The sequence below is a fragment of the Sporosarcina sp. 6E9 genome (assembly GCF_017921835.1).
Taxonomy (GTDB): Bacteria; Bacillota; Bacilli; order Bacillales_A; family Planococcaceae; genus Sporosarcina.
This window is the reverse complement of the sequence record NZ_JAGEMN010000001.1, coordinates 2,016,186-2,073,856: the sequence shown is the minus strand read 5'-3', so window position 1 is coordinate 2,073,856 and position 57,671 is coordinate 2,016,186. Positions and strand designations below refer to the sequence as shown.

The window sequence follows — 57,671 nt, the reverse complement described above, 5'->3', positions numbered from 1 at the left end:
AATTTGCACGTACTATACCTTCACATACACTTTATATTTATTTAGAATCAAAGCGACGAATGTCCAAAACCCAACCATTAAAAATGCGTATGTAAGCGGAGGATGAAAACTGGTTTGTTCAATCCATCCATAGATTGTTTGATACAGTGATGTCAATTGGCCATTCTTTTGGATGCCAATATTGAGTAAAAGTGAAATTAACACGTATTTCCCGAAATAGATGAGAAAACTATTTCGACCAAATGCGACTAAGAACCAAGTAATCTTCTCTGAAACAACTTTCCCGATATGAGAAACTGGATTCCTGTCGAAAAAGGTATGAAAAAATGCCAGGACTAATGATGTGACCCCTGCAGTCAATAAACTAAAGGAAGGCGCCCACATTTTTTTACCAAATGGTAGAATGGATGATAAAAGAAAAGCCAATAAAATTAAGGAAATCCCGTGTAGAATAAGCTTTGGATTAAAGCTTGTTTGATTACTTTGAATGAGTAACCTACCTGCAGCAAGTCCAAAAATAATATTCCCAAGCGCGCCAAAAATGATGGGAATCCCTTCTGGATCAAAGCCTCTTGTGCCCTGAGCATAAGTATGTGATTCCCCGAAAACAACCTTATCAATTGTCCATGAAGGATTACAAAACGGCTCGATTACGCCGCCTTCACAAGCGCCTCCTATAACTAAAAATAGAACGCTATAAATTCCCATAACCAAGATGCCTAAAATTGTAAGTTTTACAGGTGACTTTATATAGTAGATAATGACTGCGCCAACAATTCCAATAACAGAATACATTTGCAGAACACCAGTAAATCGTAAAGTTGAAAAATCAATCGACCAAGCCATGACCATATTGAAGACTAGCCCAAACAAAATAAGCTTAAATGCCACTTTAAACTGTCGCTTCCACCTAACCCTATTTTGATAAGCAATGGCTAAACTGACGCCAAATACAGTTAAAAATCCCGGGAAAATAAAATCGATAAACGTGACACCATACCACTCGGCATGCTGTGCAAACTCATAAACCCCGGCAGGTAAGCTGCTTAAAAAAACAGATAAGAAGACAATTAAACCCCGTGTCATATCTAGTGAATTTATGCGCTTTTTTTTCGGTAGTGAACCATCGTTTAATAAACTCATCTCTATACCTTTCTTAACGCCTAATCATTATCCATTAGTGATGCCAACGACCTTCAAGTGACTTTTCTGCAAGCTCGAAATAGTTTCGCACGGACAGGTAACCGATGCTATAAGATTTATCTTCCGGAGACCATTTCCCGTAAGCCTTTAATGCCTGTTCAAACGCATCAACACGATCTTCAGGAACAGTATAAACACCCTCAAAGTCCATGTTGTTATGCTCTTGAATGGGAAGGTAATAGAGGCCGTGTTGGATATCACCATTTTCTATCAACTCACTCACTGCTTGCCCGGTTGCCGCATGATCGGAATGTGGATCATTGTATGACATCGCATTATGGAGCGCATTTGGGTATTTGTCTACAAAGTCATTTATGATTGAAGCCACATCATTTGAAGTAAACTGTCCATCATCTAAATCATAAATATAAATATTATCTTCACTTACACCCAAGCTAGTAACTGAGTTTCTAAACTCCTCAACACGTGCTTGGCCAAATTCTTCAGGTGTAATGGGCGAATGCCCTTCTTTTTCTAGTTTTTCATTGACAATATTAATCGCATTGCTAGCCAGTCCTTTTGAAAGAAGCACGACAATCACTTCTTTACCCAGCGCTAAATTATGTAATATCCCTGATCCCATACTAAGAACTTCATCGTCCGCATGCGGTGAATAATAAATTGCAGTCGTGTAGTCCATTTCAAGATCCTCATTGGAATGATCCATCCCGTTACCCTTAGGATTACATCCGGTTAACAAGATAAGTACGAGCAAAATACTCAAGACACGTTTCATAAAATACCCCCATCAACACAATCTACATCTCTATTTATGCTAATTGTTATTAATCATAGTTTAACATAATTTGCTGGAGTTATTGGAACTTTCAAGACGATTTCAAGTACATGGGATGGCCTAGGGGTTATTCAGTATGTGAAAGTATTTATAATAATGATATAATTGAACTATGATAAAGTAGATGGACCATGGATGACTTTAACCAGTAAATTTACTACAAATGCATTTAATGAGAAGGGGATACCGACTGCATATTATGTCGATATCCCTTTGATTTATGTACAAAAATACTTACAAGTGGAGAGATGGATTCATGATGCAATTAAATGAGTTAATGGATATATATAAGGATATTTTCAGCTTTAAAAACGGATACAAACGAATCAGTGAGTTACATAAACCGGTGCTTGGATTATTAATACTCGCAGGGATCATAAGTGCTGTAATTATTATTAGTACCCAATTCTTCCCCCAGTATTTTCTTATTTCTGTAGTAAGCTTTCTGTTAGTCTGTTTTATAATAAGTAAAGTAGTTCAGAAAAAAATAAAGTCTGACTATAATGATGTTCATTACTTAGAGAAAAAATCAAACGCTGAGTTTATTGATAGCGTTTCCCTAACATTGAACCTTGATCTGCGGGATGATAAGGTACTAAATCCAATTGAGGACTATTTAAATTTTCATTTGAAAAAGGAAAAGAATAAAGTGTCAGTCTTAACGCTATTTCAACTTGGGATAGCATGGATCGCTTTTATCGTTCCAATACTACTTTCGTTCGTTGCTAATAAAGTTGATTTAGAAATGATTCAATTTATAATACTTTGTTCAGTATATATATTCGCCTTTTCAATTATATTTTACATAATTTTCATCGATTTTAACAAATACTCGAAACATAGTTTGATAATGGCAGTATTGGAAATACTAAGTGATCAAAAAATAATTAATCTTCGCAGAAATTTAGCGGTAGATGAGATTAATACAATACTAACTACTGGGACTTTTAAGAAGCTTTCCTCGAAGACATTGATTGAAGCGGGTTATCTTAATGTTATTGAAGAAAATATGTCACGATATAGATCGTTATTACACTCTATTAAAGAAGATATAGATGGGGAAAAACTACAGGATGCGATTATTGACTGTAATCAATCTATAGAAAAGTATAAAGGTGTGAAGAGATAATCGGGTAATAAAATAAGCCAGGGGGTGCCGACTAAGAATACTGTCGATATCTCCTGGCTTTTTATTCAAAAACATTTCATAAATACGATTTCACGTCTGTGGCGGCATTACTTCTATTGGACTTCCGGGGCCTTTCTTGGAACTTATAGTATCATAGGCTATTTCGATATTTGTAGTCTTTTCAAAGCCGTGACTCATTGTAAATGATGAAATTAAACAGAATGCCAAAAATAATACTTTAACCTTCTTTTTCATGGTCTCCATCTCCTTTTTCATTGTAATAGTTATAATAAAAGTACGCTTTCTCGTAATTGCGTTTTTCCGTGTGGTATTTCGCGAGGCGTAACGCCATTCTTCGTCCTTCTCTAATATCACCAAACTGATTCAAGAAAGGAAACATGATTTCCTCGCAATAGTCATATAGCTCTTGGTGACTGTGTTTCATTTTCTCAAAATACGTCAATTGAATCTTCAAATAGGGTTCATCGGACTGATTGGCTCTTTCGCGTAATTCTTCAAGTGTTTTTGACGATTCACGATCAGTTCCAATTGAGGTATGCAGCAGGTTTAATAATACCGAATCATAAAATGCACTTTCTTTAGAAATCATGTTTTTCAATTTAACAAGAAGTTCATAGGCATTTTCGTGATTTCCCATACGTTCTTGCAATACGGAGAAATTGTAAAGTGTGTGGTGATACAGCTCTTCCTGTTTCATCATTTTGGTGTTTCGAATCAGGATAGAAAATAGATCTTCTGCCCATAAATAGTAATCTTGGTTCGTAAAGTTGATGGCTTGAAGCATCTGCGCATGCATGAGGCGGATGTAATTACAGTCCTTTTGGAAGTGATCAATGGCAAAACCTGCATAATAAGAGGATTTATCATATTGAGCCCTTTTATGTAGCAGCCATGCCCTTTGATAAAAGTATTCACCTTCAAATATATTTGTGCTATTCCTGATATCTACATCTTCGTCAATTTTTGCATACAGTTGCTCCGCGTGATTGTCATTACCGATGGCTATATGATACATGACGGAAATCACATCTGAAATAATTTTTTCAGAGGCATTAAATGTCTGCGTTAATTTATCAATCAGCAGCATTTGCTGCTTCGCTTTACTCATATCTTTTTTAAACAAGTAATAACGTAGCTTATACAACTCATATTTATTCAATAAATCAGTAGACTGCAGATATTCTTCGTCTTTCTGTAACGCCATGTACAGGTTTTCCATTGATTCCAAATCATAATAGATCGCATATCCAATAAATTCCCTTAACTTATTTTCAAAGTTTTTATAAACATGCGTTTCAATTTCCCAAGCGATCTTCATTCGATTGAATAAATCTTCCAGCGTTTCTTTGTGTGGTGTGTATTTATTGGATTCAATTTTACTTAAATGTGAAACGGAGCAAATACCTTCGGATAGTTCTGCTTGCGTCATACCATTTCGTAAGCGGTGATATTTCATAAGGGAGCCGATATTCATTTATCTAATCACCCCACAATAATTTGATTAATCAAATTATAGCACACTTACAACTATCGATAGATGAGAAAACAGTCCAATGAAGGACTGCTTTTTCATAGATTATATTTATGGTGTGCGTAATACGGGGGTGTTTATTACTTTACTCGCGCAAAACCAAATCCAGATGCGATATCATCATTTGTACCTGCGTAGTAACCGCCACGGATGTCGTACGCTTTGGCACGATTTTGAAGGTTTGCACGCAATTGTACATTTGTGAAGCTTGGATTTTCCGCCCAAATTTTTGCTGCTAGACCCGCTACATGGGGAGAAGCCATTGATGTACCGCTTATTGTTGCATAGCCGCCATTGTTCCATGCTGAGAATATGGCTGTACCAGGTGCAGAGATTTCAACATCACCTTTTTGAATGACATAATCACCTGCAGTGGCCGTGTAGCCACGTGAAGATGAGTTCGCCACACGATAAGTGCCGTTTTGAATGACATTTTCTAGGTTTGCGACTGCGATTGCTGTTGGTAACGCTGCCGGATAGCCTATTGAGCCTGGTGCATAACCGCTGTTACCAGCAGCAGCGACTACCAAAACCCCTTTACTGTATGCGTAGTTCACTGCGTTTGTAATAAGGGAGCTTTCACCACTGGAGCCTAGTGACATATTAATGACTGTTTTCACTTTGAGCGAAGATGCTTGGTCGGCCACATGACGGATTGCATTGGCAATATCATCTGCGTATCCACTTCCATCATCTCCTAATACTTTGTAAGCCCAAATTTTTGCGTTAGGTGCGACGCCATAAACACCTTTGCGATCATCGCCACCTTCAGCAAGCGCGGAGCCTGCTACGTGTGTTCCGTGACCTTGTCGATCCGTACAGGTCCCGTTCACTACCGTTGGGGTTTGCGTGAAGTCTTTACATTGTTCCGCATTATAGTATAAATCCGCATGACTTACGGTGACGCCTGTGTCGAGTATCGCAATGCGGACGTTATTTCCACCTGATGTTTGTGTTAAGGAGTTATTATTGTAAATTGCTTTTATTCCCCAAGGAATGGATTGACTTGCAGCTGCTGTTCCTATTTCGTCATTCAGTTTCAAAGATTTCATATCTGCTTGAATGGACAGAATTTCCACTTTTTCGACTTTCACGCCTGGAATACTTTTTAATGCCTGATATTCCTTTTCCGTCACATCCGTTGTAAAGGAGTTGGCACTAAACTGATTGCGGACTTTAACTTCCTTCATGGTCGTTGCGTTTAAATTTGAAGCGGTTGTATCGATAAGTACGCGAAATGTTTCCCCTCGAAGAGATCGCTGTTTTTCCTTTATTTCACTTAAGTCTTGTGCGTTGTTGCTGGCGCTTGCTCCGGCTACCGGGATAAGCAAGGACATCGCAAGTAAAAGACTAGCGACGAGTTTCATAGAAAATTTCATGAATGGTTTCCCCTTTTCTATAGCGTATTTTGGTACAATTTAACTCTATCAAGCTAACGGTTATAACACAATTGGGAAAATTCAGTCCATGTTCTAGCGCCTTGCTTATCAACGGTTCTCTTTATATCTTTCATTAGTCACCACTATCCACATTAAAGTCAATAAAGCAATGACATTAGAACTAGTCAGAGTTGGGAAAGTCGGTATTGAGAGCGATTGAAACACTTATAAGGGGAGTGGGGGAGGAGATTTAGGTACCTGTGCAAGACACTATTCAGTTTATTAACTACAATTGTATAAAGTGAAGAGGGAGTAGAGGCTGGGTATGGCTTTGTTGATCTTCATTTGGTTTTTTATCCAAGGCTCTGAATTGTCATTAGTGTGTCTTGCACAGGTACCTTTCAAGTTACAAAAAAACAAACTTAGGTGGGCTGAATTATGCGGAGAATAGTCACTACTTTATCTTTGGCAATTGTTTTGCTTTTAGTAGGATGTACATCTAACGTCAGTCCTGATTTGAAGGGCAGTTATCAGAGTGATCGAGATGGAAGTGGATATTTTGTTCAAATGGCCTTTCAACCAGATGAGAACAGCTTTGTTCAATATATTGATAATCGGGAAGTTGATAAAGGCGTTTATGGAGAAACAGAGAGCCATGCGTATAAAATAAAGAGCGATAAACAGGATTTTGAAATTAGATTAACCACTGAAGACACTTTTGAAATCATAATTGATCAACTGAATAATAGAAACCCTATTACTATGAAAAATGTTAGTGATGTTCCTACCTATTTTTCAACACAATTCGGCGATGAAGAAGCGTATAGAGCATTATTAGAAGAAAAGTGAAGCATTAAGCTTAATTCAAAAGCACCCGGGTAATTAGGGTGCTTTTTTTGATTTCCATAGAGAAAAGGTTTTACCTTTTATTTCATCTAGTAACTTTTATAGGTATATTGTATAATTGCATAGATTAAAAATAGGAGGAATTCATCATGAGGAAAGTTAGATTAATGTTTTTTTGTCTAAATCCTTTCAGCACTTATCATAGGCCGTCAGATAGACAAGGCTACAGGTAAAGGCACTAATACATCCGATTCTAAGGAATTTCAACAAAAATTTTACAGAAGCGGGAGACTTTTGAACAATACATATACGAAAAGGTGGAAGTTTTTTAATGGATATTTTAATACCATTGTTTGGACTCGGCAGTTTACTTATCTTTATTATTTTACTGGTTATATCAATTATAGGCTTAATTCTTCGGAAAAGTTGGGCGAAGAAGGGCCTGTTATGGTCTATAGCCCCATTAGCGGTGTTGATCATATGTCTGGAGCTTGATCGAGATACAAATTCATCCTCAACTTTAGCACAAGAGCAAGAAGTAGAGAAAGAATCAAATATAGTTATTGACTTCGATGAGTTCAAACATGAAGTGTCAGATTTTACATACGACAAAGATGATAATTCAATAGATATTGAGTTATCCACGAACATACCAGACGGGACAAAAGTTGAGATTGGATTTACCAAAATGATTGTAAGCGATGAAGGCATAAAGGATTTTGATGACCCAATTCTAAAAGATCTTTCTTGGGAACGTGAAGAAATGAAAGTAAAGGATGGAAAGATTAGCCTTCATTATGCTGGTTTAAATGAAGATACCCTCTTAATAAATGGGGAATATGGCGTTTGGCTATCTTTTGATGTCGATTCTCGGGTTAATGGGGAATTATATGAAGTGTTGGAAAGCATAGAAGATGTTGAAGGTAGATTTGAAGCAAATACCATTAAGATAAGCGAAGATACCTGGGGAGGTAACAAATACTCAATTATTCTGGGTCAAGAGTTTTTGGATATTAAAAATTCCATTTCGTATAAAGAATTAAAAAAACAACAAAAAGAACAGATTGCACAAAAGAAAGCAAATGCAAAAGATATCCGTTTTGCTGAACTGGAAAAGAATCCTGACAAACATTATGGAGACTTTATTAAGTATCGCGGCGAAGTGTTGCAAATCATGGAGGATGCAACCTCTACTGTTATAAGGCTTGGCGTCACAAAAAAATCTTACGGTTATAGTTCTAATGATGTTGTGTACGTTACTTACACAGGAACAACACCATTTGTTAAAGAAGATATCGTGACGGTTTATGGGCCTGTTAAAGGTTCGCACACTTATGAATCTCAAGCAGGGTATCAAATAACGCTCCCGCATGTGGAAGCAGAATTTATTGAGTAGAGCTATTTATTAAGGAGATTGAATTGAAGTGAAGAAGAAAATCATCATACCGATTTCAGCAGTTGTTGTTGTGTTAATAGCAGGTTTAGTAATTTTGATTAATGATAATGACAAAAAAGCAGAAGACTTTTTTGCTTTCAGAGAGTTATTAGATGAAGATTTTTTTCCCATCTTAAGAGATTCAGGTGACTATTTTGATACCTTGATAGAACGTGAAAATGATATTGGTACATACTTTGTTGAGGACGGTTATGATGTAAATTTAAAGCTAAAAAGCCGATTAAAAGAAGTGAAATATATGGTTATTAATACAGATGCAAATTACGAGGACACGCATGCGCTAAAAAAGAATGTATTAACAATTATAGCTGATATGGAGCACTTTCTGAGTTCAATTTATACGATGTCTCCATCACAATATGATTTTGAAGCCAGAAAGCTATTTTATGATTTATTAGGGCGAGGTACAGAAGACTTAGCAAAACAGGTTCGTGAAATGAACGAGATACTAGGGGAGTACTATCACTAAAGTAAAGAGGAAAGTCGACTAGAGAATGCTTAGTCGACTTTTCTATTTTTAGATTTCTAAATTTAAGGTACCTGTGCTAGACACTATTCAGTTAATACACTACAATTGCATAATGTGAAAAATGGATATCGAATTTATAACACTTTGTCGATATCCATTGTGGATATTTACTCGAATTGATGAATAGTCATAATTGCACCTTGCACAGGTACCGTCATAAGTCGATCCGACGATATTAAAAAGCATATTTTGCAAGAAGCTATTCCTAAAATAGTCTAATACTGCATAGCGTAAGAAAGAGGCTATCGACTAAATAACACTTAGTCGAAATCCTATTGAATTATTTTGTTGCAAAACAAACAATGGAGGGACTAGATGGATTTCATTAGTAGGCAGCTTCTAAAATTTGAATTGGATCCTACCTTAGTTGATTACCTTTCTATTATAGTTATGCTTTTTTTCATTGCGATCATTTGTGTATTGGCAAATCTAATCACGAAGAAGGTAGTCATCCGAATCATCACTCAAGTTGTTAGGAGAACAAAATTCAAGTGGGATAATATGCTTTTGGATAGGAAGGTTTTTCATAAGCTATCTCATATTGTTCCTGTCATTATTATATATTACTTCGCTTTTGCCTTCCCGGCCTATCAATTTTTGATAGAAAAAGCTGCGATATCCTATTTAATTATTATGGGGTTAATCATTATCAACAGCCTTCTAAATGCAGTGAACGATATATATCAAACCTATGAAATCTCCAAGGTCAAGCCAGTTAAGGGATATATACAAGTGGTTAAGATTATTGTCGTAACGCTTGGGATTATATTGGTTATTGCAAACCTGATGGGCAAGAGTCCACTATTGCTGCTCAGTGGAATTGGTGCTCTTTCAGCTGTCCTGATGTTGGTATTTAAAGATTCCTTACTCGGCCTCGTTGCGGGGATTCAGTTGACTTCTAATGATATGGTTCGAGTGGGAGACTGGATTGAAATGCCTAAATACGGGGCAGATGGGGATGTACTAGATATCTCGTTAAATACAGTAATGGTCCAGAATTTTGATAAAACAATTACGGCGATTCCAAGCTACGCCCTGATATCCGATTCATTTATTAATTGGAGAGGAATGCAAAAATCCGGGGGGCGAAGAATCAAGCGGTCGGTATTTGTCGATACAACGAGTATTTCCTTTTGCACAGATGAGATGATTACTAATTTCAAAGATATTCACTACCTATCAGATTATATCATCAGTAGGGAACGTGAAATTGCTAAGTATAATACTCAGAACAAAATTAACCCGTCGAATCCAGTGAATGGAAGAGCCTTGACAAATATCGGCGTTTTCAGGGTATATATCAATAATTATGTCCAAAACCATCCGGGGATCAATCAAGAGATGCTCTTAATGGTAAGGCAGTTGGCACCTAGCGAAACGGGATTGCCTATCGAAATTTACGCGTTTACAAATGATGTGAGATGGGGCGTGTACGAAACAACCCAATCCGATATCTTCGACCATCTTTTTGCCGTAGCACCGGAATTTGGTATCCAATTATTCCAAAATCCATCTGGAAGTGATTTAAAATCATTGCGGATGGATCACGCAGAAATCTTGCAATAATGTTATGCATTTGGCATCTGGATTTTAGGTACCTGTGCAAGGCACTATTCAGATAATACACTACAATTGCATAAGGTGAAAAGGGGATATCGACTGTGTAACACTTTGTCGATATCCCTTTGATTGTTTATCCAGCGTGGTGAATTGTCATAATTGCACCTTGCACAGGTACCTTCAAAAGTGCATAAGATTCATTATATGGAAGTAACTTCTTGAGATGTACAATCCTGTAATGCCTCCCTCAATTTCAAAATCATCCGCTGCCGCCTCTTTTTAATACCCGCAACAGAAACACCTGCTTTTTCAGCACACTCTGCCTGCGATAATCCCTCTAAAAAATACCACTGGATAAATTCTCGTTCAGCATTATTCAATACTTTGAATGCCTGGCGGAGTCGATCCGACCATACATCAGACGTTGGGCTATCAGTGCTTTCAGTGTCGTTCAAAAACTCGAGCACATCATCCTCAGTTTGAATAACATTTTCCTCGAATCGTACTTCTTTCTTGATTAGATCAAGCATTGCGCCTCGAATACTTACAGATGCAAATGGCGCAAAATGTCCTGTTCCTTCCTCATAACGCGTCCAAGCCTGCCATAATGCAACGCGACCTGCCTGGCGAAAACTTTCATGATCACGGTAAATATTGAGTTTTCTCATGGCTGCTGAAATCATTGGTTCATATTGCGTAAGTACCTCTTCAAAGTTTTCCAATATACGGCCCTTTCGACCGTGCACGATACTGTTTATTCCCGGGTGAGACAATCGTATTTTATATTTTAAAACGAGTCGAACCGGACAAATTCACGAACACCCTGGCAAAAATCAATTTTCCCAGTATTCTTCAAAGCCTAGTCTAATCACGTTTGTCGGCGTCGAGAAATGTAGTTTTTAAGATAGTGGGGCGGTTGTAAATCGCCTAAGGTACAATGTTTGTGAGGTATTCATAATCAGGATTTTTTGTCAAACCAGCAAAAATAAATTTTGCTAGGGTAAATGTCAGCAAGTAAAGTATTTTAAAATGAGAAAATCCGATTATCCAAAGACCTTATTGGCAATATTAAATCATCTCTATCATTAACAACTCAAGTGGTGATATAATTTAACTATATGAATGGTTGATCTGTGAGGCTAGAGAAGGGAAGGCGAATATTAAGATGGATGAAAAGGATAATGATTGGATTATGCATGTTGTATTAAATGAAAATGAACATACAGAGCGCCTTGCGAAAAAACTTGCGATGCAAAACGATGGTCCAGTCACAGTCGTTGATTCGAAAAATGAGGGCGTGCGCATAAGGGATGGCGTATCCTATACAAATATGGAGATAGCCAAAGAGACTTTTGATCTTCCAGATAAACTCTATTTTTATGCGTACATGGATCCGAAGAATCGGAAAACCAAGCGGAAAAATGAGCGAAAATAAAATTATTGAATCATGTTGGAATTACATAATGATCACAACTTCTTTAAAGGAGGTATAAGACAGTGGATAAATTGTGGATCAACTCTTCAAAATTAATATACTTTGAGGAGGAAAAATGATTGAAAATAAACTTTGATAATAGTAAAAAGATAAATGTGGAACAATTAGAAAGATTATATAATGACGTAGGATGGTATGCTTATACACAAGATTTAGAAGGTCTTCAACAGGCGGTAGAGCAATCGTTGGAAGTTATAACTGCTTGGAAAGAGGAAGAATTAGTGGGGTTAATTCGGGTTGTTGGGGATGGATTAACTATAATCTATATTCAAGATATTCTTGTGTTAAATTCTCTTCAAAATCAAGGTATTGCTACTCAACTGATGCAACAGGTTCTAAAGAAATATAAAAACGTTCGTCAAAAAGTTTTAATGACCGAGGAAGCGCCAGATGTAAGACATTTTTACGAAAAAAATGGTTTCGAATCTTGCGATAAGGGTTCCCTAGTAGCGTTTGCAAAAATGAATTAAAGGATCTAGTGAGGAGCATTTTTTATGGCACTGGGCGTTTTAAGTATAGGATTTATCATTTTACTAATAACAGCAATCATTATTCAAATTTTATTATATAGACGTAAAAGTGAAACAGGAAATAGTATTTTTATTATTAATATGCTGTTGGGCATACTTTTGGCTTATCTTGCGTTTACAGCATTGCCTACAAACGATACAGGGCAAAGAGCTTTGGCGATAGTTTGGGGTGTCTTAGCTGTATTTGCGGTGGTATTGAAGTTAACCATTCCAAAATTTATGACGAAGAGCAAGATATTACTTTCTATTGCGATCATTGTTGGTTTAGTGAAATTAATATAGGTGCAAGCAAACACCATACCATGCAGCACCACAAATAACAGGTGGTGCTTTTTCTAAATTCGTTTTTCGATATTCTTTCTGAAGCCATAAAAAAAAGGACTTCTTTAAGGTCCTTTTGTCTTAGTAAATTTAGCTTTCAGAAGGTAAGCAACGTCATATTTATCTAATTCATTCATATGACCTTCCGGATCTTCAAAAAAATCAATTGAAAGACTACTCATCCTTCCATCACTTGAATAACCGAAATATGCTAACACTAGCTCACCTTCGATAGGATTATTCTTGCCTTGGAGGTTGTCCCAAACGCTTGCCATATCATCAAGATTATCCTCAAAATTACTTACAGAACCCATACCACTCTTACCGCTAATTCCAATATTAAATGTCTGCTGTTTTCCATCTTCATCTGGTTTAGAAGTTGTAAAAATAATAGAACCTTTTCCCTCTACATCTGTTATTAAAGAGCTTATTGCATCATTAACCAATTTACCTGATTCATATTTTTCAACCCATACTGATACTTCTTTATAATCACTGTCAATATTGAAGTCGAATACAAATGATTTATCTGAAGTAGTTGAAATTATTGCACGCTCTCTCTCTGTTAATTCAACAGCGGAAATCGTATTTGATTTTGGATTGTTAGTACAGGCACTTAAAACAAATATCAACAGGACTACTAGTGTTGTTAACCGTTTCATTTTATTCCCCCAATTGATAGGTACTTTTTATTTTTTCGATTTCTTCTTTAAGTCTTTTATTTTCTTTTTTGACTTTTGCTACATCATCTATCGTAAATCCTAAGGCTGCCATTGTGAGAAATACCAAAATTGTAGTAAAAGACATAATAGTGCCCCCCTTTTTTACAATTATTTCGCTCGAAACAGCAATATTCCCAAAAGGATAATAGCTGCAATACTTAGCCCCTTAACAAGCCATACGCTGAATCCAAAGATTAGTGCACAAACAAGATAAGCAATCCAAACACTTATTGTTAAAAATAATAAACCTGGACGTTTTTTATTCATAATACGTCGCCTGCTCTCTAGTAAAAGAACTTACTAATTGAGTATACGTAAAATATCGCGCGGGGGTTTCAAGAAATGATTAGAAGTATAAGAAATATGATAGAGAAAAAAATAAAACCATATACACACCAGATCTAACCCAAATGAGTATTTTATTTATGCCTGCTTTCTTTTCTAAGTAATTGATATAGACAATCGTTAATATAACGCCAAGAGATATCATTAAGCTTCCATTATAATCATTTACTTTAGCTAGATGCCCGATTGCAGCTAAAGCAATAAGTAAAATACCGATCGTACCCAAACTCATATTAATATAAATAGATTGCTTGTTATTTTTCAAAACCATTCCTCCTAATTAAATTGAAATGTAGTCCATATTTAATGTAACAATCTATCTCTTTTAATAACACCTATGCTTATCATAATAATTCCCATCCAAAGTACTGCAAAGCCCGTAGTAAAATAGGCCGTTCTTGCTTCTACCAAATACAGGCCTACAAGAAACGGACCCAAACTTAAACAATATATAGCCAGACCGATTTTAATATACATCCGTTAAAACCATCTCCTCTCATTCCCTTAATTTTTCATCAAATAGATATAACCATCTCTTCTATCAACCTGAAAAGTTAAATCATCTTGTGCTCTGAGCAAAGAGGCAGGAGTTGATTTAGTAGAAGTGTGATCCCTGAAATAAATGCCGTATCCATTATTCGCAGGGTATCCATATAAATAACAAACCACTTTTCCATCCTTCATGAAAACCAATTGATTCATACCTTCACTGACTGTTTCACTAATTGTTCCCCACTTGTAGCCGACGGTCTCATAGATAATATCTTTGGATGTATATGGGTCAAACGAATACACAAGATCCCATTCGAATGGCGTCCCATCGGATAAATTCACCGACTCTGCGGATTCTTCAATGCTCAGTACTTCCTGTTTCAACATGGTTTCATTGACTTCCCATATATCTTTTTTAATAACTTTCACGAATAGAACAGTGAACAGTATTATGACAGCTATTACCAGCACCTTTTTCTTTGTCATACTGATTTTCCCCTTTACGGACTGTTTGTTGAATTATCAAATTTCCATTCCTTAGGCTTTATTATACCTGAGATGTCGAACGAAACCTTCGAAGAATATAAATTATCATAGATTTATATGAAGGGACTAAAACCATTGTGGTTTATAGTCCCTTTTCATGTGTGTTAATTCATCCCAATAATTCCGCAGCAATTTTCTTTGCCGCTACAATATCCTTCGTTCCGTGTACAAGCATGCGCCCGTCGCGAAAAAGAGCGAGTCGATGGGGGTTTTAAGACATTGTCTTAAAAGTAGAAAAGTATAGCGTGCCTATTATTAGAGCGGACATTGATTTTTACGCGTAGGCGGAGAGGATATTGTTGTCTGAATATGATTAAATAATAGTGTAACCATTATGGGGATTGTATGATCAAAACAGCCGAAGAAGGAATAAAATCGGTTGGTAATGCTGTCTGTAGAGGGATTTATAAATGGTTTAGGCACAGTGTTTGGTTGACAGTAAAGGATGTGAGGTAGATTGGGAAGGTCCTATGTTGCAATTTATCAAGATAAAGAACTCAATTCTCATTTATACTTTGATTTTGAGATGAATGAGTTTTTTACGATTGCAGAGAGGAAAAGTAGTGGCCTCGTAGTTATAACAAGTTTTGTAGCGATTCTCTTCTATGCATTTATGAGTAAAGCTTCATTGGATATTGGTCTTAAACCAGTTAGTATAGTCTGGATTTGCATGGTTTTAGGGACGATTATTGGTTTTATTAGTGTGAAGTTAACCACTAATGCTATTAACAAAGGCTTAAAGAAAAGAAGAAAAGCTGTAAATCCAACTGGAGAACAATTAAATAAATATATTCAAGAAGGAAAAAAACAATTCAAAACACTGGTTTTTATTATTATTTTTATCCTCTTTTTTAATCTATTAACTGCTACCCTATTGCTAATAATGCCAGAAAGTTTGTTATTGATGCTCTCAACTATTGCGATGTGGGCGGTTTTTATACTAGTTGTCTGGTTGATCAGGCCAATAAAAAGAACGCTAGTGTACAAACAAATAAAAAGTGAACTATAAATAGGTTAGGGAGATATAGAGATGAAGCTATTACCTTTATATAATAATGGCGGGACAATCGGATATTTTGACTATGGCGCTTGTTTATATCCAAATGGACAAGTCGATCAAAAAACATTTTTCTTCAACGAAGCAGATATTGAAGATATTTTGATTGAAACGGTGACGATTTTAGAAATATTTTCAGATTGAGAGAAGAATCCGTGATGAATACGGATTCTTCTTTTATTCATTCATCCCAACAAGCCCGCAGCAATTTTCTTCGCCGCTACAATATCTTTCGTTCCGTGTATGAGCATGCGGCCGTCGCGAAAAAGAACGAGTCGATGGCCGTCGTATTCACAAGCGAGTAGATGTGGGTTGTGTACGAGTTTTGATACGGTTCCACGAATGGATTCCGCGAAAGCGTCGAGTTCAAACTGACGACTTTTTGGCCATGATAATTGGACAGTGTCGCGACCGCAAAGCACTGCTGTGCGCATCGATTCTTTGGCTGAAAGAAATGGATAGGTAGGATTCTCAGAACAGCTCGGACAATTATCCTTCTTCAACTTGCTGACATCGATCGACGCACGTTCACCTGTCCATAAGTTTGTGGACTGCAGTTTTGGTGGAAATTTTGTGCCGGTGACATATTTTAGTACGTCTGCAACTTGGCGTGCCGCAGTTGTGACAACGATTGGGCTAATGACGCCCACTGTGTCACACGTCATCGTTTGTGCAGGTAATGTTTCAAGTAAACAGTGAAGACAAGGTTGTCCGTTTTTAATTCCAATCGGGAAGGTTAGCCCATAACTGCCGACGCAAGCCCCCATGAAAAAGGGAATGCCGCCAAGCTTTAACGCCGCGTCGTTGGCAAGCAGGCGGATTTCGATATTATCTGTTCCGTCTACAATAAAATCATGCCCCTTGATTAAATCCAGCACATTATCGGGAGTGACATCGACGACAATTCCCGTTACATCGACATCACTATTAATGGCGGTCAATCGTTTTTCCGCCGCCACAGCTTTCGGCAATTGATCGATGACGTCTTGTTCGGTGTACAGTTGTTGGCGGTGTAAGTTGGTCCAGTCAATAATGTCGCGGTCGACGATTGTGATTCGTCCGATACCGGCGCGGACGAGCATTTCGCCGGCAGAAGAACCAAGTGCACCAGCCCCAAGGATGAATACACTTGCGTTGCGAATTAACGCCTGACCTTCTTCACCGATTGGCGTGAATAATTCTTGACGTGAATAGCGTTCGTTCAATTGGGTAGCAATCCTTCCATCGGGCTACTCGCAACGGCATAATCACGTTCCGGCATCCGCCCAGCTTCATATCCGAGGCGTCCCGCTTCAATTGCGAGTTTCATTGCGATAGCCATTTTCACAGGATCCGCCGCTTCCGAAACGGCTGTATTCAATAACACGGCGTCCGCACCAAGTTCCATCGCATGGGCGGCGTCTTTCGGGGAGCCGATACCGGCATCGATAATAACGGGCACATTCGATTGTTCGATAATGAATGACAAGTTTAGCGGGTTTAAAATTCCGCGACCTGATCCAATCGGGGATGCACCAGGCATGATTGCGTGAACCCCCATTTCGCATAATCGGCGGGCCAGAACGACATCATCTGACGTATATGGCAGTACGATGAATCCTTCCTCGAGAAGCATTTCAGTCGCGCGCAACGTTTCCACAGGATCTGGCAATAAAGAGTGATCACATCCGATAATTTCAACTTTCACCATGTCACAAAGTCCCGAAGCCTGCGCAAGTTTCGCGATGCGCACAGCTTCTTCCGCTGTTTTCGCACCGGCCGTATTTGGCAATAATGTATATTTCGACAAGTCAAGTTGTTCGAGGAAATTTGGTTGCGACGGTTCAAAAATATTCATCCTTCTCACCGCAAACGTTAAGATTTCTGCCTCTGAAACCCGAACCGCTTCTTTCTGCGTTTCAAATGATGGGTATTTACCAGTTCCCAATAATAATCGTGATGAAAATGTTTTATCTGCAATTTTTAGCATGCTCATCCGCCTCCCACAAAGTGAATAATTTCGATTTGATCCCGGTCTTTAATTGGCTTGTCATAAGCTTCTTTAGCGACAATTTCTTTATTTAATTCAACGATGAGAATCCGGTCTGCAAGATCCAGGTTTTCAAGTAACTGTTGAACGTTCCCAACCTCCGACGGTATTTCATGCGAATTGCCATTTAACTCAATTGTTTTCGTCATAATAAACTCCCCCTTTTATTGCATCATAGTAGGTTTTTGCAGCTGTGATTGCGTTGTCGCTGCCGAAAATCGACGACATGACAGCCACGCCAGCTACATCCAAATCATTAATATGGCTCGGTTTAATTCCCCCAATTGCATACACAGGAATTGAGAGTGCGGAAATGATTTTGTTAAGTTCATCTGTTCCGCGTGGTGGCAATTGTGCTTTCGAATTTGTTTCATATACATGACCATACAAAACCCAGTCCGCACCTTCACGCATAGCCGTTTTCGCTTCTTCGTATGAATGAACCGATCTTCCAAATGAGAGCGCAGGGAAGTGGTCCTTTAAAAGTGACAACGGCAAACCATGTCCAGGCAGCTGCACTTTATGAATGTTTGCCATCGTTGCCAGGTCCGCACGCCCGTGCACGATTATTTTCATTTGATCAAACCCGGCTAGCTTTAGCTTACGGATTAATTCAAAAACTTCGGCATCAGTTTTGGACTTCTCACGTAAAATAACCGCGTCAATATACGGTTCAATCGCAAGAAGCATCCCCGCTAATTTGTGAATGGCCAGTCGATCATCTGTTACGGCAATCAGTTTCACATCGTTCCTCCTTTAAACACAAAAAGACCACTCTCCCGGTAGGAAAGTGGTCGGATGTAAGCAAATTTATGCACACACAAGAAGACACGCCACATCCCTACGCAGGTACAAACCCGATCAGGTAATAAGGGTATCGGAGTAAACACTCGTCTCTCAGTCCTTTAAAAGGATTCCCCTAATGGTCAAATTAGTATGAAGTTTTCAACATCTCTGTTCCTAAATAGCATAGCAAAGATTTGGTGACAGTGCAAAAAAAGATTTGAAAATTAGGTACCTGTGCAAGGCACTATTCAGAAAATACACTACAATTGCATGAAGTGGAAAGAGGGTACCTGCTGTATAAAGACTTGTTGAATTCCTTTTGGGTTTTTATTCGGGGTTTTGAATAGTCATTATTGTGTCTTGCACAGGTACCTTCAATTGGATTGTTTTTTTGTCAAATCTTTTACGGTTTCGCCTTTAATTAGATCTGGTTGATAATAGTATTCGTTCAGCAGGTCGTGCCTTCCTTGTAATTTTTTAATAATCCAATCCGCTGCATCGCGCCCCATTTGTTCTTGTGGGTGAGTTAAAGTGGTTAATTTGATATCAGCGTTTTGGGCAATATAAGAATTGTCTTGACCAATAATTGATAGATCTTCTGGAATAGAAATACCTAGTTGTTTGCACTGATTTGCAACGACAAGGCCGACCTCATCGTTATAGCAGGCAATGGCAGTTAACACTTCTCTATTTTCATTTAGAAACGATCTCAAGTTAGTAGACAAATCTGGCTTCGACTCTGTGTCGTATGAAAAAACGAGATCTGGATGAAAGGGTAATTTAGCCTCACCGAGCGCTTTTATATATCCTTTCATTCGGAACTTTCCTTGTAAATCATCCATTTTTGAGATAAGCCCAATTTCTGTGTGCCCATTTGATATCAATTCTTTGGTTGCCAGATAGCTTGACTGCACATCATCGAGAGAAAGATAAGGCACGTCTAGTTCTTCGTAATAAGCATTGATCATGATGAACGGAATATCATGCTCCTTGAATGATAGATAATAGGCAATGTTTGGATTGTATAAGTTGCTTTTTGTAGGTTCGACAATCAAACCATCCACACCATATGACAACATCATTTCCAAGGCTTTTTTCTCCTGTTCAACATCATTATTCGTACTAGCCAATAGTAAGGAATAATTATCTTCCTTCAATCTACTCTCTATTCCACGAATAATGGATGGAAAAATATAATCAGAAATATATGTTGTGATTACACCAATTGTCTTGTTGTTAGAATTTCTAACATTTATGGATTGGTATTGGTTACTAACGTAAGTGCCAGATCCTTTCTCGCTCCTTAAAAATCCCTCATTTGATAATTCAAAAAGAGCTTTTCGAACAGTGTGGCGGCTAACATTGTACTTTTCTTGCAGAACGGATTCAGTGGGTATTTTATCTGAAACGTTATACTCGCCTGAAAGTATTTTACTTTTTATAGCATCAATGATGATTTGATATTGATACTTTGGTCTCATCACATTCACTTCTTTCATTATTTCGCATCCTAATTAATCTGAGCAAAAAGTTGTCTGTATATATTTTGCCATAGTTTTGAATCAATTACAAAAGAATATCACCTATTTTTAGTAGGAGAGGCCAGGACTTTCATAAGAAAGATGTACGCAACAATATTTATTGTGTTGACAAATGTACGTACAGCATTTAAAGTGAAATTGTAATGTTATGAGAGTAAGAAATAATGAAATATTAAAGATAGAGGAAAAAGAAAGCGTTTTCTTTTGATTTGAGATTTTGAAAGAGATATCAGAAAGGGGAATAACGTGAAAACAAACAAAGTAAACATTCAAGAGGCGATTGCTAAGGGAGAGACCTCACTTGGAATTGAATTCGGATCGACACGTATAAAAGCAGTATTAATAGATAATCGTTTTGAAACAATAGCAACTGGAAGTTATGAATGGGAGAATCGTCTGGAAGATGGAATTTGGACGTACAACTTAGTTGATATTATCACTGGTTTGCAAGCGGCTTACAGTGAAATGAAACAAAAAGTTGAATTAGAATTTGGAATCACCATTCGAACAATTGGTTCCATTGGAGTTTCGGCAATGATGCATGGATATATGGCTTTTGACAAAACAGGTGAACAACTTGTTCCGTTTCGTACATGGCGTAATACAACAACCAGTTCTGCAGCTAAAGAATTAACGAGTTTGTTTCAATTCAATATCCCTGAGAGATGGAGTATTGCTCATCTGTACCAGGCAATTTTAAATGAAGAAAAACACTTGCCTCGCATCGACTATATTACAACTTTAGCAGGTTTTATTCATTGGTTGCTTTCCGGGGAAAAGGTTCTTGGTATTGGAGATGCATCGGGCATGTTCCCGATTGATGAATCTACGCAGGATTACAATGAAGCAATGCTCAAGCAGTTTGATAATCAAATTGCTAAGAAAGATTATCCGTGGACATTAAAAGACATTCTTCCAAAGGTTTCTATTGCAGGAGAACAAACAGGGGAACTAACTCAAGTTGGCGCGAAAATTCTCGATCGATCAAGGAATTTACAACCTGGCATCCCGATTTGTCCGCCAGAAGGAGATGCGGGGACAGGGATGGTTGCTACGAATAGTGTAAGGAAGCGTACTGGAAATGTTTCAGTCGGAACCTCAGTATTTTCCATGATTGTATTAGAGAAAGAACTTTCGAAAGTTTATCCGGAAATAGATTTGGTTACTACGCCAAATGGTAGTCCGGTTGCAATGGTACATGCGAATAACTGCTCAAGTGATCTCAATGCATGGCTTGGTTTGTTCCGTGAATTTTCAAAGGCGATGGGACAAGAAGTTAACACAAACCAATTATTTGAAGTGATGTTGAATAAAGCTTTGGAGGCGGATCCGGATGGTGGTGGCTTGCTCAGCTATGGCTATTATTCAGGCGAGAATATTACAGGTTTAGCACAAGGGCGCCCCTTATTTGTTCGATCGCCAGAGAGTAACTTTAACTTAGCAAATTTTATGCGAACACATCTATTTTCAGCCTTTGGTGCTTTAAAAATAGGGATGGATATTTTGACGAAGAAAGAAAACGTCTCTATTGATGGGATTTTAGCGCATGGTGGTTTATTTATCACACCTGTCGTTGGACAAAAAATTGTTGCAGCTGCAATGAATGTACCAGTTTCAGTGATGGAAACAGCCGGAGAAGGTGGTGCATGGGGAATGTCAATTCTTGCATCCTACATGAGAAATAAAAAACAAGATGAAAGTTTAGAAGACTTCCTCGACAATAATGTCTTTAAAGACGTTGATGGGAAAGAAATTTATCCTGATGGACTGGACGTTACTGGATTTGAGGAATTTATGGAGCGATATGAAAAAGGGTTAGTAATTGAAAAGGCTGCTGTAGCTCATTTGATTATTTAAGTGAAAAGAGGAGGAATGAATGTGCTAGAAAAACTGAAAGAAGAAGTATTTCAAGCAAATTTGGACTTGCCGAAACATGGACTCGTGAAATTTACATGGGGAAATGCAAGTGCTTTTGATCGTGAGAGTGGTTTATTTGTTATCAAACCGAGTGGTGTTGATTATGACACGATGAAAGCGAGTGATATGGTCGTTGTTGATTTAGATGGAAACGTTGTTGAAGGCACGTTAAATCCATCATCAGATACAGCAACGCACGCTGTACTTTATAAGCATTACCCAGAAATCGGCGGCATCGTTCATACGCATTCAACGTGGGCGACGATTTGGGCACAGGCGGGACTAGATGTACCGGCAATGGGGACCACGCATGCGGATACATTTTATGGTTCTGTACCATGCGCTCGCTTCTTGACCCAAGAAGAGATTGACGATGGATATGAAGTCGAAACTGGTAAAGTAATTATCGAAACATTTGAAGAACGCGGGTTAGATATTTTCGCCGTTCCCGGTGTATTACTACGTGGGCATGCCCCGTTTACTTGGGGAAAAGATGTTCAAGAAGCGGTAATGAATAGTGTCGTTCTTGAGGAAGTATCAAAAATGAATTTATATACACGCGAACTAAATCGTTTTGCCGAAGAACTACCACAAGGGATCTTGGATAAACATTACCTGAGGAAGCATGGAGAAGATGCTTATTATGGGCAGAAATAACAAGGTTATGAAACAAGGAAAATAGTAAATTATGAAAAGGGGATAATTATGATAACCATGGAGAAAAAAGAATTTTGGTTTGTAGTAGGAGCCCAAGAGTTGTATGGCGAGGAAGCGTTAAAGGACGTTAAGGCTAATGCGCAAAAGATAACTGATGCACTAAATGAAAGCGGTATTTTACCTTATACGCTAAAATTACAAGATTTAGCTGTTAGTGCCGATAAAATTACTAGTATCATGAAAGAAGTTAACTACCGTGATGAAGTTGTCGGTGTTATAACATGGATGCATACATTCTCACCTGCAAAAATGTGGATTCGCGGTACAAAATTATTGCAAAAACCATTACTTCATTTAGCGACACAATTTAATGAAAGTATTCCATGGAAAACGATAGACATGGATTTTATGAATCTTAATCAATCAGCTCATGGTGACCGTGAATATGGATTTATAAATGCGCGTTTAAATAAACAAAATAAAGTTGTTGTCGGTTATTGGAATCGTCCTGAGGTGAAACAACAAATCGCAGACTGGATGGATGTTGCGGCAGCTTATAACGAAAGTTTCAACATTAAGGTTGCTCGTTTCGGTGATAACATGCGTCATGTGGCAGTTACCGATGGGGATAAAATTGAAGCGCAAATCCAATTTGGATGGACTGTGGATTACTTTGGTATTGGCGACTTAGTCCAATACGTTAAAGCTGTAAAGGAAGAAGAAATTGATGATCTATTTGCGGAGTATGCTACCCTGTATGAATTTGACTACGGAACTAACAGTCAGGAAGACTGGGAGGCTAGTGTAAAAGTACAAGTTAGCTATGAAATTGCCATGAAGCGTTTCCTAGATGACGGTGGATACACTGCTTTCACGACTAACTTTGAAGATTTACATGGGATGAAACAGCTCCCTGGTCTTGCGGTTCAACGTTTAATGGGACAGGGATATGGGTTTGCTGGCGAAGGGGATTGGAAAACTGCAGCACTTGATCGTTTGCTCAAAGTGATGAGCCATAACCAATCAACAGGATTTATGGAAGACTATACATATGAATTAGCTGAAGGACAAGAATCGATTCTTCAATCACATATGCTTGAGGTCGATCCAACTTTAGCAAGTAATAAACCAAAGATTATTGTATCTCCTTTAGGTATTGGTGATCGAGAAGACCCTGCACGATTAGTGTTTGACGGAAAAGCAGGAGACGGTGTCGTTGTTTCAATGGCTGACTTTGGAACAAATTTCAAACTGTTAATTAACGAAGTGACTGCATTTGAGCCAACTGAAGAAGCTCCTAATCTACCAGTAGCTCGTGTACTTTGGAATGTGTTCCCTAACTTCCAAGATGGCGTTAAAGCTTGGATTGAAAATGGCGGTGGACATCACACGGTTGTTTCACTTAATTTAACAACTGACCAAATTGTAACTTATGCAAAACTGGTTGGATTGGAATACGTAGTGATTAAGTAATAACTTGTCCTCCGGGGGGGTTTCAACTTCCTTGGAGGTAATTTATTCCGGAAAAGTTGAAGAGTGAGAATGGAAACACTCGGTAAAGTGATTTCACGTAAAATGTAAGCGGTTAAACATGGAGAAGTAGAAATTTAAAGCCTAAAAGGGGGAATTTTAATGATTAAGGAAAAGAAAGTCTCAAGTCGCTTCATATACTTTTTCGGGGCTTTTGGCGGAATTTTATTTGGATATGATATTGGTGTTATGACAGGCGCTTTACCTTTTCTACAACAAGATTGGAATATCGAAAATGCTGCAGTTATTGGCTGGATTACATCTTCAATCATGTTAGGTGCAATTATCGGAGGCGCTTTGGCCGGACAACTTTCGGACCGTTTAGGGCGGCGCAAGATGATCTTAATAGCTGCTGTAATTTTCGTTATCGGGTCTATTTTGTCAGGAATAGCACCTCCCAATGGACATTATTTTTTAATAGCTGCTCGAATTTTCTTAGGAATGGCCGTTGGTGCTGCTTCCGCGTTAGTCCCAGCCTATATGTCGGAAATGGCTCCCGCACATTTACGAGGACGTTTGTCGGGCATCAACCAAACAATGATTGTTTCTGGAATGTTACTCTCTTACATTGTTGATTATTTATTAAGTGGTCTACCGGCAACAATGGCGTGGAGGTTAATGCTTACAATGGCAGCTGTGCCTGCTTTGATATTATTTTTCGGCGTATTGAAGTTACCTGAATCACCACGATTTTTAATCAAGAATAATAAACTCGACGAAGCACGTAGAGTTTTGAGCTATCTTCGACCTAAAGAAACACTTGAATCTGAAATTAATCAAATTCAAGAGGCTGCTGAACAGGAAAAACTGGCAAGTCAAAATACATCATGGGGTTCATTATTAAGTAGTAAATACCGTTATTTACTCATCGCTGGAGTGGGCGTTGCCGCTTTTCAACAATTCCAGGGGGCAAACGCAATTTTTTACTACATTCCAATGATTGTAGAAAATGCAACAGGAACTGCCGCTAGTACAGCGTTGATGTGGCCAATTATTCAAGGGATTATTCTCGTTTTAGGTTCATTACTATTCCTTGTGATTGCTGATAAATTTAAACGTCGTACGCTATTAACGTTGGGTGGAACGGTCATGGGGCTGTCCTTTATTTTGCCGGCGATTTTGCAAAAAGTAATTCCAGATGCAAATCCAATGATGATTGTTGTATTTTTAAGTATTTATGTAGCATTCTATTCATTCACATGGGCTCCTTTAACTTGGGTCATTATAGGAGAAATATTCCCATTGATGATTCGTGGGCGAGCCTCGGGAGTGGCTTCATCATTTAACTGGATAGGATCTTTCTTGGTTGGGTTAATGTTCCCGATTATGATTGCTACAATATCTCAAGAAGCTGTTTTTGCGATCTTCGGCGTTATTTGTTTACTTGGCGTTGCCTTTGTTCGAATCCGAGTTCCTGAAACTCGCGGTTATACCTTAGAGGAAATTGAGAGTATGGAAGAAAGTAGACAAGCAAAGCAAAAAAGTGCGTTACTAGAGCGGGCAGGTTTGTAAAGGACTAAAAGAAGCTCTCTCCATAATATTCTGGTGGTCGGATTAATACTCCGACCATTTTTTTATGGGCGCATTGCATTAAATACAAGAAAGGTTTGTAGATGTCGATGAAAACTTCTTAATAAATCTAGCATAGCGCCGGAGAATCGTATGACTTTCCTTGAAATAAGTCGAATCGGTTTTTGAGAGGGGAGAGTTAGGAACCGCTTTTTTGCATACTTTCGTGCGGATTAGGGAAGATAATATAAGTAAACTTACATACCCCAGAAAATATAGAAAGGTGATGATTGAGATGGGTGTCCATCAATATTTTAAAAGTTTATCGGATTTAGAACAAATCATTCGTTGTCCAGGAAAATTCAAATTTCAGGAGCATTCTGTCGCTAGTCATTCATTTAAGGTGACCAAAATTGCGCAGTTCCTCGGGACCGTCGAAGAGCAATCCGGTCAAAAAGTGGATTGGAGAGTCCTCTATGAAAAGGCACTGAATCATGATTATGCAGAACTATTCACAGGTGATATCAAGACGCCTGTAAAATATGCTTCGAAAGAACTGAAACAATTATTTAGTGAAGTAGAGGAACAGATGACAAGAAAGTTTGTAGAAAAAGAACTTCCAGCTGAGTTCCAAGCCATATATTTAGAGCGGTTTAAAGAAGGTAAAGACAAGACGTTAGAGGGCCGCATTTTATCCGTTGCTGATAAAATCGATCTGCTTTATGAAGCATTCGGTGAAATTCAAAAGGACAATCCGGAGCCGTTATTTATAGAAATCTACGAAGAAGCGTTAAGAACAATCCTTCTGTTTCAAGAGATGAATTGTGTGAAATACTTCCTAGAACATATTCTGACCGATATGCTCGATGAGAAATTCACTGAACATGGCGAGTTGGCTGGCATTGCCACACGGATCATTGACGAGCATAGGGATTAAAAAAATAGGTACCTGTGCAAGACACTATTCGGATAATACACTACAATTGCATAAACTGAAAAGGGGATACCGACTAGGTAACGCTTTGTCGATATCCTTTTGGTTTTTTATTCGAGGCTGCGAATAGTCATAATTGGGCCTTGCACAGGTACCTTCCTAGGTATCTCTCAAAAACGATACCTCACAAAAGGTTCCGCGCAAACGTCTCACGAGTAGCATTGAAGGGGGATTTGAAAACATGTATAAAAAGCTAGCGATTTCATCAATCGTTCTGAATCTAATTCTTTTCGGGGTAATTGGGTATGCGATTCATCTGAAGGGCGGCATTCCTTTTGTTGTGGATTATGTATCTGCAAAGCTGTCGGATACTAATAAGGAAAATGAATTTGATGATTATTATAAAACGCGTTTATCTATATTTAAAGAAAGTGAAGAAAAGGACGTTATTTTTTTGGGAGATAGTTTAACTGATTTTAACGATTGGGCAGAGTCTTTTCCGGAATTGAATGTCGGGAATCAGGGGATAGCAGATGATACAACATCTGGCGTACTGTATCGTTTGAAGGAAACTACAAATCTTAAACCTTCTAAGCTATTTATTTTGATTGGCATCAACGATCTTATTAATGGCGTTTCTCGAGATGTCATTTTAAAGAATTACGCATCCATACTTGAAGAAATCAGCAAAGATACGCCAAACACAGAAGTGTATATTCAAAGCTTGTTGCCTACCAATCCTGACCTGACTTATAAGAATATCGATAAAGATGATATTTTGTGGTTAAACGATAACATTAAGAAACTTGCAACTGACAACGGATATACATATATTGATCTCTATTCTTTGTTTGTGGATGGAAATGATGAACTGGATAAACAGTGGACTATAGATGGGATTCATTTGAATGGGTCTGGGTATGAGGTATGGCAAGAAACTTTGAGAGAGTTTGGGGTTAATAGATGATAAGTTTTTGGTGCCAGTTTTTGGTACCTGTGCAAGACACTATTCAGGTAATACACTACAATTGCATAAAGTGAAAAGGGGATATCGACTATAGAAAGCTTTGTCGATATCCCTTTTGGTTATTTATTCGAATCGGAGAATAGTCATAATTGGGCCTTGCACAGGTACCTTTTTCGCGAATGGCTTTTAATTCAGAAACTAAAATTAATAATGCGCAAGCAATCCCTTTTTCATCGCGACTCGTTCGCAATAGAAAAAGAATAGTAGACCTAATGCGAAGTAAAAAATGGCGTTAAAGCCGAGAATCATGAAATCTCCTAAACCAATTTGGGTTAAGGTAACGCCCTCAATCATTATTTGTCGTACAAGATCGACACCCTTGACGAAAGGAAGGAAAGCAAAAAATGGTGCGACGGACAATGGGATAAAAGTTAACGCAGCTAATACAAATTGCAAAATTTGTAAAAAAGCTTGAACCTGTTTCAATATGATCGATATTCCAGCAATCATAAACCCGACGCCGAACATACTTATTAAAGTAAGGATGAGAACAGGCATGATGGATATGGCATCAATGTTTAGCCACTGTCCAGTTGTAAGCATTGATACATAAAGCAACCCGACGATTATGAAAAAATATAGGACGGTAGTTGCCAGTAGTCGGGTCACCATAATTCGCCAAATACCCATTGGGGACATGCAAAGTTGTTCAAGTGTACCGCGCATTGCCTCATTCGTAATTTCCCAGCCAATACTGTTCATCACAGTCATCGCTAGAAACCAAAAGATATAATTGACAATTGTATATTGGATATTAATGTCTTGTGTACTTGGATCGCCAATCAACTGGATTCCAGTGAACATGCCGAGAAAAATGATGTAAAACGTAAAGACCATAGCCAACGTATTCGGTAGATATCGTTTCAATTCGATATATTCTTTTCGTACATTTGCCTTCAGGAGGTTAGCCCAAAACATATTCTTTTTCCCCCTTTACAATCTTCATGAAAATTTGTTCGAAGTTTATAGTATTGCGGTCAATAGATTCTACAGGCGTATTTTCCATTTTTAACACGTCAAATAAATCATAAATCTCATCACTCTTCGTTAAATGAATTTGTAGGATTGATTGCATCGTATCGGTTGTATATTCATATTGTGGAAACTTTTGTTGTAAGATATGTTGTTGTTGCTCGCTCAAAACATCCCCGAGCGTTATCGAATACGCACGAACTTCAAATAGTTTCATAAGATTTTCGACTTTATCATCAACAACGATTTTTCCATCGTTAATGATCACTGTTCGATCACATAAATCTTGGATAACATTCATGTCGTGAGAACTGATGATAATTGTTCGGTTATAATCTTTTACAATTCTACTTAATAATTCACGTACTTCATACCCTGTTTCCACATCCAACCCAAGCGTAGGCTCGTCTAATAAGATGACATCACTATTCGCAAGCATCGCCACAGCAATCGCAAGCTTTTGCTGCATCCCGCGTGAAAGCCGATTCACAAGTTCGTTTTCCTTCTCTTTTAAATTAAAACTATCTAAAAGGTCCTCGATTTGATTGGCAACTTCTTTACGTGATGCACCTCGATTCCCTGCAAAATACTCAAGGTTTTCCCTTACTGTTAACCGCCAATACAAATTTCGATTCCCTTCTAACACCGCACTAATATGTTTCAATGCCCCAAGGCGCTTCTCACGATTGTTCATACCGTTAATCGTAATTGTGCCTGAATCAGGAATCAGTAAACCGCAAATCATTTTAATGGTCGTCGTCTTCCCAGCACCATTCGGCCCTAATAACCCGAGGATCTCGCCTTTGTTCACTGTGAAGGAAACATCGCTGACTGCTTGGATGTGTTCTTTAGACTTTCTTTTTTTGTATGATTTCATAAGTTTTTTTACTTCTATGATGGGTTCCATTGATAACGCCCTTTCTACTGCTAAGTATTTAGCTTTAGATAGGGTTCTATATTTGTGTGGGGGAATCCTTTATTTTAGTTGAGGGGAATCATTTTTAGGTACCTGTGCAGGATACTATTCAGACAATACACTACAATTGTATAAGGTGAAAAAGGTAGAGCGATTAATTAAGACTTTGTTGATATCTTTTTGGTTTTTTATTCGAAACTGTAAATAGTCATAATTGCACCGTGCACAGGTACCTTTTTTCAAGCCACTTTGGTAATTCATGTAATAACAATAAAACCCCACATATAGGCCCTAATATCTAGTATAATATTGATATGCATATATTAATGCATAAAGCTAGAATGTTAGGGGCTGAGAACGATTCGAATTAGATGGAAAAGGTTATTGTTACTTTTTGTTGCTATCTTCTTGGTGATTCAAATCGTGGGTAGTTTCTTTATATATGGGTTAGCGATTGAGCGAGGCCCTAAAGAGTACTTGGAAGACAATGCGGATTTAGAAGTGTCCGATGAGACGATGGACCTTTATATAAATGGTAGTTGGATAGATTGGGTGGCTGATCAACCGTTTCAAAAAGTTACGATCCCGTCACGTGATGGGTTGCAACTAATTGGTTACTTTTTACCTGCGTCTCAACCAACAAATAAAGTGGTTGTTTTAACGCACGGATATTTAGGAGAAGCGTGGCAAATGGGGTTGTTTGGACAGTATTATAACGAGTTAGGTTATGATATTTTCATGCCAGATGCTCGAGGCCATGGATTGAGCGAGGGCGATTACTATGGATTCGGCGGGCCAGATCGATTCGATGTCATTGATTGGACGCGTTTTTTAGTGGAGGAACTTGGAAAGAATACCGAAGTCATCTACCACGGTTTATCGATGGGGGCTGCAACAGTCTTAATGACGAGCGGCGAAGCAGATCTTCCAAAGCAAGTGAAGGCGATTATTGCGGATAGTCCGTATGAATCCGTCTATGAATTATTTAAGTATCAACTGAAGAAGATGTTTTATATGCCGGCATTTCCGCTGTTGGATGGTGCAAGCTTGTTGATGAAAATGAAAACAGGGTATTCATTCAAAAAAGCAGATGCATTAAAAGAAGTGGAGAAAACGAAAGTTCCGATTTTGTACATCCACGGGGAAAGTGATACATTTGTGCCGACAGAGATGTCGAAGGATTTGTATCAGCATACGGCCAGTGAAAAAGAACTTTTATTGATACCGAACGCGAACCACGGTGAATCCTTTGCATTGGCAGAAGACGAATATAAAATGAAGGTCAATCATTTTCTTGATCGATATTTGAATTAGTGTCGGATACTTCAATATGCAACCTCATTTGTTGACAGGGTAATATTACTCTATGGCAAATGAGGTTTTTTATTAATTTTTGAGGTACCTGTGCAAGACACTAATCAGATAATACACTACAATTGCATAATGTGAAAAAGGGGTATCGACTGTATAAGGCTTTGTCGATATCCTTTTGGCTTTTTATTCACGGTCGTGAATAGTCATAATTGCACCTTGCACAGGTACCTAGGAGGGGGGCGTTGTATTGATTTCATTGACTGAGCTTTGTTGTGGTGGTAATTCGGGTATGATAAACTGATGTGAATTATATTCAACTGAGTTGAATTGGCGACGGTGTTGACGGTTTTGATAGCGAACTATTAAGGAGGGGTTTTATTGGAAGAGGACAGGAATAAAAACTACTTCGATATTTGGGGAGATAATGTCGATTTGAAAGATCTTTGTATTTCTATGGGAATTTCGGTTGTGTTTACGCTTGGTGGATTTTTAATCGCTTGGGGCGCTGACCCGCAACCATTAATATTTGGTCTCGTTGGCGGGCTTATTGGATTTTTTATAAGTGTCTTTATTATTAGGCCGAAAAGGAAAGTTTCAGAAGAGGGAGAGGAGGGATAGCGTGGATGCGTCGATCATTATTCAAATGATATTGGCAAGTGTCGGGGGCGCAGTTATTTATACAATTATTGGGATTGCTCCTGGAACGGATGAAACGGCGGTTCTTGCTCCAGTTACATTAGCGCTTGTACTGCTCGGGGTATCACCTTATGTTGTTTTAGCGTTCTTTATGGCAGCAATTGTCGCAAAGAAGTTGACGGACTCGATTCCAGTCGCAGTCGCGGGTATTCCCGGAGGTGTCATGGCTGCTCCGATGGTAGAGCACGCGATGGTTTTGAAGGAACATGGCTTACCCGATGTTAGTATCAAGAAAATGGCTTCAGGATCAGTTATCGGAACACTGATTTCAATTCCTGCAAGTTTATTAATCGCAAGCCTGATTCTTCCGATAGCGGATAAAATTAGTGCACATGCGGGACTCATTTTCTTATTAGGTGCCATCTTTCTTGCACTAATGACGAAGAATAAAATATTGTCGTTAGCCATTATCGTCCCTTTTGCACTTCTAATTCAAGGATTACGGCACCTTTATTGGGGGTTGGAGATTATTCCACCTACTAAAACTGTGTTTGTTTCATTCTTCCTTGGAATTACGATTGGGCCGATCATCTATAAATTGTTTGCATTGTTGGATAAAGATTATCGAGACGAACAACCCTCACTTGGGGACAAAGAAATTGTTTTGAAAAAGTCTGTTCCGGAAAAAGGGTTTCCGAATCCGTTTAAGATTTTAACTAGGAAAGAAATTGGGACCGCATCACTCGGAAGTGTATTGGGGTCCGTTACATTTTTCTTATCCCCAGTTGGCATGACTGTTTTTCTAGGCGAGTTTTTGACGCGACATATAAAAGATCCAGTAAAAAGGGCATCGCGCGCGATTTCCACGATGGATGCGCTGACAAACGCGTCATACATATCGGGCACATTGGTGCCGCTTATCGCAATCGGCTTACCGCTTTCACCGATGGCTATCGGACCGGCGAGTGCGTTATTCAACGCGCCCCCTGTTTTCACGCCGGAACACAATATTCATCATATCCTCACGATGAGTGAAATTATGATTGTTTCGATTATCGGGGCGGCAGTCGCAATCTTTGTTACTTATTACGCTACGATTAGATATGCAAGTGAAATTAGTAGATTTGTATTCAAACGGATTCCGCATGAAGCTTTGATTGGCTTATTTACGGGGCTTGTTGTCATGTTGGCTTATATGGATGCCGGGTGGATTAATATTTTTGGCGTCATGATCGTTGCGCTCGTGTCTGGCTTGCTTCATAGGACATGGCGTTAACTACGGCGTGATGTTTATGGTGTTGTATGCAGCTCCTTGGTTGATTGGGTTGTTTGGTTGAGTTTTTTAGGTACCTGTGCAAGACACTATTCAGTTAATACACTACAATTGCATAAAGTGAAAAAGGGATATCGACTAGGTAACACTTGTCGATATCCCTTTTGTTTTTTTATGTAAGTTCGCGAATAGTCATAATTGCACCTTGCACAGGTACCTTAGAAGTAGTTATTCGAAATCCAATTTGTAATCCGTTGCTTTGATTAATTTTAGGTTTCTGGAAAATATGTAGATGAGTCCTAGATTAAGTACAATGGGTAGGATTAAGAATGTGCTGAGCATGATGGATATATTTTTCTGTGTCCAACCGCCCTCTGCTAGATTTATGTAATTCAATGGACCGACGAGGCCGGATAAACCGAAACCTGCACTGTATGGTGTGCCTTGAATGTTTAATACACCTGCTAAACCTCCGAGAATGGCTGCGGTAATCACCATAGGGATTGCGATTTTAGGTTTCATCAAAAAGTTTTTCATTTGAATCTTAGGCGAACCGAGCACATGCGCTAATGCGGTGCCAAGCGAGTTCGCTTTGTAGCTGGCGATGGCTAATCCTACACCTGCTGCTACTATTCCTAAATTCGCTGCACCAGCACCCACGCCTGAAAGCATGATGACCGTTGCAACACCGACAGTAGAAACAGGCAGTAATATAATAATGCAGAAAATCACGGCTATGATCGCACCCATTAAGACAGGTTGTAATTGAGTCACGTTTGAAACTGCAACACCAATGATCCCAGTAGAATGTTTCATATATGGCAGCATCATATAACCAATCATACCGGGAACTAAGATACTCAAAGTCGGCATGACTAGAATAGAATAAGCTTTTAATTTATCGCCAAGCAATTGCACGAATAAAACAGCTAAGGCAGCTGTAATTCCGGTATTAAGCACAATTCCGATTCCGTTAAGTGCGAATAACCCATCAGCAGTCTTCTGTACAGCACCACTACCAACCATCGCGGCAATACCCACACTCGCTGTTTGAATCGGCGTCAGTTTAAATGTAATCCCCACCATCACCCCGATTAATAAAGGAAGCAGGCTCATGACAAATACAGTGATATCAAAAACATGCTGAAGTGCAGGGAAATAAGGAATCAATAATTTTAGAATTTCTCCCAATAATGCGTTAGGAATTAAAGCAACAACAATACCGATACTTATTCCATTAAGTAATTTACTAATAAACTCCTTCAATTCACATAACCCCAATCATGATGTAATTTGAATAACTATAGGCAATATTACTAAAATAGTCAATGTTAATTTATATTCAGCGAGATAGGTACAAAGTTTCAGTTAAGCGGGTCCTTGAAAGGTACCTGTGCAAGACACTATTCAGTTAATACACTACAATTGCATAAATTGAAAAAACAATATCGACAATACAAACTTTGTCGATATCCTTTTGGATTTTTATTCAGATTCTCAAATAGTCATAATTGCACCTTGCACAGGTACCGTCATAGGTACCGTCATAATAAAGGTGCTGTCACAACAACGTCTTGCAAAGGTGCTGTCATAAATATTGCACTTCACTAATACTTCACACAATATACAAAGAATTGTGTTGAGTGGTGGTGGATTTGGCGTATAATAGGAAGTGGTATAGTTCGGATGAATAGGTAATAGGTGGTTCTTTTTTTTAGCCTTTTATTGAGAATGATTTTCAGTGGCGGGTTTATATAATTTTGGTAGTGGATTGATTAACTAGAAAGGAAGGAAGATTATTGATTAGGAAAATATTGCTTCAGTTTGCGGTTTTAATGCTTGTTTGGATGTCAGCGATTCATGTTCATGCTGAAGATTCGGATGGAACGTTTTCAATCGGTTATGAAGTTTTAAATGCTGATAATGATTCAGTCTCGATTGCGAATGATTATTTTGATAAACCAGCTACTTTATTAGTGGAAAATGGTGAGAAATATATCCAGTTTTCGATTAATCATAGTGCGTGGGTGAAAGAGCTTCAGGTTCCGCTTGGCGAGTCTTTCGTTGATGTGGAAATTGTGAGTGAGGATGAGGCAGCGGATACTCGAGTTGTGCGATTTAAACTGGAAGAGGATTTGTCTCAACCTGTGGAAGTTAAGATGCATATACTGGTCGAATCTATGGAACCGGTTTATGATCACCGCTATTCGGTTCGATTTGATTTTGAGAATGATCAAATGGAAGAGATAGAATCCGCAGTAGCCAGTAGTTTAGAAGAAGTAAATAATGATGAAGATAAGGTAGTAACAGATACTAACAGTGAGCAGCAAGTAAAGAAATCCGAGAAGAGTAGCAGTAAAACGATTGTATTAATTGTTATCGTGGTGGGTATGGCGGCTTTGCTGATTACTAGACCTTGGAAAACTAAGAGAAATTAAGGAGTGTGTTTGATGAGTAGACTGTTAAAGGTTTTATTTTCAATCGTGATCATGTTGACTGTATTTCAATCCAATTCAGTTGAGGCGGCATCAAAATATGCTGATGGCGAATATAGTGTGCCATTTACAGTAGTAAAAAATAATAGTAATGAAAAATCCGTTACGAATGATTATTTGACGTCACCTGCTAAGTTAGTCGTGAAAGATGGCAAAAACTTAATTCAAATAACTATTAAGAACAAATCATGGTGGCAATATTTTCAAGTTCAAAACGGTGGTAGTTTCGGGAATGTGACTGTCTTGAGTGAAGGTAAGGATACGCAGTTGGTGCAGTTTGAAGTGCAGGATGTCGACAAGCTAGTAAACGCTAAAGTTCACATTATCGTACCGGAAATTAATTATGATAATAAATACGATGTTCGCTTTAATTTTAATACTTCCAATGTAGCAGCAAAAGCAGCAGGTCCCAATAAAGGTACGACGGCTAAAACAACTACTACTGAAAAAAGCACAAAGAGTACGGAAACAAAAACTAAGACAATAAAACCTGAGGACAACCCGCAAACAGGTGACAATACGCCAATATTTTTATTTGTTGGATTACTGCTCGCATCGGGAGTATTCCTTGTTCGTAGAGTTGCAATTAAATAACAACTATATAATAGAGGAGAAAATTAGATGAAAAAATTCATGTCAATGATGTTGGCTTTGTTATTAGTCATCACTGCAGCGTTGCCTACAGGTGCCGTTTTTGCTAATGATGATGTGAAATATAAAGACGGCGAATATGATTTGCCGTTGACTGTCCTTCATTCCACTAAAGACGAAGAATCATCGATGGGTAAATACGTAACAGATCCAACTGTCGTCATAGAAGATGGTCAAGCTACTGTAACAGTTACATTAACAAGTAGTGAAATGATTGCAGCTTTCCAAGTAGAAAATAATGGCAAGTTTATTGATACGGAAGTTGTTCGTGAAAATGTAGAAGAAAACACTAGAGATGTAAGTTTTACGGTTGAAGATCTAACCGCGATTATGAATGCAAAGGTATCCGTTGATACTGGAATTCCAAGTTATGGTGTCATGCATCACGATGTTCGCTTGCAATTTGACCCAAGTGAAATCCCTTTCGCTACGGATGAGAATCCAGCACAACCGGTTAAGTATGAAGACGGTGAATATGATTTACCGTTGACTGTTCTTCACGCGACGGAAGACAAAGAATCGTCAATGGGCAGATATCTTCAAAACCCAATTGTATCGATTAAAGACGGGCAAGCTACCGTTACAGTCACATTGACGAGCAGCAATATGATTGCGGCTTTCCAAGTAGAAAACGATGGCGAGTTTATTGACACGGAAGTAATCAGTGAAAATAAAGAAGAAGACACGAGAAAAGTCAGTTTTGCTGTCGAGGATTTAAACGCGATCACGGCTGCAAAAGTATCAGTGGATACGGGAAGACCGGACTTTGGCGTCATGCATCACGATGTTCGTTTGCAGTTCGACACTAGTGAGATTCCATTAGCTGAAGAAGAGCCGGAAGAAGAAAACCCAGGACCAGTCGTTAAATATGCAGATGGTGAATATGAATTACCGTTGAGCGTTCTGCATGCGACGGAAGATAAAGCATCTGGAATGGCAAGATACCTTCAAAACCCATCTGTCGTCATAAAAGACGGGAAGGCTACCGTAACAGTTACTTTAACAAGTAGCGATATGATTGCGGCTTTCCAAGTTGAAAATGGTGGAGAATTTATTGATACAGAAGTAGTTAGTGAAAATGAAGAAGAAAATACTAGGGATGTTCGTTTTACAGTTGAAGATTTGAACAGGATCTTAGCTGGAAAAGTTTCAGTAGATACTGGAAATCCTAACTTTGGCGTCATGCACCATGATGTTCGTTTACAGTTCGACCCAAGCGCAATTCCAGTTGCTGAAGATGAGCCTGAGGAAGAGCCAGAAGAAGAACCAAAAGAAGAGAATCCGGGGCAATCATTTAAGTATGCAGATGGCGAATATGATTTACCATTGACCGTCCTTCATGCTACTAAGGATGAAGAATCATCCATGGGTAAATATGTTCAAAATCCGTCTGTCGTCATAAAAGACGGGAAAGCTACTGTATCGGTAACGTTAACAAGTAGTGAAATGATTGCAGCTTTCCAAGTAGAAAATAACGGCGAGTTTATTGATACAGAGGTAGTAAGTGAAAACAAAGATGAAAACACTAGAATTGTTCGTTTCAAAGTTGAAGACCTAGACGCGATCATGGCTGCAAAGGTATCCGTAGATACTGGAATGCCGGGAATGGATATTATGCATCACGATGTTCGCTTGAAGTTTGACCCTAGTGCGATTCCTTTGAATGAAGAAAAACCTGAAGATCCAAAAGAAGAACCTAAAGAAGAGCCGAAAGAAGAAGAACCTAAAGAGGAACCAAAAGAAGAAAATCCAGTCATCGACGCTAAAAACCTAAAAGACGGAGAATACTCTATCGTATTTGAAGTTTTGGAAAACAACACAAACAACAAGTCTATGATGGATCAATACGTTGTCAATACAGGTCTTTTAACAGTCAAAGACGGGAAAAAATATATCTCCGCTACTTTTACAGATAGCGCCTGGATTACAGATTTCCAAGTTGATTTTAAAGGTAAGTATATGACTCCAGAAGTAGTCAGTGCGGATGAAAAAGCAAATACGCGTGTTGTTAAATTTGAAGTTGAGGATTTATTCGAAAAGATGAATGCAAAGGTGTCATTAGATATCCCGGCATACAACTACAAAGAAACGCATGATGTGCAATTTGCTTTCGATACAAATTCCATCAAACTGCTAAAGGACGGGGAAACCCCGCCAACAGACGATGGCAAAAAGACGCCAATCGTCAAGAATACAGATAAGAAAGATACAGGTCTAAAATTTAATCGCGATGCAGATGCGAATAAATCCGGAAATAAATCAACAGTTAATAAAGGGAAAAACCCGAAAACAGGAGATACCACACAGATTCTATTATTCGTATTATTGTTAGTCGGATCATTAATTCCACTTGCAATGAAATTACGAAATCGACTAGCCGCGTGATGGATTAAAAAGAAAAGAAGTCTTGATGGTGGATAGCTGGTAGCAAGAGCAAAAGGCGGTACCTGTGCAAGACACTATTCAGATTATACACTACAATTGTATATAGTGAAAAGTAGAATATGACTATAGAAGGATTTACGAGTATCAGTTTTGGGTAATAACCCGAATTCGCGAATTGTCATAATTGCACCTTGCACAGGTACCTTTGTTATAGCTGGCCAAAAGACTAATTTGATAGGAAGTGCGTAATTCATGATGAAAAGAAAGTTCTCCCTATTTTTATTGGCGGGCTTAATTATGGTCGTCGCGGGTTGTTCGGCAAATGCCGACCCAGCGGTTGAAAGTGAAAACTCGGACGGCGATCGCATTATTGCAACGACAGTCGCTGTGACAGAAATTATGGATGCGTTGGAAATAGATTTAGTTGCTGTTCCGACGAGTTACAAGGATTTGCCTAAGCGATATGATGGCTTAACTGAAATAGGAAATCCGATGAATCCTGATATGGAAATCATTTTGTCGCTTAAACCGACTGAAGTGCTGTCTGTGTCAACGCTGAAAAGTGATTTAGATGAGGTTTTTTCAGGTAGAAACATTAACACGAGTTACCTTAATTTGCAGACGCTAGAAAACATGCAAAATGAGATATTGGCGCTCGGAGAACGATATGATCGGCAGGAACAGGCAGGGGCTCTTATCCAGAAGTTTGAGGGGAAATTGGAAGAAATTAAACTGAAAACGGAAGGGAAAGACCAACCTTCAGTACTTATTTTGATGGGGGTGCCTGGAAGTTATTTGGTTGCGACGGAGAATTCTTACTTAGGGGATCTTGTTAAACGAGCAGGTGGGAAGAACGTTATTTCCGGCGAATCTGTGGAGTTTTTGTCATCTAACACGGAATACTTACAGAAATCGAATCCTGATATTATTTTAAGGGCGGCGCACGGGATGCCTGAAGAAGTTGTCGCGATGTTTGATAAAGAGTTTAAAGAAAATGATATTTGGAAACATTTCAATGCGGTTAAAAATGATCGGGTCTATGATTTAGAAGAAACGCTTTTTGGCACAACCGGAAATTTAGCTGCAACAGAGGCTTTGGATGAATTACTAGAAATGCTTTATAATTGAAATGCGATTTCCGAAAAGGATGTCTAAGATGAACAAAAAGGTTATTAGTTTTATCACTGTGATTACGTTACTAATCTTAGTCACAATCTATTCTTCCGTAACGGGGAGTTTGGAAGTTTCCGTTTTGGAATTAATTCGTGGAATATTCACAGGAGACAATGAAAATGTTGAAATCATCAAAGACTTGCGTTTCCCGCGGATTATCATTGCGTTGTTTGCGGGTGCGGCGTTGTCTATATCTGGGGTTTTATTGCAAGCGGTCATGAAGAACCCGTTGGCAGATCCGAGCATTATCGGGGTGTCGTCTGGTGCAGGTTTCATGTCTCTACTCATCGTCTCTATTTTTCCTTCATTATTTTTCTACATGCCTTTATTTTCATTTGTAGGCGGTGCTTTTGCATTTTACTTAGTCTATACGTTTTCTTGGAAGTCTGGCCTTAATCCGCTGCGAATGATTTTAGTCGGCGTGGCGATAAACGCCGTCTTTACGGGTTTAAGCCAAGGACTCAGTTTCGCCGGTGCGGCCACCTCGATCAATCAAGTCACGACATCCACATTGTTCATGAAAAACTGGAGCGACGTCAATGTGATGGTCATTTATGGTTCAATCGGTCTTATTCTCGCATTTTTACTTTATTCGTGGTGCAATCAGTTGGCGCTTGGCGATAAAACCGCAAGAAGTCTAGGCGTCAATATCAATCGAACGAGGTTAATTGTTTCTGTTGTCGCGGTATTACTGGCGTCGATTGCAACAGCAGTCGCAGGAATGTTTGCGTTTATCGGGCTTTTAATCCCACATATTGGGCGAATGTTAGTGGGTACGGATCATAAGGTTCTTATTCCTTTCTCTGCACTTTCGGGTGCATTATTAACACTGACTGCGGATACATTAGGACGAATTGTGATTGCGCCAACTGAAATTCCGGCGTCTATATTAGTCGCTGTCATTGGCGGACCTTTCCTCATATTCTTGCTGAGAAAGAGTGAACGAATTTATGGACATTAAAGGGATAACTTTTTCGTATGACAATAAAACCAATCATCTACACAATATAAATAGTGACATCACAAGAGGGGAAATCACAACGATTATCGGTCCAAATGGATGCGGAAAGTCAACGCTTTTAGGTGTGATGTCGAATAACTATGTTCCTCAAAAAGGTCAAATTATTTTGGATGGTAAGGAAATACGGACGTATAAACCAAAGGACTTTGCCAAGAAATTAGCCATTGTTCACCAACAAAACGAAGCGCCTTCAGATATGACGGTTGAAAAATTAACGACTTATGGAAGACTACCGCATCGCAGCATGTTCTCCTCAATATCAGATGAAGATGAAGCGGCCATCGAATGGGCGTTAACCTGCACCAACCTACAAGGGAAGCGCAACACAACAATCGATTCCTTATCCGGCGGAGAAAAACAACGCGTCTGGATTGCGATGTCACTCGCACAGAAAACTGAATTTTTATTTCTAGACGAACCAACAACTTATCTAGATATTTATTATCAATACGAGATATTAGACTTGATCAAACAACTGAACAAAGCGCACGGTTTGTCGATTGTTATGGTGTTACACGACATCAACCAAGCCATCCAGTACAGCGACACAATCATCGTCATGAAAGACGGTAAAATCGTGTTGAAAGGCAAGCCCGAAGAAATCATCACCGAGCAATTAATGGCGGATATATATGGTATCGACGTCATCGTGAAGAAGGATGACCGTACTGGGTTGTATATTGTTCCAGTAGGCATCTGAGGACGGATTGAAGCATTTTTTCGGTACCGTTTTGGTACCCTTTTCGAAAGTTTTTTTCGGTACATTTTTCGGTACCTGTGCAAGACACTATTCAGTTAATACACTACAATTGTATAAAGTGATAATGGGGTGCAGGGTAGATAACACTTTGTAATTATTCCCTTACGTATTTATTCACCGTCTTGAATTGTCATAATTGCACCGTGCACAGGTACCTTCATAATTAGGAGATAGGAGTGATTATATGGAAAGAAGTAGACGAACAAAAGAGAAGCAAAGTCCGCTGAAAAAATTCGTGTCGCGTGCAATCACCATTGTGTGTCTAGCTGTTTTCATATATTCAGCCTACTCATTGATCAGTATCTATTTGGGCTATCATAATAACCGCCAAGTGTTAGCCGATGCACAGGAAATCTATTATGACTTTTCGAATATAGACATAGAAGAAAATGACTTAGAAGACGGTGAAATTCGTCCGCAATTTACTGAATTACAAAGTATTAATCCAGAGATTGTCGGTTGGGTTTCAATCGAAGATACGCAAATTAATTATCCAGTATTGCAGGGCGAAAATAATGAGGATTATTTAAATCGAAATTATAAAGGGGATCACTCGATAGCCGGTAGTATATTCATGGATTATCGAATTGATATCAGTGATTATAATCCCAATACAATTCTTTACGGGCATCGGATGAAAGACGGTGCCATGTTCGAGGAGCTGACAAAGTTTCTGGATAAAGATTTCTTTGATAATCATCAAGTAGTTAAATTTGATACATTATATGAAAGTTATGATGCTGAAATATTCTCGGTGTATCAAACAACGACTGATTTTGATTATATTCAAACCGAATTTTCGGATGACGGCGATTTTGGTTTGTTATTGGATGAAATACGACAAAACTCACTGTATCATTCGGATATTCAAATCGACGAAGATGATCAAATTATCACTTTATCAACATGTGACTACGAACTCGATCCGCGTGAAGGGCGATTAGTGGTACATGCCAAATTGGTGAAAAAAGAGTGAGGAAAAGCGTTTAGTAAGCACATTTTGGGACACCTTTTATGCACACCTTTAGTACACCTTTTAGGTACCTGTGCAAGACACTATTCAGTTAATACACTGCAATTGCATAAATTGAAAACGGGATATCGACAAGATAACACTTTGTCGATATCTTTTTTGTTTTTATTCGAGTTCGCGAATAGTCATAATTGCGCCTTGCACAGGTACCTCCTTCTCCTTCTCATCTAACGCCTCCAACACAACCAACTGAACTGCCTCCTACTGAGTAATAAAATAGATTGACAAATAATTGTTTGTGTTTTATGGTGTGTATAACGACATACACACTAGGTGTTTTTAGGGGGAGAGTTATTTGGGAGATTGGAAACAAGCGATTGCGCTAGCAAGATTTGAACTTCGACATTCTAAGAAAGCACTTATTACATCGGGACTTATGTTGATTGTTTATTCATTTTTCATCATTGAATCAACATCCGCTTATTTAGAGAATTGGTTTATGCTGTTTGATCTTTTGTTCTTAATCACTATCGGGGTTGCTGCAATGTGGGCAAAGCCGAAGACGTTTCGATTGGAAAAAAGTGATGATAATTCATTTAAGAAATCATACTTTGTCATGCTCTATCAGCTGCCAATACGAAAAGAAGTTTTGATTAAAAACTTATTTGTTATTTATTTTGTATACTCGATTCCGTTTCACGCATTATTTTTAATCTCGATTTATGCATTTTCGGGTACGATGCAATCCTTTATGACGCTTCCAGAGTATATTGCCTTTTTTATTATCTGGATGTCCTTTGGAATTTATTGGGGGGTTATGTATCCTATTGCTGATTTAGGGGAAGTGACTAAATCAAGCACATTCAAACTGTGGCTTTATATCGCATTGTTTTTGGCGTTCGTTGTTGGTGTGTTTCTTCTATTTAATCAGTATACAGGTCAAGGTATTGTGTATTGGACGATGGTGGTTGCGAAAAAATGGCCACTGTTATCGTCAATTTTATCGATCATCGCCGCTTATCTTGGTACAACGTTAGCACTTCGACGGGCGACCAAAAAAATTAAGCAAATCGACTATTAAGGGCGTGTGTAAAATGGAACTTCCGATTCAATTATCAAAGGATTCTCGGGAACCGATTTACTTTCAAATTGAAGAGCAAATTAAAGCTTTAATTGCAAGTGGGCAATTGAATGCAGGAACTGTGCTGCCTTCAATTCGTGCGTTGTCCAAAGATCTTGAAGTAAGCATCATAACAACGAGACGCGTCTATCAGAATTTAGAGCAACAGGGCTTCATTCATTCGAAGCAAGGGAAGGGGTCCTTTGTTGCAGAAATCGAAGAAGGACTCCAAAAAGAAGTAAAAATAAGTGCAGTGGAACTGGCATTTGAAACTGCTATTGAAACAGCATTACGTCATGATTATTCAATCGTGCAAGTGAAAGAGATTTTTGCTGAAGTGATGGAGAAATACGAGGGGAAATAGGGAGGAATCGTAATATGGAGCATGCAGTAGCGATACGTGATGTTCATAAAACCGTGGATAATTTTCAATTGAAATCAATTCATTGGGAAATTGAAAAGGGGACAATATCCGCACTTATCGGAAAGAACGGTGCTGGAAAAAGTACACTTTTGAATTTAATCATGAATTTAACGAAAACAGATGTTGGGGACATACAAATACTGGGACAATCAGTGTCTCGAGAAGATGATTCCTGGAAGCCAAAAGTTGCTTATTTACCGCAAAAACCACCCATAATTACACCTTTTACTGGACAAGAATTAAGAGATTTAATTGCCCAATGGTATCCGACGTGGGACGAATCGTTTTTTCAAAGAGCCGTAGCGTTATTTGGTATTGATTTAACAACAAAATTCAATAAATTATCGCCAGGTGCGCAACAGCAATTGAACCTAGCACTCGTAATCGCTAGAAATGCAGAGGTTCTAATTCTTGACGAACCGACAGCACATCTAGATATACCATCTAAGAAAATTTTAGGTGATTTACTCGTAGAATGGATGGATCTTGGCGAAAGAACGATTATTCTCGCGACGCACCAAATCGAAGATATTCAGAAGTTAGCAGACTATCTCGTCTTTATAAAAGATGGATGTATTCAGGAGAAGTTTGAAAAAGAAGCGTTAACTGACATGTATAAACGCTACTGGTTTTCACAACCAATTGAATGTGGATTTGTGCCAGGCGAGGTAGAGCGTAAAGGAAATTCAATCGTAACAAATAGGCCGATCGAAGCTGAAGATTATTTCGAACATGCGGAGCTGGAGTGGATAACTGTTCAATCACTCGATCTGGATGAAATCGTAACGATGTTGTTAATAAAGTGACTGGGGGAGAACTGCAAATGACAAACGTTTTAACAGTGAACAATCTGGGGAAATCTTTCAAATCAAAACAAATCATCAAAGATATTTCGTTTGAAGTGCAAAAAGGGGAAATCATGGCGATTTTAGGTCCAAATGGTGCGGGGAAATCAACGACAATCCGCAATATTATGGGCATTATGTATCCAGATGAAGGCAGTATTGAATTCAATGGTTACGCCAAAAATGAGATTCCGCGTCAGAAAATCGGTTATTTACCGGAAGAACGCGGCTTGTATAAAAACGTGAAAGTGATGGATATGATTTTATATTTGGCGGATTTGAAAGATTATCCAGTGAAAAAAGCAAAAGCGCGTGCACTGAAATATTTAGAGAAATTTGGATTAGAAGGTAAGGATAAAGTTTCCGTCGAGGAATTATCCAAAGGAATGGGACAAAAAGTACAATTCATTGCCTCAATTATTCATGAACCAGAGCTGCTTATTTTGGATGAACCTTTTTCGGGATTAGACCCAGTGAGTCAAGAAACTTTCAAAGAAGAGATTCGAACGCTTGCAAATAATGGAACATCGATACTTCTTTCTTCCCACCAGATGAATGTCGTAGAAGAATTATGTGATCGATTGTTTATGATTCATCGCGGTGAAAAAGTGATTTATGGTGCGATGGAGGACGTGAAAAATGAATATGCAAATTTTAAATGTACGATTAAAGGACGAAATGCTATTTCTGTATTAGAAACGATTCCGGAAGTTTTGCGCATTGAGCAAAATGAAGATGTGTCTGTGCTTTATTTGTCCCCGGAAGTTGTTGTTCCGAAGTGGCTCAAAAATTTGCCGGAAACTTTGACGATTCAAGAGTTCTCGATTGATAGAATTTCACTTCATGAAATTTTTATAGATATTGCGACAGATCAAAATCGATTGGCTGAAGGAGTTGAAAGTTATGCGTAATAGTTTAAAGGTAGCCAAATGGGAAATTAAGCGCAACTTGACTAATAAATCATTTATAATTTCATTGCTCAGCACACCCGTTATCTTTTTGGCGTTCTTTTTCGTTCCAATGTTGTTTAATCAATCAGACTCTGACGAGAATAGTAATGTTCAAGTCTTTTTGTATGATGAAATAGGTGTTTGGGATGAAGTCGTAGAAGTGGTAGATGCTGCAGACAAAACAAATTGGACATTGGTTCAGACAGAGATTCCAGAAGCAGAGATGCGAAAAGAATTGATGGAGAAAGAGCATAGTGTCTACCTCGCAATGACCGAGGAGGCACTTGAGCAGGGCCAAGTCAAAATGTACATGACTGATGATATAGATGACTCATTTCCTTTTGAGGCATCGATATTGGAACAGCCGCTTCGGGAACTACAAATGGAGAAGCTAGGGCTAACAGATACACAAAAATCAGCTATTATGAACCAGGTAACGATTACAGCGATAGACGCCGATGAAATGGAATCGATCATCCAAGAAGAGGAAAGCGGCGTTGCTTCAAATGAAGTAGATCCATTAGAACGGATAATTCCTGGTGCATTTGCTGGCTTAATTCTATTCTCTATTGTCATGACAGGTATGATGATATTCCAATCGGCTTCACAGGAAAAGAAAGAGAAAGTCGCAGAAATCATTTTATCTTCATTGACACCGGCGGAATTGATGCAAGGGAAAATTATTGGTTACTTTGTCCTTGGCGTTACGCAAGTCATCGTTTGGTTAGCTGTGGCACTACCGGCGATGGTATGGCGTTTCGATATCCCGCTACTGGAGTACTTACTCGTTCCGGAATTAATACTTCTCTTATTTATCGCATTCGCAGGTTATCTGCTCTTTGCCGCGATTTTCGTCAGTATTGGCGCAACGGTGGAAGATTTGACAGCAACGAGTAATTTTCAAGGGATGGTCATGATGTTGCCATTCTTGCCAGCGATTTTTATCGGCCCCATCCTTTCAAATCCAAGCGGACTCATTGCACAAATTGGCTCATTCATCCCAATCACTGCACCGGCAGTCTTACTCGTCCGCCTTTCAGTCCTTGAAGAGTGGCCATGGATCGAACTTAGCATTGCAGTCGTCGTTCTGCTCTTCAGTATCTGGCTATTTATGAAATTGGCAGGAAAGGTATTCAACATGGGAATTATGATGTACGGAAAAAATGCCACACCAAAAGAAATTTGGAGATGGCTATGGACTTGAATTGAACGGATTAGGTTAGAAATTTTTTTGGTACCTGTGCAAGACACTATTCAGTTAATACACTACAATTGAATAAGTTGAAAAAAGGATATCGACAATATACACTTTGTCGATATCTTTTTTTGTTTTTATTCAAGTTCGCGAATAGTCATAATTGCACCTTGCACAGGTACCTCAAAAAGCTACCTCAAAAGGGGACGCTCACTAGGGGTAGCTCATTAGGTGGAAAACAAAAGGGTGTTGTAGAAGAGGTACTCTAAAAGTACCTCGAAAAGGTAGCTAAAAAGAATGTTTTAATAGTTAAATTTATTTATTTTATTAAATCGCTCGTATTTTAATACATAAAGGGTTATAATTATAACAAACAATTGAAATTGTAGGAGGGTATACATATGAATAGAAAAAATGTATTGATTATTGGAGCGGCAGGGAGAGATTTCCACAATTTTAATGTGTATTATCGAGATAATGAAGCGTATAATGTGGTTGCTTTTACGGCGGCGCAAATTCCTGATATAGATGGACGTAAGTATCCAAGCGAATTAGCTGGTGAACTATATCCAGAAGGGATCCCGATTTATTCACAAGATCAATTAGCGGACTTGATAAAAGAGTTGCAAGTGAGTGAGTGTGTTTTTGCTTATAGTGATATTAGTTATGAAGATGTGATGGGCGTGAGTGCGATTGTGAATGCGGCGGGTGCTAATTTTACAGTGCTTGGTCCGAAAAGCACGATGTTGAAAAGTAACAAGCCCGTTATTTCTGTATGCGCAGTACGAACTGGAACGGGTAAAAGTCAAACGGCGCGAAAGATTATCGAAACATTACTTGAGCATGATTTGAAAGTCATTGCGGTTAGACATCCGATGCCTTATGGCGATTTAAATGCGCAACGTGTTCAGCGTTTTGCGACAGTAGAAGACTTAAAGAAACATAATTGTACGATTGAAGAAATGGAAGAATATGAACCACATGTGGCACGCGGAAATATCGTTTATGCAGGCGTTGATTATGCAGATATTTTAACGGCAGCGGAAAATGATCCTGATGGTTGTGATGTTATTTTATGGGACGGTGGAAATAATGACTTTTCCTTCTACGAACCTGATTTGGCAGTGACTGTGTTGGATCCGCATCGACCAGGTCATGAATTAAAATACTATCCTGGAGAAGTTTGTTTAAGAACAACCGATGTTGCGATTATTAATAAAGTCGACAGTGCATCTGCAGAGGCTGTGCAAATCGTAGAAAACAATATTAAACTGGTAAATCCGAACAGCGCCATTATTAAAGCAGAATCCTTAATTACAGTCGATCAGCCTGAAAGTATTATTGGAAAACGTGTATTGGTCGTTGAAGATGGCCCGACGTTGACACATGGCGAGATGAATATTGGTGCGGGGATTGTTGCGGCTAAGCGTTTAGGTGCGAAAGAAATCATTGATGCACGCCCATTTGCAGTGGGTACGTTACTTGATACGTATGAGAAATATCAACATATTGGAAACGTGCTTCCAGCGATGGGGTACGGCGAACAGCAATTGAAGGATCTTGAAGAAACTATTAATAATGCTGACTGTGATGCAGTGATTATTGGCACGCCGATGGATTTATCTCGAATCATTTCGATTAATAAACCCTATACACGTGTTCACTATGAACTAGACGAAGTGGGTACACCGAATTTAAGTGGTGTTTTGAAAGATTTTATTCAAGAAAATAATTTGATCAATAAAACCACTATTAAATAAAGAAAAACAGGAAGTCGACCCAATTAGCTGTGGGTAGACTTCCTGTTTTTTTCGCAATATTGAGTGTTTACAAGTTTTCGTCTGCAGCTTTGATCATTTCTTCAATCATCTGGCTGGCGTTTTCAGCTGCCGTTATGATGAAGTCTTCATACTTTACATCTGCCTCGCCGCTGGCATCGTCCGAGATTGCACGAATAATAACGAATGGCACTTCATTCAAATGTGCAACATGAGCAATTGCTGCGCCTTCCATTTCTACAGCGTGTGGAGAGAAGTTTTCTGCAATCCATTCTTTTTGTTCAGCACTCGCAATAAACTGATCGCCAGTTGCGATTCTTCCTTGAACGACTTTAATATCCTCAGGTAATCCCTCAGTTGCTGATTGTGCGAGTTGAATTAATTTTTCATCCGCTGTGAAATAACTTGTATCCATGCGCGCAATCACGCCCGGCTTTTCGCCAAATGCAGTGATATCAAAATCATGCTGGACAGCGTCCGTTGAAATGACGATGTCTCCAATGGTTACATCAGTGGTTAGACCACCGGCAACACCTGAGTTGATGAGATAGTCAACACCGAAATGATCGACTAACGCTTGCGTACAGGCAGCCGCATTCACTTTACCGACACCTGATTGAACCAAGACAATGTTTTCACCGTCTAATGTTCCTTTATAAAATTCCATTCCTGCTATCGTTTCAGTGCTTTCAATGTCCATTTTATCGCGAAGAATTTCAACTTCTTCAATCATCGCTCCAATAATACCGATAACCCGTTCCTCTGGTTGTTCCGTAGAATCTTCTTGTTTCGGAGAACAGCCAATTAACATAAATGCTGCAATCATGATGATCATAAAGAATTTGAGGCTAATATTGTTTTTCATGGATGTAAATTCCTCCTAATTAGTTTAAAAGACGAACGATTAATAAGTTATCTAATATATCGTTCGTGGTCGCTCAGATAGTATATAACGGAAATTGAAAAGATGCAACCCATTTCGAAAATGAAATGTCGGGCGAAATTTTGGTACCTGTGCAAGACACTATTCAATTTATTCACTACAATTGCATAAAGTGAAAAATGGATACCGACTAGATAGCACTTTGTCGGTATCCTTTTGGTTGATTATCCGTTGTGGTGAATAGTCATAATTGCACCTTGCACAGGTACCTCCAAAAAGGTACCTGCAAAGGGGTACTTTGAAAACTCCTCATTGCGATATTCCTTCGGTAGACTATAAACCTAGATAAAATTGAATATATATGGATAATAACGGCAATCATTGATATGAAGCGATAAACAGTGTTGTAAGGAGGAATAGAAAGTGGCAGATAAACCGACAGATGTGAACGGAAAAAATGATATGAGTCGCCGTGCTTTTCTAAAGAATTCCGGACTTGTTGCCGGGGGGTTAGTTGGTGGCTCTTTGGTTGGCGGGTTGTTGACGAATCAGTTTCAACAGAAACCGACAGAGACTGAAAATAAACATATGAGTGGTGGTTTACAGGAAGCGCGGGTATTTATCAATCGTGCTGAAGACTTCGCGATTTTATCAGCTGCGACAGAACGAATTTTTCCAAAAGATGATTTGGGTCCGGGCGCTATAGAATTAGGCATACCTTTCTTTATTGACAAGCAACTGGCAAGCGAGTGGGGGACGAATTCGAAGGAGTATATGAAGGGGCCCTTTATCACAAATATTAAATCGACAGGTAATCATAATGTCAGTCGGGATCAGGATAGTCAGGGACCGAATGCAGGAACTCAAGTACCTAGTCCCACACCACGGTACCAATCCATATTGAACCGAGGGGAAATTTTCACGGTGGGCCTACGGAAAATAGATCAAGTAGCTCAAGATGATTTTGGGGCAAGGTTTGTTGACTTAGAACCGGACCAGCAAGATGAAGTACTACGCATGTTTGAAGAGGATAAAGTTGAGATGAAAGGGATAGGGTCTGCGAACTTTTTCTATTTACTTCTCCAAACTACGATTGAAGGCGCGTATGCGGATCCGGTTTACGGCGGCAATAAAGACATGATGGGATGGCGGATGAAAGAGTATCCGGGTCCACGGATGAGTTACCTGGATACGATTGAAGATGAGGAATTTATCAAAATGGAACCAGAAAGCTTGCGGGATTACCAGGGTCATTAAGAGGAGGTGAAAATAGATGGTTGTTAAATTAGATAAAGTGGATGTAGTTGTTGTAGGGACGGGTTGGGCAGGTGGTGTCGTCTCGGCTGAACTCTCAAAAGCGGGCTATAAAGTGGTCGCGTTGGAACGCGGAAAAAATATTACTCGGTCAGATTACATAGGGGTAAAAGACGAGCTGCGTTATACGAATCGCTATGAGATGATGCAGAATCTGTCTACTGAAACAATTACCTCTCGAAACTATATAGATGAAGTTGCGTTGCCGGTTAGAACGCGTAAGGAAGTAATGGTTGGGACTGACTTAGGTGGTGGGAGTGTCCATTGGGCCGGCGCCACCTACCGTTGGAAGCCATATGATTTTGAGATTAGAAGTAAGACAATTGAGCGTTATGGGAAGGATAAAATTCCCAAGGACATGACGATACGGGACTGGGGAATTACTTATGATGAGATGGAAAAGTATTATGATCAATGGGAGAAAACAGCAGGGATTTCAGGCGAGCCAGATCCTATAGGAGACAAACGCTCGAGTGATTATCCGAATCCGCCAATGAAGAGTTCGCCGGCGGTTAATCTATTTATGGACACGACCAAAAAGATGGGGTACCACCCATACCGGGTTGCTGCAGGTAATCTGTCGCAAACTTATACAAATCCCGATGGTGAAACGCTGAATCAATGTATGTTTTGTTCATTTTGTACGCAATATGGCTGTGATTTTGGAGCGAAGTCGGATCCTTTAGTGACAGTAATTCCGACGGCTGTTAAGACTGGAAATTTTGAGGCAAGAACTGGTGCCTATGTCAGGCGTGTCATATACAAAAACGGCAAAGCGACAGGTGTCCTTTATTCCGATACGATGACTGGCGAAGAATTTGAACAACCAGCGGATGTCGTGGTATTAGCCGCATTCACGTTTGCGAATAATCGCTTACTCTTATTATCCGGCATCGGACGCCCATATGACCCGAAAACGAAAAAAGGTGTAATTGGAAGAAATTTCAATGGTCAATTTAATATAACTTTTCTCGGTGCGAGAGGGTATTTTAAAAACAAGAAGTTTAATTATTATATGGGTGCAGGTGCTTTAGGCGGGACGATGAGTGATTTTGCGGGGGATAATTTCGATCATTCGAATTTGGACTTCATTAATGGTGGTGGAATTGAACTAAGGCAATACGGAGACGGCGCCATTGCGACAAATCACGTCCCAAAAGGCACGCCGGCATGGGGACCAGAATTCAAGAAAAACTCCATTTATTACGCGAATCGCTCACTCAATATATGGTATACGATGGCAACGATGTCTTATTGGCATAACTTTGTAGACTTGGATCCAACGTATACGGATAGTTTCAATGATCCACTATTGCGCATTACTTATAAATATACCGACCAAGACCGCAATATGGCAAAGTTCGGGATTGAGAAATGCCAAGAAATCATGGAAGAAATGGGCGCAGACATTGTGGACGTGGATGAAGTTCCAGACGAGTTCGACCATATCTATGACGGCGGTCATTACGCGGGCGGCGTCATCATGGGGGACGACCCAGAAACATCTGCAGTGAATAACTATTTGCAAATGTGGGACGTCGATAACCTCTTTGTGGTAGGCGGATCCGCCTTCCCACAATTTGCAGGCCATCACCCAACCGCAACAATCGGCGCATTAGGCTACCGCGCATCCGAGGGAATTATCAAGTACTTCAAAAACGGCGGTCAACTCGTCGAAGCGGAAAAGAAGAGTAGGGTGGTTTAAATCTTTTAAGGGATTCGTTTTTAAGGTGTTGTTTTATTGGTACCTGTGCAAGACACTATTCAGTTTATACGCTACAATTGCATAATGTGAAAAAGGGATGCCGACAATATGCACTTTGTCGGTATCTCTTTGTTTTTTTATCCGCCATGATGAATAGTCATAATTGCGCCTTGCACAGGTACCTACTGGTGCTTTTTTGAGGTGCGGTATTCGACCTTGACGCTTGGATAGGAAGTAATACAATGAAAGAAGAGTGGGGGAGATTATGTGAACAATAAAAATAAAACGGTTGTGCGGTCCATGGATATTTTGAATTTGTTCATCGATCACGGGGCGTTATCGTTCCAAGAAATTATTGATTTATCGGGGATTCCGAAAACTTCGGTTTATCGCATGCTAAGGTCATTAGAAGAAATGGAGTTTTTAGAGAAAGGCGCGGATGGCAACTATCGCCTAGGCCTTTTATTTCTCAAGTTCGGCAACCTCGTTTCTGACAGGCTTGACCTTCGAAAAGTTGCCTATCCTATAATGCAAGACTTACATAATGATTTAAAAGAAGCGATCAATTTAATTGTGAAGCGCGGAGATGAGGCGATTTATATCGAAAAGATTGATACCTACCAAAAAGTTCGGTTATATACAGCGGTCGGAAGAAGCAGTCCTTTATATGCCGGCGCTTGTTCGCGGGTAATTCTATCTCATTTACCCACTTCAGAAATCGAAAGCTATTTGGATTCTGTTGAGTTAAAACCTTTCGCAGCGGGAACCATCACCGACAAGAATCAATTAATGGAAACCATCCAACAGACTAGGCAAGCTGGGTATACGGTGAGTCACTCTGAATTGGAAAATCATTCATCAGCCATCGCGGCGCCCATTTTCGATAACAAAGGTGATGTTATTGCGGGTATTAGTATCGCAGGGATTGAAGCGAACTATCAACATGAAAATCTTGCCCTATTTGCGGAGAAGATTAAAGCTGCAGCGGAAGAAATCTCAAAACAATTAGGTTATTAGGTACCTGTGCAAGACGCTATTCAGTTAATACACTACAATTGCATAAAATACAAAAGGGGACATCGACTTTGCAACACTTCGTCGATTCCCCCTTGTTTGTTTATCCAAAGTCGTGAATAGTCATAATTGCACCTTGCACAGGTACCTATTTGGGGGTACCTGTTTGATGGTGCCTGTTTGGTGGTGATGTTTATTATGGGGGCGGCTATTTAAGTTTGTGCATTTTTAGTTGGATGCTTCTTTTGATATCCGCTATTAGCCTTTCATTTTTGATGAATACTGTTTGGGCTTGTTCGAGTGATACTTTCTTGAATTGAATGGTGGCTGTTGGTTGTAGTTGGGCCAAGTTGGGTAAGTCTGCTGAGATGACTTGTCCGATTTTTGGATAGCCACCTGTTGTTTGGTGGTCGGCCATTAAAATAATGGGTTGTCCGTTTGTCGGGACTTGGATGGTTCCGTATGTGACGCCTTCAGAGAGTAATTCGAATTCTTCTATTAATGTCAGTGGTGTTTTGCTTTCTAGTCGATAGCCCATTCGGTCGGCTTGTCTGGAAATTGTATAAGATTCGGTAAAAAGTATTTGTTGGCTTTGTTGATCGAATCGATTGAATTCCGTTCCTTCTAGGACTCGTATCGTTTGTGCTTGTTGTAAGTTAAGCAATGCTTTGTAATTAACGGACCAGGTAAAGTGCGGAGATCTTGCTTTTAATTGATAAAAAAGTGATTGACCTAACGTACTCATTTCCCCGCAATTGAAGGTATCTCCTTTTTGTAAAGCCCTTCCTTGAAATCCGCCGATGCCTGCGCGGATGTATGTACTTTTGCTGCCCATTGCTTGTGGAACCGAAATCCCGCCGGCGAAAGCGATATAGGCCCGTGCGCCTTTTGTGCTGGATTTGAATGTTAGTATGGATCCTTTTCGGGCAAGGACGGGCCGCCATATAGGTGCTTTTACGCCGTCAAGGTTTGCTGCCAAATCTGCACCAGTTATGGCAATTAACTGGTCTTTTTTAAATTGAAGTGACGTTCCAAATAAAGTGACCTCAATCGCAGCTTCTCCTTCTTCATTTCCAACCAATAAATTTGCAATTCTAAGTGAATAACTATCCATGGCGCCGCTTACAATGACGCCGTACTTTTGCGCGCCGTATCGCCCTAGGTCTTGGATGGTTGTCAACAGACCAGCGTGAAGAACTGTAACTGTCATAAACTCAACCCCTTGGCAGAAACGGGCATAAATCGAATTTTATCGCCAGCTTCTAGCAATGTCGGCGGAGACATGTCGGGCAGAAATAAATCTAACGGTGTGCGCCCGATGATTTGCCAACCGCCCGGGGTTTCTAGCGGATAGACGCCTGTTTGTTTGCCCGCGATGCCGACTGATCCAGAGGGAATGGTGAGCCGAGGCGTTTCTTTTCGCGGTGTTGCAATTCGTTTATCCATGCCGCCAAGGAAAGGAAAACCTGGCGCAAATCCAATCATATAGACCAAGTATTCATTTTCTGAATGAATTTGAATGACTTCTTCAATGGACAGGTTATTGGATTTTGCTACGTATTCCAAATCAGGACCGAATTCGCCTCCGTATATGACGGGAAGCTCCACGACACTTTTTTTCAAAAGCGGTTTGTCACCGATTCGTTCAGTGAGTGTTTTCAAATGAGTGGATACTTGTTGAAAGGGCGTTAAGGTACGATTTGTCTGTGAAAGATAAACAATATATGGGTTGTAATAAATCGTGAGATTATTATAAGCGGGAACAGCCTCGATAAATCCCTCAAAAGGATTTTCTTCTATTAATAAGGATAGATAACTAACCTTTTCATGAATTGATGGGTAAATTCCTTCGCCGAGTTGGACAATGAGTGCGGAGTCGCCTAAAGGTTTCATGGTTGTTTTGATTGTAAGTTGACTCATTATCATTTAAACCTCCTATTGTTTCGAAATTCGGAACCGTTGTTTTAGGAATCGGACTATATTAATAGTATAGTATATTTGAATTGAAAAACAAGTGTGAAAAATTCAAAGTAATAGCATTTTATTAAACCGAATCAACCCCTATTCAAACAATATTTTCTATGTTAAAATCAGTCTACATTTTAAAATAGGAGTTCCATAATTCGGAATTGTCTTATTTGTTGACATCAAGGGATTAATTCATAAGTTTGGCATTGGAGGGAAAATAAATGTTGAATGTGGATTTGAATTGCGATTTGGGTGAAAGTTTCGGACGCTATAAACTCGGGGAGCAGGGAGACATATTGAAATATGTGACCTCGGCCAATATCGCCTGCGGTTTCCATGCGGGGGATTCAACGGTCATGCGGGAAACGGTCAAGCTTGCCATTGACAATGGCGTAAAGATTGGGGCACATCCGGGTCTGCCGGACTTAAATGGTTTTGGCCGTCGCGATATGGCGATTACCGCGCAAGAAGGGTACGATATGGTCGTTTACCAAGTTGGTGCGCTGCAAGGATTCTTATATCGCTATAACGAAACGATGCAACATGTGAAACCGCATGGCGCTTTATATCAAATGGCTTCGAGAGACAGTGAACTTGCGGAAGCCATTGCGAAAGCGGTTTATGATGTATCTCCTTCGTTGGTTTTATTCGGACTTGCTGGAAGTGAATTGACAAAAGCGGGTGAAAAAATCGGCTTACGAACAGCTCATGAAGTATTCGCTGATCGTACGTATCAAGCTGATGGCTCGTTGACATCGCGTTCAAAGGCAGATGCCTTGATTGCAGATGAAAAATTGGCTGTGGAACAAGTCTTGAAAATGGTCACAGAAGGAAAAGTACTTTCCCAACAAAACACAGATGTTTCCCTGAGGGCTGATACGGTTTGTATCCATGGTGACGGCGCACATGCGCTTGACTTTGTCAGGTATATTAGAAAAACGCTAGAAAATAATCATATTAATGTTACAGCTATTTGTTAGTGAGGATGGTGTCATTTGAATGAAAGAAATCAAGTTAGATAACTTGCAAGGCAAGCCGAAAGTGAAAAAGAGTGTCTTGCTCGGCGCAGCCTTTTTAATGGCAACTTCTTCAGTTGGGCCAGGATTTTTAACGCAAACAACTGTGTTTACGCAGCAATTGGCGGCTAGTTTTGGATTTGTGATTTTAATTTCATTGGTGCTAGATGTATTTGCGCAGATGAATGTGTGGCGAATCATTGCAGTATCTGGACTGCGTGGACAGGAAATTGCGAATAAAGTCTTACCTGGACTCGGCGTCGTATTGGCTGTTTTAATTGTCATGGGTGGGCTCGCCTTTAATATCGGAAATGCCGCTGGGGCAGGGCTCGGATTAAATGCTATGATTGGAATAGATCCGGTCGTCGGTGCACTCATTAGTGGAGCATTTGCGATTTTTATTTTTGTCGTGAAAGAGGCCGGAAAAGCGATGGATAAAGTTGCGCAAATTGCTGGGGTTGTCATGATGTTATTAATGGTGTATGTCGCCATTTCAACGACCCCGCCAGTTGGCGAAGCGGTTGTGAATTCATTCATGCCAGCAGAAATTAGTATTTTTGCCATTGTAACACTTGTCGGCGGAACGGTTGGCGGTTACATCACATTTGCGGGAGGACATCGTCTATTGGATGCAGGGGTAAAAGGCGTTGAGTCATTGCCCGATGTGACAAAAAGCTCCGTGATCGGAATCATCGTGACAGGAATTATGCGCGTGGCTTTATTCTTAGCGGTCCTCGGGGTAATTTCCAAAGGGCTTAAGATTGACTCGACCAATCCGCCAGCTTCGGTATTCCACCTTGCAGCTGGGGATCTCGGTTATAAAATGTTCGGCGTAATCATGTGGGCAGCCGCGATTACGTCAGTCGTGGGTGCGGCCTATACATCGGTTTCCTTTATCCGGTCATTCAGCCCGGTTATTGAAAAGTATCATAATTGGATCATTATCCTGTTTATTTCCATATCGACAATTACGTTTGCATTCGTTGGACAACCCGTGAATGT

The 57,671-nt window shown here is 39.3% G+C and carries 57 protein-coding genes, 1 pseudogene and 1 riboswitch (1 of these 59 only partly in view); of the genes and pseudogenes, 37 read left to right on the top strand and 21 right to left on the bottom strand.

Features of this window, described 5'->3' with window-relative positions; all coding sequences use genetic code 11:
- Positions 1–12: 12 nt before the first annotated feature.
- The gene (locus J4G36_RS10530) at positions 13–1,143 is read right to left on the bottom strand and encodes a heparan-alpha-glucosaminide N-acetyltransferase domain-containing protein (RefSeq protein WP_256439581.1); all 1,131 of its coding nucleotides are present in this window, start codon (positions 1,141–1,143) and stop codon (positions 13–15) included.
- Positions 1,144–1,177: 34 nt separating this feature from the next.
- Positions 1,178–1,939 carry a PIG-L deacetylase family protein gene (locus J4G36_RS10525; RefSeq protein WP_210469951.1) on the bottom strand — a complete coding sequence of 254 codons (762 nt, stop codon included), beginning with the start codon at positions 1,937–1,939 and terminating at the stop codon, positions 1,178–1,180.
- 316 nt (positions 1,940–2,255) lie between these two features.
- Here J4G36_RS10525 and J4G36_RS10520 point away from each other — a divergent pair, with 316 nt between their 5' ends.
- The gene (locus J4G36_RS10520) at positions 2,256–3,128 is read left to right on the top strand and encodes a hypothetical protein (protein ID WP_210469950.1); all 873 of its coding nucleotides are present in this window, start codon (positions 2,256–2,258) and stop codon (positions 3,126–3,128) included.
- A gap of 238 nt (positions 3,129–3,366) precedes the next feature.
- On the opposite strand, the gene J4G36_RS10515 is transcribed toward J4G36_RS10520, so the two are convergent.
- Positions 3,367–4,623 carry a helix-turn-helix domain-containing protein gene (locus J4G36_RS10515; RefSeq protein ID WP_210469949.1) on the bottom strand — a complete coding sequence of 419 codons (1,257 nt, stop codon included), beginning with the start codon at positions 4,621–4,623 and terminating at the stop codon, positions 3,367–3,369.
- Between the two features lie 137 nt (positions 4,624–4,760).
- Positions 4,761–6,059: a S8 family peptidase gene (locus tag J4G36_RS10510; RefSeq protein ID WP_210469948.1), complete on the bottom strand. Its 1,299-nt coding sequence runs from the start codon at positions 6,057–6,059 to the stop codon at positions 4,761–4,763.
- A gap of 438 nt (positions 6,060–6,497) precedes the next feature.
- Between J4G36_RS10510 and J4G36_RS10505 the strand changes: the two genes are divergently transcribed.
- The 4 genes from J4G36_RS10505 (at position 6,498) to J4G36_RS10490 (ending at position 10,456) form a co-directional block, all read left to right on the top strand.
- The gene (locus J4G36_RS10505; protein WP_210469947.1) at positions 6,498–6,908 is read left to right on the top strand and encodes a hypothetical protein; all 411 of its coding nucleotides are present in this window, start codon (positions 6,498–6,500) and stop codon (positions 6,906–6,908) included.
- Positions 6,909–7,236: 328 nt separating this feature from the next.
- A complete protein-coding gene (locus tag J4G36_RS10500) occupies positions 7,237–8,301 on the top strand; it encodes a hypothetical protein (protein ID WP_210469946.1) in 1,065 nt (354 codons plus the stop codon).
- A 28-nt stretch (positions 8,302–8,329) separates the two neighbouring features.
- The gene (locus tag J4G36_RS10495; protein WP_210469945.1) at positions 8,330–8,830 is read left to right on the top strand and encodes a hypothetical protein; all 501 of its coding nucleotides are present in this window, start codon (positions 8,330–8,332) and stop codon (positions 8,828–8,830) included.
- 375 nt (positions 8,831–9,205) lie between these two features.
- Positions 9,206–10,456 (top strand): mechanosensitive ion channel family protein, encoded by a 1,251-nt coding sequence (locus tag J4G36_RS10490; RefSeq protein ID WP_210469944.1) that lies wholly within the window; start codon positions 9,206–9,208, stop codon positions 10,454–10,456.
- A 194-nt stretch (positions 10,457–10,650) separates the two neighbouring features.
- On the opposite strand, the gene J4G36_RS10485 is transcribed toward J4G36_RS10490, so the two are convergent.
- Positions 10,651–11,172, bottom strand: coding sequence for a sigma-70 family RNA polymerase sigma factor (locus J4G36_RS10485; RefSeq protein WP_210469943.1), 522 nt, complete (start codon positions 11,170–11,172; stop codon positions 10,651–10,653).
- A gap of 443 nt (positions 11,173–11,615) precedes the next feature.
- On the opposite strand from J4G36_RS10485, the gene J4G36_RS10480 reads away from it, so the two are divergent.
- The 3 genes from J4G36_RS10480 (at position 11,616) to J4G36_RS10470 (ending at position 12,757) form a co-directional block, all read left to right on the top strand.
- A complete protein-coding gene (locus tag J4G36_RS10480) occupies positions 11,616–11,885 on the top strand; it encodes a hypothetical protein (protein ID WP_210469942.1) in 270 nt (89 codons plus the stop codon).
- 119 nt (positions 11,886–12,004) lie between these two features.
- On the top strand, positions 12,005–12,415 hold the full coding sequence (locus tag J4G36_RS10475) for a GNAT family N-acetyltransferase (RefSeq protein WP_210469941.1): 411 nt from the start codon (positions 12,005–12,007) through the stop codon (positions 12,413–12,415).
- Between the two features lie 24 nt (positions 12,416–12,439).
- Positions 12,440–12,757 carry a hypothetical protein gene (locus J4G36_RS10470; RefSeq protein ID WP_210469940.1) on the top strand — a complete coding sequence of 106 codons (318 nt, stop codon included), beginning with the start codon at positions 12,440–12,442 and terminating at the stop codon, positions 12,755–12,757.
- 104 nt (positions 12,758–12,861) lie between these two features.
- On the opposite strand, the gene J4G36_RS10465 is transcribed toward J4G36_RS10470, so the two are convergent.
- From J4G36_RS10465 to J4G36_RS10445, 5 genes are all read right to left on the bottom strand, one after another.
- On the bottom strand, positions 12,862–13,458 hold the full coding sequence (locus J4G36_RS10465) for a hypothetical protein (RefSeq protein WP_210469939.1): 597 nt from the start codon (positions 13,456–13,458) through the stop codon (positions 12,862–12,864).
- A 1-nt stretch (position 13,459) separates the two neighbouring features.
- A complete protein-coding gene (locus J4G36_RS10460; protein ID WP_210469938.1) occupies positions 13,460–13,603 on the bottom strand; it encodes a hypothetical protein in 144 nt (47 codons plus the stop codon).
- 23 nt (positions 13,604–13,626) lie between these two features.
- A complete protein-coding gene (locus J4G36_RS10455) occupies positions 13,627–13,785 on the bottom strand; it encodes a hypothetical protein (protein ID WP_210469937.1) in 159 nt (52 codons plus the stop codon).
- A 79-nt stretch (positions 13,786–13,864) separates the two neighbouring features.
- Entirely contained in the window at positions 13,865–14,134 is a 270-nt protein-coding gene (locus tag J4G36_RS10450) for a hypothetical protein (protein WP_246880476.1), read from the bottom strand.
- Positions 14,135–14,367: 233 nt separating this feature from the next.
- Positions 14,368–14,841, bottom strand: coding sequence for a hypothetical protein (locus tag J4G36_RS10445; protein ID WP_210469935.1), 474 nt, complete (start codon positions 14,839–14,841; stop codon positions 14,368–14,370).
- Positions 14,842–15,358: 517 nt separating this feature from the next.
- On the opposite strand from J4G36_RS10445, the gene J4G36_RS10440 reads away from it, so the two are divergent.
- Both J4G36_RS10440 and J4G36_RS10435 read left to right on the top strand, forming a co-directional pair.
- The gene (locus tag J4G36_RS10440; protein WP_210469934.1) at positions 15,359–15,910 is read left to right on the top strand and encodes a hypothetical protein; all 552 of its coding nucleotides are present in this window, start codon (positions 15,359–15,361) and stop codon (positions 15,908–15,910) included.
- Positions 15,911–15,931: 21 nt separating this feature from the next.
- Positions 15,932–16,102, top strand: a complete 171-nt coding sequence (locus tag J4G36_RS10435) for a DUF4176 domain-containing protein (protein WP_210469933.1) — start codon at positions 15,932–15,934, stop codon at positions 16,100–16,102.
- A 41-nt stretch (positions 16,103–16,143) separates the two neighbouring features.
- Here the strand turns inward: J4G36_RS10435 and J4G36_RS10430 are convergent, their stop codons facing one another.
- The 5 genes from J4G36_RS10430 to J4G36_RS10410 all read right to left on the bottom strand — a co-directional run bounded on the left by J4G36_RS10430 (position 16,144) and on the right by J4G36_RS10410 (position 20,254).
- Entirely contained in the window at positions 16,144–17,163 is a 1,020-nt protein-coding gene (locus J4G36_RS10430; protein ID WP_210469932.1) for a ThiF family adenylyltransferase, read from the bottom strand.
- Positions 17,160–17,927: a thiazole synthase gene (locus J4G36_RS10425; RefSeq protein WP_305792224.1), complete on the bottom strand. Its 768-nt coding sequence runs from the start codon at positions 17,925–17,927 to the stop codon at positions 17,160–17,162. The genes J4G36_RS10430 and J4G36_RS10425 overlap by 4 nt, the downstream gene beginning before the upstream one ends.
- Before the next feature lie 2 nt (positions 17,928–17,929).
- Complete coding sequence (gene thiS / locus J4G36_RS10420; protein ID WP_210469930.1) at positions 17,930–18,136, bottom strand: sulfur carrier protein ThiS; 207 nt, start codon at positions 18,134–18,136, stop codon at positions 17,930–17,932.
- Positions 18,120–18,731 (bottom strand): thiamine phosphate synthase, encoded by a 612-nt coding sequence (locus J4G36_RS10415; RefSeq protein ID WP_210469929.1) that lies wholly within the window; start codon positions 18,729–18,731, stop codon positions 18,120–18,122. The genes thiS and J4G36_RS10415 overlap by 17 nt, the downstream gene beginning before the upstream one ends.
- Positions 18,732–18,808: 77 nt before the next feature.
- Positions 18,809–18,918, bottom strand: a riboswitch (TPP riboswitch).
- Between the two features lie 229 nt (positions 18,919–19,147).
- The gene (locus tag J4G36_RS10410; RefSeq protein ID WP_210470528.1) at positions 19,148–20,254 is read right to left on the bottom strand and encodes a GntR family transcriptional regulator; all 1,107 of its coding nucleotides are present in this window, start codon (positions 20,252–20,254) and stop codon (positions 19,148–19,150) included.
- 306 nt (positions 20,255–20,560) lie between these two features.
- Between J4G36_RS10410 and J4G36_RS10405 the strand changes: the two genes are divergently transcribed.
- From J4G36_RS10405 to J4G36_RS10380, 6 genes are all read left to right on the top strand, one after another.
- Positions 20,561–22,171, top strand: a complete 1,611-nt coding sequence (locus J4G36_RS10405) for a xylulokinase (protein WP_210469928.1) — start codon at positions 20,561–20,563, stop codon at positions 22,169–22,171.
- 21 nt (positions 22,172–22,192) lie between these two features.
- Positions 22,193–22,888, top strand: a complete 696-nt coding sequence (locus tag J4G36_RS10400) for an L-ribulose-5-phosphate 4-epimerase (RefSeq protein WP_210469927.1) — start codon at positions 22,193–22,195, stop codon at positions 22,886–22,888.
- 48 nt (positions 22,889–22,936) lie between these two features.
- Positions 22,937–24,361 carry an L-arabinose isomerase gene (gene araA, locus J4G36_RS10395; protein WP_210469926.1) on the top strand — a complete coding sequence of 475 codons (1,425 nt, stop codon included), beginning with the start codon at positions 22,937–22,939 and terminating at the stop codon, positions 24,359–24,361.
- A 159-nt stretch (positions 24,362–24,520) separates the two neighbouring features.
- Positions 24,521–25,930, top strand: a complete 1,410-nt coding sequence (locus J4G36_RS10390) for a sugar porter family MFS transporter (protein WP_210469925.1) — start codon at positions 24,521–24,523, stop codon at positions 25,928–25,930.
- Between the two features lie 292 nt (positions 25,931–26,222).
- The gene (locus J4G36_RS10385) at positions 26,223–26,864 is read left to right on the top strand and encodes an HD domain-containing protein (protein WP_210469924.1); all 642 of its coding nucleotides are present in this window, start codon (positions 26,223–26,225) and stop codon (positions 26,862–26,864) included.
- Between the two features lie 238 nt (positions 26,865–27,102).
- A complete protein-coding gene (locus tag J4G36_RS10380; protein WP_210469923.1) occupies positions 27,103–27,828 on the top strand; it encodes a GDSL-type esterase/lipase family protein in 726 nt (241 codons plus the stop codon).
- Between the two features lie 204 nt (positions 27,829–28,032).
- Here J4G36_RS10380 and J4G36_RS10375 read toward each other — a convergent pair whose 3' ends face one another.
- Positions 28,033–28,806, bottom strand: a complete 774-nt coding sequence (locus tag J4G36_RS10375) for an ABC transporter permease (protein WP_210469922.1) — start codon at positions 28,804–28,806, stop codon at positions 28,033–28,035.
- Positions 28,793–29,767, bottom strand: a complete 975-nt coding sequence (locus J4G36_RS10370) for an ABC transporter ATP-binding protein (protein ID WP_210469921.1) — start codon at positions 29,765–29,767, stop codon at positions 28,793–28,795. The genes J4G36_RS10375 and J4G36_RS10370 overlap by 14 nt, the downstream gene beginning before the upstream one ends.
- Positions 29,768–30,187: 420 nt before the next feature.
- On the opposite strand from J4G36_RS10370, the gene J4G36_RS10365 reads away from it, so the two are divergent.
- The 3 genes and pseudogenes from J4G36_RS10365 (at position 30,188) to J4G36_RS10355 (ending at position 33,063) form a co-directional block, all read left to right on the top strand.
- Positions 30,188–31,090 carry an alpha/beta hydrolase gene (locus J4G36_RS10365; RefSeq protein WP_368668752.1) on the top strand — a complete coding sequence of 301 codons (903 nt, stop codon included), beginning with the start codon at positions 30,188–30,190 and terminating at the stop codon, positions 31,088–31,090.
- Positions 31,091–31,468: 378 nt separating this feature from the next.
- Positions 31,469–31,708, top strand: a complete 240-nt coding sequence (locus J4G36_RS10360) for a hypothetical protein (protein ID WP_210469920.1) — start codon at positions 31,469–31,471, stop codon at positions 31,706–31,708.
- Between the two features lies 1 nt (position 31,709).
- Positions 31,710–33,063 (top strand): annotated as a pseudogene (locus tag J4G36_RS10355) (tripartite tricarboxylate transporter permease).
- A gap of 164 nt (positions 33,064–33,227) precedes the next feature.
- On the opposite strand, the gene J4G36_RS10350 reads toward J4G36_RS10355, so the two are convergent.
- On the bottom strand, positions 33,228–34,265 hold the full coding sequence (locus J4G36_RS10350) for a PTS sugar transporter subunit IIC (RefSeq protein WP_210469919.1): 1,038 nt from the start codon (positions 34,263–34,265) through the stop codon (positions 33,228–33,230).
- 533 nt (positions 34,266–34,798) lie between these two features.
- On the opposite strand from J4G36_RS10350, the gene isdC reads away from it, so the two are divergent.
- The 13 genes from isdC (at position 34,799) to J4G36_RS10285 (ending at position 48,751) form a co-directional block, all read left to right on the top strand.
- The gene (gene isdC, locus J4G36_RS10345; RefSeq protein WP_210469918.1) at positions 34,799–35,437 is read left to right on the top strand and encodes a heme uptake protein IsdC; all 639 of its coding nucleotides are present in this window, start codon (positions 34,799–34,801) and stop codon (positions 35,435–35,437) included.
- Between the two features lie 12 nt (positions 35,438–35,449).
- Positions 35,450–36,088 (top strand): NEAT domain-containing protein, encoded by a 639-nt coding sequence (locus J4G36_RS10340; protein WP_210469917.1) that lies wholly within the window; start codon positions 35,450–35,452, stop codon positions 36,086–36,088.
- A 27-nt stretch (positions 36,089–36,115) separates the two neighbouring features.
- Positions 36,116–38,530 (top strand): NEAT domain-containing protein, encoded by a 2,415-nt coding sequence (locus tag J4G36_RS10335; protein ID WP_210469916.1) that lies wholly within the window; start codon positions 36,116–36,118, stop codon positions 38,528–38,530.
- Between the two features lie 255 nt (positions 38,531–38,785).
- A complete protein-coding gene (gene isdE / locus J4G36_RS10330; RefSeq protein WP_210470526.1) occupies positions 38,786–39,658 on the top strand; it encodes a heme ABC transporter substrate-binding protein IsdE in 873 nt (290 codons plus the stop codon).
- Between the two features lie 28 nt (positions 39,659–39,686).
- Positions 39,687–40,664: a FecCD family ABC transporter permease gene (locus J4G36_RS10325; protein ID WP_210469915.1), complete on the top strand. Its 978-nt coding sequence runs from the start codon at positions 39,687–39,689 to the stop codon at positions 40,662–40,664.
- Positions 40,654–41,424 carry an ABC transporter ATP-binding protein gene (locus tag J4G36_RS10320; RefSeq protein ID WP_210469914.1) on the top strand — a complete coding sequence of 257 codons (771 nt, stop codon included), beginning with the start codon at positions 40,654–40,656 and terminating at the stop codon, positions 41,422–41,424. The genes J4G36_RS10325 and J4G36_RS10320 overlap by 11 nt, the downstream gene beginning before the upstream one ends.
- 244 nt (positions 41,425–41,668) lie before the next feature.
- Complete coding sequence (srtB, locus tag J4G36_RS10315) at positions 41,669–42,460, top strand: class B sortase (protein ID WP_210469913.1); 792 nt, start codon at positions 41,669–41,671, stop codon at positions 42,458–42,460.
- A 352-nt stretch (positions 42,461–42,812) separates the two neighbouring features.
- Positions 42,813–43,538 (top strand): hypothetical protein, encoded by a 726-nt coding sequence (locus tag J4G36_RS10310; RefSeq protein ID WP_210469912.1) that lies wholly within the window; start codon positions 42,813–42,815, stop codon positions 43,536–43,538.
- A 13-nt stretch (positions 43,539–43,551) separates the two neighbouring features.
- A complete protein-coding gene (locus tag J4G36_RS10305; protein ID WP_210469911.1) occupies positions 43,552–43,941 on the top strand; it encodes a GntR family transcriptional regulator in 390 nt (129 codons plus the stop codon).
- 14 nt (positions 43,942–43,955) lie between these two features.
- Positions 43,956–44,807: an ABC transporter ATP-binding protein gene (locus J4G36_RS10300; RefSeq protein ID WP_210469910.1), complete on the top strand. Its 852-nt coding sequence runs from the start codon at positions 43,956–43,958 to the stop codon at positions 44,805–44,807.
- 17 nt (positions 44,808–44,824) lie between these two features.
- Positions 44,825–45,757, top strand: coding sequence for an ABC transporter ATP-binding protein (locus J4G36_RS10295; RefSeq protein ID WP_210469909.1), 933 nt, complete (start codon positions 44,825–44,827; stop codon positions 45,755–45,757).
- Positions 45,750–47,000 carry an ABC transporter permease gene (locus J4G36_RS10290; protein ID WP_210469908.1) on the top strand — a complete coding sequence of 417 codons (1,251 nt, stop codon included), beginning with the start codon at positions 45,750–45,752 and terminating at the stop codon, positions 46,998–47,000. Before J4G36_RS10295 ends, J4G36_RS10290 begins: the two co-directional genes overlap by 8 nt.
- Positions 47,001–47,392: 392 nt before the next feature.
- Positions 47,393–48,751 carry a cyclic 2,3-diphosphoglycerate synthase gene (locus tag J4G36_RS10285; protein ID WP_210469907.1) on the top strand — a complete coding sequence of 453 codons (1,359 nt, stop codon included), beginning with the start codon at positions 47,393–47,395 and terminating at the stop codon, positions 48,749–48,751.
- A gap of 67 nt (positions 48,752–48,818) precedes the next feature.
- Here J4G36_RS10285 and J4G36_RS10280 read toward each other — a convergent pair whose 3' ends face one another.
- Entirely contained in the window at positions 48,819–49,634 is an 816-nt protein-coding gene (locus tag J4G36_RS10280) for a 5'-methylthioadenosine/adenosylhomocysteine nucleosidase (RefSeq protein WP_210469906.1), read from the bottom strand.
- Positions 49,635–50,114: 480 nt separating this feature from the next.
- Between J4G36_RS10280 and J4G36_RS10275 the strand changes: the two genes are divergently transcribed.
- The 3 genes from J4G36_RS10275 (at position 50,115) to J4G36_RS10265 (ending at position 53,688) form a co-directional block, all read left to right on the top strand.
- Complete coding sequence (locus J4G36_RS10275) at positions 50,115–50,909, top strand: gluconate 2-dehydrogenase subunit 3 family protein (protein ID WP_210470525.1); 795 nt, start codon at positions 50,115–50,117, stop codon at positions 50,907–50,909.
- A 16-nt stretch (positions 50,910–50,925) separates the two neighbouring features.
- Positions 50,926–52,671, top strand: a complete 1,746-nt coding sequence (locus J4G36_RS10270; RefSeq protein WP_210469905.1) for a GMC family oxidoreductase — start codon at positions 50,926–50,928, stop codon at positions 52,669–52,671.
- A gap of 267 nt (positions 52,672–52,938) precedes the next feature.
- Positions 52,939–53,688, top strand: coding sequence for an IclR family transcriptional regulator (locus J4G36_RS10265; RefSeq protein WP_210469904.1), 750 nt, complete (start codon positions 52,939–52,941; stop codon positions 53,686–53,688).
- 205 nt (positions 53,689–53,893) lie between these two features.
- Here the strand turns inward: J4G36_RS10265 and J4G36_RS10260 are convergent, their stop codons facing one another.
- Together J4G36_RS10260 and pxpB are read right to left on the bottom strand one after the other, a co-directional pair.
- Entirely contained in the window at positions 53,894–54,895 is a 1,002-nt protein-coding gene (locus tag J4G36_RS10260) for a 5-oxoprolinase subunit C family protein (RefSeq protein WP_210469903.1), read from the bottom strand.
- The gene (gene pxpB / locus J4G36_RS10255) at positions 54,892–55,605 is read right to left on the bottom strand and encodes a 5-oxoprolinase subunit PxpB (RefSeq protein WP_210469902.1); all 714 of its coding nucleotides are present in this window, start codon (positions 55,603–55,605) and stop codon (positions 54,892–54,894) included. The genes J4G36_RS10260 and pxpB overlap by 4 nt, the downstream gene beginning before the upstream one ends.
- 269 nt (positions 55,606–55,874) lie before the next feature.
- Between pxpB and J4G36_RS10250 the strand changes: the two genes are divergently transcribed.
- Positions 55,875–56,633 (top strand): LamB/YcsF family protein, encoded by a 759-nt coding sequence (locus J4G36_RS10250; protein ID WP_210469901.1) that lies wholly within the window; start codon positions 55,875–55,877, stop codon positions 56,631–56,633.
- A gap of 19 nt (positions 56,634–56,652) precedes the next feature.
- Positions 56,653–57,671, top strand: partial view of an NRAMP family divalent metal transporter gene (locus tag J4G36_RS10245; RefSeq protein ID WP_210469900.1) — the 5' portion only. Its footprint extends 199 nt past the window's final position; the window shows 1,019 of its 1,218 coding nt (coding positions 1–1,019); the start codon lies at positions 56,653–56,655; the stop codon falls past the right edge of the window.

Excerpts from the sequence above, each read along its gene's own strand:
- J4G36_RS10455 (WP_210469937.1), bottom strand. The coding sequence starts at position 13,785 with ATGAATAAAAAACGTCCAGGTTTATTATTTTTAACAATAAGTGTTTGG.
- J4G36_RS10410 (WP_210470528.1), bottom strand. The coding sequence starts at position 20,254 with ATGAGACCAAAGTATCAATATCAAATCATCATTGATGCTATAAAAAGT.
- J4G36_RS10515 (WP_210469949.1), bottom strand. The coding sequence starts at position 4,623 with ATGAATATCGGCTCCCTTATGAAATATCACCGCTTACGAAATGGTATG.
- J4G36_RS10260 (WP_210469903.1), bottom strand. The coding sequence starts at position 54,895 with ATGACAGTTACAGTTCTTCACGCTGGTCTGTTGACAACCATCCAAGAC.
- J4G36_RS10500 (WP_210469946.1), top strand. The coding sequence starts at position 7,237 with ATGGATATTTTAATACCATTGTTTGGACTCGGCAGTTTACTTATCTTT.
- J4G36_RS10270 (WP_210469905.1), top strand. The coding sequence starts at position 50,926 with ATGGTTGTTAAATTAGATAAAGTGGATGTAGTTGTTGTAGGGACGGGT.
- J4G36_RS10280 (WP_210469906.1), bottom strand. The coding sequence starts at position 49,634 with ATGAAAAACAATATTAGCCTCAAATTCTTTATGATCATCATGATTGCA.
- J4G36_RS10390 (WP_210469925.1), top strand. The coding sequence starts at position 24,521 with ATGATTAAGGAAAAGAAAGTCTCAAGTCGCTTCATATACTTTTTCGGG.
- J4G36_RS10290 (WP_210469908.1), top strand. The coding sequence starts at position 45,750 with ATGCGTAATAGTTTAAAGGTAGCCAAATGGGAAATTAAGCGCAACTTG.
- J4G36_RS10375 (WP_210469922.1), bottom strand. The coding sequence starts at position 28,806 with ATGTTTTGGGCTAACCTCCTGAAGGCAAATGTACGAAAAGAATATATC.
- J4G36_RS10510 (WP_210469948.1), bottom strand. The coding sequence starts at position 6,059 with ATGAAATTTTCTATGAAACTCGTCGCTAGTCTTTTACTTGCGATGTCC.
- J4G36_RS10275 (WP_210470525.1), top strand. The coding sequence starts at position 50,115 with ATGAGTCGCCGTGCTTTTCTAAAGAATTCCGGACTTGTTGCCGGGGGG.
- J4G36_RS10385 (WP_210469924.1), top strand. The coding sequence starts at position 26,223 with ATGGGTGTCCATCAATATTTTAAAAGTTTATCGGATTTAGAACAAATC.
- J4G36_RS10325 (WP_210469915.1), top strand. The coding sequence starts at position 39,687 with ATGAACAAAAAGGTTATTAGTTTTATCACTGTGATTACGTTACTAATC.
- J4G36_RS10450 (WP_246880476.1), bottom strand. The coding sequence starts at position 14,134 with ATGGTTTTGAAAAATAACAAGCAATCTATTTATATTAATATGAGTTTG.
- J4G36_RS10285 (WP_210469907.1), top strand. The coding sequence starts at position 47,393 with ATGAATAGAAAAAATGTATTGATTATTGGAGCGGCAGGGAGAGATTTC.
- J4G36_RS10505 (WP_210469947.1), top strand. The coding sequence starts at position 6,498 with ATGCGGAGAATAGTCACTACTTTATCTTTGGCAATTGTTTTGCTTTTA.
- J4G36_RS10425 (WP_305792224.1), bottom strand. The coding sequence starts at position 17,927 with ATGCTAAAAATTGCAGATAAAACATTTTCATCACGATTATTATTGGGA.
- srtB (WP_210469913.1), top strand. The coding sequence starts at position 41,669 with ATGGAAAGAAGTAGACGAACAAAAGAGAAGCAAAGTCCGCTGAAAAAA.
- isdE (WP_210470526.1), top strand. The coding sequence starts at position 38,786 with ATGAAAAGAAAGTTCTCCCTATTTTTATTGGCGGGCTTAATTATGGTC.
- J4G36_RS10530 (WP_256439581.1), bottom strand. The coding sequence starts at position 1,143 with ATGAGTTTATTAAACGATGGTTCACTACCGAAAAAAAAGCGCATAAAT.
- J4G36_RS10380 (WP_210469923.1), top strand. The coding sequence starts at position 27,103 with ATGTATAAAAAGCTAGCGATTTCATCAATCGTTCTGAATCTAATTCTT.
- J4G36_RS10250 (WP_210469901.1), top strand. The coding sequence starts at position 55,875 with ATGTTGAATGTGGATTTGAATTGCGATTTGGGTGAAAGTTTCGGACGC.
- J4G36_RS10300 (WP_210469910.1), top strand. The coding sequence starts at position 43,956 with ATGGAGCATGCAGTAGCGATACGTGATGTTCATAAAACCGTGGATAAT.
- J4G36_RS10470 (WP_210469940.1), top strand. The coding sequence starts at position 12,440 with ATGGCACTGGGCGTTTTAAGTATAGGATTTATCATTTTACTAATAACA.
- araA (WP_210469926.1), top strand. The coding sequence starts at position 22,937 with ATGATAACCATGGAGAAAAAAGAATTTTGGTTTGTAGTAGGAGCCCAA.
- J4G36_RS10340 (WP_210469917.1), top strand. The coding sequence starts at position 35,450 with ATGAGTAGACTGTTAAAGGTTTTATTTTCAATCGTGATCATGTTGACT.
- pxpB (WP_210469902.1), bottom strand. The coding sequence starts at position 55,605 with ATGAGTCAACTTACAATCAAAACAACCATGAAACCTTTAGGCGACTCC.
- J4G36_RS10460 (WP_210469938.1), bottom strand. The coding sequence starts at position 13,603 with ATGTCTTTTACTACAATTTTGGTATTTCTCACAATGGCAGCCTTAGGA.
- thiS (WP_210469930.1), bottom strand. The coding sequence starts at position 18,136 with ATGACGAAAACAATTGAGTTAAATGGCAATTCGCATGAAATACCGTCG.
- J4G36_RS10525 (WP_210469951.1), bottom strand. The coding sequence starts at position 1,939 with ATGAAACGTGTCTTGAGTATTTTGCTCGTACTTATCTTGTTAACCGGA.
- J4G36_RS10305 (WP_210469911.1), top strand. The coding sequence starts at position 43,552 with ATGGAACTTCCGATTCAATTATCAAAGGATTCTCGGGAACCGATTTAC.
- J4G36_RS10480 (WP_210469942.1), top strand. The coding sequence starts at position 11,616 with ATGGATGAAAAGGATAATGATTGGATTATGCATGTTGTATTAAATGAA.
- J4G36_RS10435 (WP_210469933.1), top strand. The coding sequence starts at position 15,932 with ATGAAGCTATTACCTTTATATAATAATGGCGGGACAATCGGATATTTT.
- J4G36_RS10335 (WP_210469916.1), top strand. The coding sequence starts at position 36,116 with ATGAAAAAATTCATGTCAATGATGTTGGCTTTGTTATTAGTCATCACT.
- J4G36_RS10490 (WP_210469944.1), top strand. The coding sequence starts at position 9,206 with ATGGATTTCATTAGTAGGCAGCTTCTAAAATTTGAATTGGATCCTACC.
- J4G36_RS10520 (WP_210469950.1), top strand. The coding sequence starts at position 2,256 with ATGATGCAATTAAATGAGTTAATGGATATATATAAGGATATTTTCAGC.
- J4G36_RS10295 (WP_210469909.1), top strand. The coding sequence starts at position 44,825 with ATGACAAACGTTTTAACAGTGAACAATCTGGGGAAATCTTTCAAATCA.
- J4G36_RS10320 (WP_210469914.1), top strand. The coding sequence starts at position 40,654 with ATGGACATTAAAGGGATAACTTTTTCGTATGACAATAAAACCAATCAT.
- J4G36_RS10445 (WP_210469935.1), bottom strand. The coding sequence starts at position 14,841 with ATGACAAAGAAAAAGGTGCTGGTAATAGCTGTCATAATACTGTTCACT.
- J4G36_RS10465 (WP_210469939.1), bottom strand. The coding sequence starts at position 13,458 with ATGAAACGGTTAACAACACTAGTAGTCCTGTTGATATTTGTTTTAAGT.
- J4G36_RS10370 (WP_210469921.1), bottom strand. The coding sequence starts at position 29,767 with ATGGAACCCATCATAGAAGTAAAAAAACTTATGAAATCATACAAAAAA.